At 38.3% G+C, this 46,321-nt stretch carries 51 protein-coding genes and 2 pseudogenes; 26 read left to right on the plus strand and 27 right to left on the minus strand.

Annotated elements, in window-relative coordinates; genetic code table 11:
* Positions 1-60: 60 nt before the first annotated feature.
* Positions 61-789 carry a response regulator transcription factor RpaB gene (gene rpaB / locus IQ226_RS13645; RefSeq protein ID WP_015079764.1) on the minus strand — a complete coding sequence of 243 codons (729 nt, stop codon included), beginning with the start codon at positions 787-789 and terminating at the stop codon, positions 61-63.
* A 172-nt stretch (positions 790-961) separates the two neighbouring features.
* Between rpaB and radA the strand changes: the two genes are divergently transcribed.
* On the plus strand, positions 962-2,500 hold the full coding sequence (gene radA, locus IQ226_RS13650; RefSeq protein ID WP_193896170.1) for a DNA repair protein RadA: 1,539 nt from the start codon (positions 962-964) through the stop codon (positions 2,498-2,500).
* 392 nt (positions 2,501-2,892) lie between these two features.
* Here the strand turns inward: radA and IQ226_RS13655 are convergent, their stop codons facing one another.
* The 11 genes from IQ226_RS13655 to IQ226_RS13705 form a co-directional block, all read right to left on the minus strand.
* A complete protein-coding gene (locus IQ226_RS13655) occupies positions 2,893-4,284 on the minus strand; it encodes a malic enzyme-like NAD(P)-binding protein (RefSeq protein ID WP_193896172.1) in 1,392 nt (463 codons plus the stop codon).
* 181 nt (positions 4,285-4,465) lie between these two features.
* A complete protein-coding gene (locus IQ226_RS13660; RefSeq protein ID WP_193896174.1) occupies positions 4,466-6,652 on the minus strand; it encodes an HAD-IIB family hydrolase in 2,187 nt (728 codons plus the stop codon).
* Between the two features lie 148 nt (positions 6,653-6,800).
* Positions 6,801-7,226, minus strand: coding sequence for an anti-sigma regulatory factor (locus IQ226_RS13665; RefSeq protein WP_193896176.1), 426 nt, complete (start codon positions 7,224-7,226; stop codon positions 6,801-6,803).
* A 3-nt stretch (positions 7,227-7,229) separates the two neighbouring features.
* The gene (locus IQ226_RS13670; RefSeq protein ID WP_193896178.1) at positions 7,230-8,882 is read right to left on the minus strand and encodes a SpoIIE family protein phosphatase; all 1,653 of its coding nucleotides are present in this window, start codon (positions 8,880-8,882) and stop codon (positions 7,230-7,232) included.
* 216 nt (positions 8,883-9,098) lie between these two features.
* Positions 9,099-9,788 carry a response regulator transcription factor gene (locus tag IQ226_RS13675; protein ID WP_193896180.1) on the minus strand — a complete coding sequence of 230 codons (690 nt, stop codon included), beginning with the start codon at positions 9,786-9,788 and terminating at the stop codon, positions 9,099-9,101.
* Between the two features lie 99 nt (positions 9,789-9,887).
* The gene (locus IQ226_RS13680) at positions 9,888-11,003 is read right to left on the minus strand and encodes an LptF/LptG family permease (RefSeq protein WP_193896239.1); all 1,116 of its coding nucleotides are present in this window, start codon (positions 11,001-11,003) and stop codon (positions 9,888-9,890) included.
* 128 nt (positions 11,004-11,131) lie between these two features.
* Positions 11,132-11,860 (minus strand): LPS export ABC transporter ATP-binding protein, encoded by a 729-nt coding sequence (gene lptB, locus IQ226_RS13685; RefSeq protein WP_193896182.1) that lies wholly within the window; start codon positions 11,858-11,860, stop codon positions 11,132-11,134.
* Positions 11,861-11,870: 10 nt separating this feature from the next.
* On the minus strand, positions 11,871-12,365 hold the full coding sequence (locus IQ226_RS13690; protein WP_193896184.1) for an LptA/OstA family protein: 495 nt from the start codon (positions 12,363-12,365) through the stop codon (positions 11,871-11,873).
* Between the two features lie 213 nt (positions 12,366-12,578).
* Positions 12,579-12,971, minus strand: a complete 393-nt coding sequence (locus IQ226_RS13695) for a DUF309 domain-containing protein (protein ID WP_193896186.1) — start codon at positions 12,969-12,971, stop codon at positions 12,579-12,581.
* A complete protein-coding gene (locus tag IQ226_RS13700; RefSeq protein WP_193896188.1) occupies positions 12,968-13,333 on the minus strand; it encodes a ferredoxin thioredoxin reductase catalytic beta subunit in 366 nt (121 codons plus the stop codon). The genes IQ226_RS13695 and IQ226_RS13700 overlap by 4 nt, the downstream gene beginning before the upstream one ends.
* A gap of 50 nt (positions 13,334-13,383) precedes the next feature.
* Entirely contained in the window at positions 13,384-14,559 is a 1,176-nt protein-coding gene (locus IQ226_RS13705) for a DUF58 domain-containing protein (protein WP_193896190.1), read from the minus strand.
* A 183-nt stretch (positions 14,560-14,742) separates the two neighbouring features.
* On the opposite strand from IQ226_RS13705, the gene mtnA reads away from it, so the two are divergent.
* From mtnA to IQ226_RS13720, 3 genes are all read left to right on the plus strand, one after another.
* Positions 14,743-15,780, plus strand: a complete 1,038-nt coding sequence (gene mtnA / locus IQ226_RS13710) for an S-methyl-5-thioribose-1-phosphate isomerase (protein WP_193896192.1) — start codon at positions 14,743-14,745, stop codon at positions 15,778-15,780.
* 671 nt (positions 15,781-16,451) lie between these two features.
* Positions 16,452-17,423 carry a GTPase domain-containing protein gene (locus IQ226_RS13715; protein WP_193896194.1) on the plus strand — a complete coding sequence of 324 codons (972 nt, stop codon included), beginning with the start codon at positions 16,452-16,454 and terminating at the stop codon, positions 17,421-17,423.
* Between the two features lie 208 nt (positions 17,424-17,631).
* A complete protein-coding gene (locus IQ226_RS13720) occupies positions 17,632-18,396 on the plus strand; it encodes a PD40 domain-containing protein (RefSeq protein ID WP_193896196.1) in 765 nt (254 codons plus the stop codon).
* 50 nt (positions 18,397-18,446) lie between these two features.
* Here the strand turns inward: IQ226_RS13720 and IQ226_RS13725 are convergent, their stop codons facing one another.
* The 4 genes from IQ226_RS13725 to cbiE all read right to left on the minus strand — a co-directional run bounded on the left by IQ226_RS13725 (position 18,447) and on the right by cbiE (position 21,429).
* Positions 18,447-19,046, minus strand: a complete 600-nt coding sequence (locus IQ226_RS13725) for a hypothetical protein (RefSeq protein WP_193896198.1) — start codon at positions 19,044-19,046, stop codon at positions 18,447-18,449.
* A 296-nt stretch (positions 19,047-19,342) separates the two neighbouring features.
* Entirely contained in the window at positions 19,343-19,630 is a 288-nt protein-coding gene (locus IQ226_RS25950) for a hypothetical protein (RefSeq protein WP_370567142.1), read from the minus strand.
* An 82-nt stretch (positions 19,631-19,712) separates the two neighbouring features.
* Positions 19,713-19,922, minus strand: coding sequence for a hypothetical protein (locus IQ226_RS25955; protein ID WP_370567143.1), 210 nt, complete (start codon positions 19,920-19,922; stop codon positions 19,713-19,715).
* Between the two features lie 298 nt (positions 19,923-20,220).
* Positions 20,221-21,429 (minus strand): precorrin-6y C5,15-methyltransferase (decarboxylating) subunit CbiE, encoded by a 1,209-nt coding sequence (gene cbiE, locus IQ226_RS13735; RefSeq protein ID WP_193896200.1) that lies wholly within the window; start codon positions 21,427-21,429, stop codon positions 20,221-20,223.
* Positions 21,430-21,489: 60 nt separating this feature from the next.
* Here cbiE and IQ226_RS13740 point away from each other — a divergent pair, with 60 nt between their 5' ends.
* The 4 genes from IQ226_RS13740 to IQ226_RS13755 all read left to right on the plus strand — a co-directional run bounded on the left by IQ226_RS13740 (position 21,490) and on the right by IQ226_RS13755 (position 24,758).
* Positions 21,490-21,696 (plus strand): type II toxin-antitoxin system HicB family antitoxin, encoded by a 207-nt coding sequence (locus IQ226_RS13740; protein WP_193896202.1) that lies wholly within the window; start codon positions 21,490-21,492, stop codon positions 21,694-21,696.
* Between the two features lie 263 nt (positions 21,697-21,959).
* On the plus strand, positions 21,960-23,417 hold the full coding sequence (gene cobG / locus IQ226_RS13745; RefSeq protein WP_228039431.1) for a precorrin-3B synthase: 1,458 nt from the start codon (positions 21,960-21,962) through the stop codon (positions 23,415-23,417).
* 7 nt (positions 23,418-23,424) lie between these two features.
* The gene (locus tag IQ226_RS13750; protein WP_193896204.1) at positions 23,425-24,051 is read left to right on the plus strand and encodes a precorrin-8X methylmutase; all 627 of its coding nucleotides are present in this window, start codon (positions 23,425-23,427) and stop codon (positions 24,049-24,051) included.
* Positions 24,051-24,758 carry a precorrin-2 C(20)-methyltransferase gene (locus tag IQ226_RS13755; RefSeq protein WP_193896206.1) on the plus strand — a complete coding sequence of 236 codons (708 nt, stop codon included), beginning with the start codon at positions 24,051-24,053 and terminating at the stop codon, positions 24,756-24,758. Before IQ226_RS13750 ends, IQ226_RS13755 begins: the two co-directional genes overlap by 1 nt.
* 82 nt (positions 24,759-24,840) lie before the next feature.
* Here the strand turns inward: IQ226_RS13755 and IQ226_RS13760 are convergent, their stop codons facing one another.
* Together IQ226_RS13760 and IQ226_RS13765 are read right to left on the minus strand one after the other, a co-directional pair.
* Positions 24,841-25,461 carry a (2Fe-2S) ferredoxin domain-containing protein gene (locus IQ226_RS13760; protein ID WP_193896208.1) on the minus strand — a complete coding sequence of 207 codons (621 nt, stop codon included), beginning with the start codon at positions 25,459-25,461 and terminating at the stop codon, positions 24,841-24,843.
* Positions 25,462-25,476: 15 nt separating this feature from the next.
* Positions 25,477-25,734 carry an Asr1405/Asl0597 family protein gene (locus IQ226_RS13765; protein ID WP_193896210.1) on the minus strand — a complete coding sequence of 86 codons (258 nt, stop codon included), beginning with the start codon at positions 25,732-25,734 and terminating at the stop codon, positions 25,477-25,479.
* A gap of 360 nt (positions 25,735-26,094) precedes the next feature.
* Between IQ226_RS13765 and IQ226_RS13770 the strand changes: the two genes are divergently transcribed.
* The 10 genes from IQ226_RS13770 (at position 26,095) to IQ226_RS25165 (ending at position 36,779) form a co-directional block, all read left to right on the plus strand.
* Positions 26,095-26,649 carry a Dps family protein gene (locus IQ226_RS13770; protein ID WP_193896212.1) on the plus strand — a complete coding sequence of 185 codons (555 nt, stop codon included), beginning with the start codon at positions 26,095-26,097 and terminating at the stop codon, positions 26,647-26,649.
* 519 nt (positions 26,650-27,168) lie between these two features.
* Positions 27,169-30,426, plus strand: coding sequence for a carbamoyl-phosphate synthase large subunit (carB, locus tag IQ226_RS13775; RefSeq protein ID WP_193896214.1), 3,258 nt, complete (start codon positions 27,169-27,171; stop codon positions 30,424-30,426).
* Positions 30,427-31,156: 730 nt separating this feature from the next.
* On the plus strand, positions 31,157-32,113 hold the full coding sequence (locus IQ226_RS13780; RefSeq protein WP_193896216.1) for an RNA polymerase sigma factor, RpoD/SigA family: 957 nt from the start codon (positions 31,157-31,159) through the stop codon (positions 32,111-32,113).
* 372 nt (positions 32,114-32,485) lie between these two features.
* The gene (locus tag IQ226_RS13785; RefSeq protein ID WP_193896218.1) at positions 32,486-32,830 is read left to right on the plus strand and encodes a DUF760 domain-containing protein; all 345 of its coding nucleotides are present in this window, start codon (positions 32,486-32,488) and stop codon (positions 32,828-32,830) included.
* A gap of 168 nt (positions 32,831-32,998) precedes the next feature.
* On the plus strand, positions 32,999-33,436 hold the full coding sequence (gene mutT, locus IQ226_RS13790; protein WP_193896220.1) for an 8-oxo-dGTP diphosphatase MutT: 438 nt from the start codon (positions 32,999-33,001) through the stop codon (positions 33,434-33,436).
* A gap of 235 nt (positions 33,437-33,671) precedes the next feature.
* On the plus strand, positions 33,672-33,905 hold the full coding sequence (locus tag IQ226_RS13800) for a hypothetical protein (RefSeq protein ID WP_027404956.1): 234 nt from the start codon (positions 33,672-33,674) through the stop codon (positions 33,903-33,905).
* Positions 33,902-34,243, plus strand: coding sequence for a type II toxin-antitoxin system PemK/MazF family toxin (locus tag IQ226_RS13805; RefSeq protein WP_027404955.1), 342 nt, complete (start codon positions 33,902-33,904; stop codon positions 34,241-34,243). Before IQ226_RS13800 ends, IQ226_RS13805 begins: the two co-directional genes overlap by 4 nt.
* 96 nt (positions 34,244-34,339) lie before the next feature.
* On the plus strand, positions 34,340-34,444 hold the full coding sequence (locus IQ226_RS13810; protein ID WP_152540522.1) for a DUF4351 domain-containing protein: 105 nt from the start codon (positions 34,340-34,342) through the stop codon (positions 34,442-34,444).
* A 358-nt stretch (positions 34,445-34,802) separates the two neighbouring features.
* Entirely contained in the window at positions 34,803-36,023 is a 1,221-nt protein-coding gene (locus IQ226_RS25160) for a DUF262 domain-containing protein (protein WP_228039432.1), read from the plus strand.
* Positions 36,024-36,032: 9 nt separating this feature from the next.
* Entirely contained in the window at positions 36,033-36,779 is a 747-nt protein-coding gene (locus tag IQ226_RS25165) for an HNH endonuclease family protein (protein ID WP_228039433.1), read from the plus strand.
* A gap of 91 nt (positions 36,780-36,870) precedes the next feature.
* On the opposite strand, the gene IQ226_RS13820 is transcribed toward IQ226_RS25165, so the two are convergent.
* Complete coding sequence (locus IQ226_RS13820; protein ID WP_193896222.1) at positions 36,871-37,122, minus strand: hypothetical protein; 252 nt, start codon at positions 37,120-37,122, stop codon at positions 36,871-36,873.
* 179 nt (positions 37,123-37,301) lie between these two features.
* Here IQ226_RS13820 and IQ226_RS13825 point away from each other — a divergent pair, with 179 nt between their 5' ends.
* The 5 genes and pseudogenes from IQ226_RS13825 (at position 37,302) to IQ226_RS25170 (ending at position 38,827) form a co-directional block, all read left to right on the plus strand.
* Positions 37,302-37,526 (plus strand): DUF433 domain-containing protein, encoded by a 225-nt coding sequence (locus IQ226_RS13825; protein WP_193896223.1) that lies wholly within the window; start codon positions 37,302-37,304, stop codon positions 37,524-37,526.
* Positions 37,523-37,855: a DUF5615 family PIN-like protein gene (locus IQ226_RS13830; RefSeq protein ID WP_193896225.1), complete on the plus strand. Its 333-nt coding sequence runs from the start codon at positions 37,523-37,525 to the stop codon at positions 37,853-37,855. The genes IQ226_RS13825 and IQ226_RS13830 overlap by 4 nt, the downstream gene beginning before the upstream one ends.
* An 87-nt stretch (positions 37,856-37,942) precedes the next feature.
* A pseudogene (locus IQ226_RS13835) lies at positions 37,943-38,244 on the plus strand (type II toxin-antitoxin system HigB family toxin).
* A 106-nt stretch (positions 38,245-38,350) separates the two neighbouring features.
* Positions 38,351-38,647, plus strand: a complete 297-nt coding sequence (locus IQ226_RS13840) for a type II toxin-antitoxin system HigA family antitoxin (protein WP_039202436.1) — start codon at positions 38,351-38,353, stop codon at positions 38,645-38,647.
* Between the two features lie 51 nt (positions 38,648-38,698).
* Positions 38,699-38,827, plus strand: coding sequence for a DUF29 domain-containing protein (locus tag IQ226_RS25170; protein ID WP_228039434.1), 129 nt, complete (start codon positions 38,699-38,701; stop codon positions 38,825-38,827).
* Between the two features lie 96 nt (positions 38,828-38,923).
* On the opposite strand, the gene IQ226_RS13845 is transcribed toward IQ226_RS25170, so the two are convergent.
* From IQ226_RS13845 to IQ226_RS13865, 5 genes are all read right to left on the minus strand, one after another.
* Entirely contained in the window at positions 38,924-39,664 is a 741-nt protein-coding gene (locus tag IQ226_RS13845; protein WP_193896227.1) for an amino acid ABC transporter ATP-binding protein, read from the minus strand.
* Between the two features lie 71 nt (positions 39,665-39,735).
* The gene (locus tag IQ226_RS13850) at positions 39,736-40,887 is read right to left on the minus strand and encodes an amino acid ABC transporter permease (RefSeq protein WP_193896243.1); all 1,152 of its coding nucleotides are present in this window, start codon (positions 40,885-40,887) and stop codon (positions 39,736-39,738) included.
* On the minus strand, positions 40,880-41,146 hold the full coding sequence (locus tag IQ226_RS13855) for a hypothetical protein (RefSeq protein ID WP_228039435.1): 267 nt from the start codon (positions 41,144-41,146) through the stop codon (positions 40,880-40,882). The genes IQ226_RS13850 and IQ226_RS13855 overlap by 8 nt, the downstream gene beginning before the upstream one ends.
* 61 nt (positions 41,147-41,207) lie before the next feature.
* A complete protein-coding gene (locus IQ226_RS13860; protein ID WP_193896231.1) occupies positions 41,208-42,134 on the minus strand; it encodes an amino acid ABC transporter permease in 927 nt (308 codons plus the stop codon).
* Positions 42,135-42,179: 45 nt separating this feature from the next.
* Positions 42,180-43,286 carry an amino acid ABC transporter substrate-binding protein gene (locus IQ226_RS13865; protein WP_193896245.1) on the minus strand — a complete coding sequence of 369 codons (1,107 nt, stop codon included), beginning with the start codon at positions 43,284-43,286 and terminating at the stop codon, positions 42,180-42,182.
* Between the two features lie 164 nt (positions 43,287-43,450).
* On the opposite strand from IQ226_RS13865, the gene grxC reads away from it, so the two are divergent.
* A complete protein-coding gene (gene grxC / locus IQ226_RS13870) occupies positions 43,451-43,771 on the plus strand; it encodes a glutaredoxin 3 (protein WP_193896233.1) in 321 nt (106 codons plus the stop codon).
* Here grxC and IQ226_RS13875 read toward each other — a convergent pair.
* Complete coding sequence (locus IQ226_RS13875; protein ID WP_193896247.1) at positions 43,745-43,969, minus strand: hypothetical protein; 225 nt, start codon at positions 43,967-43,969, stop codon at positions 43,745-43,747. The genes grxC and IQ226_RS13875 overlap by 27 nt on opposite strands.
* On the opposite strand from IQ226_RS13875, the gene tadA reads away from it, so the two are divergent.
* Positions 43,945-44,385 carry a tRNA adenosine(34) deaminase TadA gene (tadA, locus tag IQ226_RS13880; protein WP_228039436.1) on the plus strand — a complete coding sequence of 147 codons (441 nt, stop codon included), beginning with the start codon at positions 43,945-43,947 and terminating at the stop codon, positions 44,383-44,385. The genes IQ226_RS13875 and tadA overlap by 25 nt on opposite strands.
* Positions 44,386-44,497: 112 nt before the next feature.
* A complete protein-coding gene (locus IQ226_RS13885) occupies positions 44,498-45,289 on the plus strand; it encodes a 1-acyl-sn-glycerol-3-phosphate acyltransferase (protein WP_193896237.1) in 792 nt (263 codons plus the stop codon).
* A gap of 105 nt (positions 45,290-45,394) precedes the next feature.
* Here IQ226_RS13885 and IQ226_RS13890 read toward each other — a convergent pair whose 3' ends face one another.
* The gene (locus IQ226_RS13890; protein WP_370567144.1) at positions 45,395-46,240 is read right to left on the minus strand and encodes an LptF/LptG family permease; all 846 of its coding nucleotides are present in this window, start codon (positions 46,238-46,240) and stop codon (positions 45,395-45,397) included.
* A pseudogene (locus tag IQ226_RS13895) lies at positions 46,231-46,321 on the minus strand (IS5/IS1182 family transposase); the annotation flags it as partial. The gene IQ226_RS13890 and the pseudogene IQ226_RS13895, both read right to left, overlap by 10 nt.

Consider the following 46,321-nt stretch of genomic DNA (forward strand, 5'->3'; position numbering starts at 1 on the left):
CTTCCCCCACTTCCCCTGCCCCCTCTGTCACCTGTCACCTGTCATCTGTCACCTAACTTCCTACTCTTCCCCCGGTTCTAATATACGTTGGAAAAGATAACCAGTACCTCTAGCGGTGAGAATTAGTTCAGGGTTGCTAGGATCATCTTCTAATTTTGCCCGTAATCGGGAAATATGTACATCCACAACGCGAGTATCTACATGGCGTTCAGGAGTATATCCCCACACTTCTTGCAGAATTTCTGAACGGGAAAAAGCTTCACCAGAACGACTGACTAACAATTCTAATAAGCTAAATTCCATCCCGGTTAAGCGAATCCGCTCATCACCTTTATAAACCTGGCGCTTATTTGTATCAATTTTGATGGTGCTGACATGAATTACCCCGGAACTAGGAATACCATTTGCACCAGTTTTGTCCACCCGTCGCAATACTGAACGAATCCGCGCTTCTAGTTCTTTGGGGGAGAATGGTTTAACGACATAATCATCAGCACCTAATTCTAACCCGGTGATGCGATCGGCCACATCTCCCAAGGCGGTGAGCATAATAATGGGAACATCCGATTCTTTGCGTAATTCCTGACAAACACCATAACCATCGAGTTTTGGCATCATGACATCTAAAACTACCAGGTCTGGTTCAGCTTTGCGAAATATCTCTAAAGCTTCCTCTCCGTCTCCTGCTGTCACCACATCGTAGCCAATCATGGAAAGGCGTGTTTCCAAAATCCGACGAATGCTGGCTTCGTCGTCTACTACTAGGATTTTTTCTTTATGACTTTCCAAGTTTTGTCATGCTCCTTAACTAAAATTTTTCATGATTAATTTTTAATATCATAATATTAGGATATCATTGCTCTCAATTGATTTGGAAAGAGCTTCTAACTATTACTATTAGTAAATTTCCGTTTTTTCCAAGAATTAATGAAAAATTAAGATTATTAAATAAAATTTCAGTATGGCAAAGCCAAAAACCATTTATATCTGTAGTAATTGTGCGGCGGAATTCTCCCAGTGGTTCGGAAAATGTTCAAATTGTGACACTTACGACTCTTTAGTTGAGCAGAATATTAGCTCTTTTCTGGGGGATATACCTAGCCGGGGTGGGGTGGGAAATTGGCAAGCTGGAGGTCATAGTAAATCTCATGGTAAACCAGCTAAAGCTAGATCATCTCTGACTTTTGACCAAATTAGCGATCGCCAAATTGCTCGTTGGGAGTCCGGTTATGGCGAATTAGATCGAGTTTTAGGCGGGGGGGTTGTTCCCGGTTCAATGGTATTAATTGGTGGTGATCCTGGTATCGGTAAATCTACTTTACTGCTACAAGTATCTAACCAATTAGCACAAAAATATCGGATTCTCTATATTACTGGAGAAGAGTCTGGACAACAAGTAAAATTGCGGGCTTCTCGCTTGGGAATGTCCAAATCTCCTCTTGTCGTCACAGAAGATCATCAAAACAAAGATCCGGAAGCACCAGTGACAAATCCTGAACAACCCATAGATCCTGACAGTATAGGCGCGGATTTATATGTGTTGCCAGAAACGGATTTAGAAGAAATTTTGCGAGAAATAGATTCTTTAAAGCCCAATGTGGCAGTAATAGATAGTATTCAAACAGTATTTTTACCAGCTTTGACATCAGCGCCGGGTTCAGTGGCACAAGTCAGGGAATGTACCGCAGCCTTGATGAAGGTGGCAAAACATGAAGATATTACGATGTTAATTGTTGGTCATGTTACCAAAGAAGGCACGATTGCCGGACCGCGAGTATTAGAACACTTAGTTGATACTGTATTGTATTTTGAAGGCGATCGCTTTGCCTCCCACAGATTATTAAGAACTGTAAAAAACCGTTTCGGAGCAACACACGAAATTGGTATATTTGAAATGGTATCGCAAGGATTAAGGGAAGTTGATAATCCTTCCGAATTATTTTTAGGCAATCGTGATGATCCGGCTCCCGGTACAGCCATTGTAGTAGCTTGTGAAGGAACAAGACCCATAGTAGTGGAATTACAAGCTTTAGTTAGCCCTACCAGTTATCCCTCTCCTCGCCGAGCAGGTACAGGTATAGATTATAATCGCTTAGTGCAAATTCTCGCCGTATTAGAAAAGCGTGTAGGTGTCCCCATGTCCAAATTAGATTCCTATGTTGCTTCTGCGGGGGGATTAAATGTAGAAGAACCAGCAGTAGATTTAGGAATTGCCGTTGCCATAGTTGCCAGTTTCCGCGATCGCATCGTTGATCCTGGTACAGTCTTAATTGGAGAAGTAGGATTAGGGGGACAGGTGCGATCGGTTTCCCAAATGGAACTACGATTAAAGGAAGCAGCAAAACTGGGATTTAAAAGAGCGATCGTTCCTAAAGGCACAAAATTTCCTGAAATTGGCATAGAGATATTACCAGTAGGTAAAGTCATAGATGCAATTATTGCGGCTGTACCTCATCAAGAATTGACAGAAGAGGATTTAGAACCTGATGAGGATGAATAGTCTAATTTATTTCTTAGAGGGTGTTTGAAAAGTCTAATTTATTACTTGCAAGGGCGACTAGAAGTCGCAGCTACACAGACGAAACCCACCTATTCCTTCGGTCCCGTAAGGGATACGTGGGTTCAAAAGCCTTGATTTTTCGTTAGTCCACGCAGGTGGACTTTGTTTGTGTAGTAGCGATTTCTAATCGCCGGAAACTTTTCAAACATCCTCTAAAGTAAAAATACTAAAACTTTTTGAGATTGGAGGCAATATTTGCTAAATACTCAATTAGTTGAGGCGATCGCTTGGGTGCAGTTAATCAAGTTCGGAAACAAGGTACAAAATTCCACCCCATCTCAATTCCAATGCCTTTCCACAGGGACAGACAAGATGCCTATCCCACAAATTAACTAACTTTGAGCAATACCTTCTTCCCGTGCGGCTTGTTGAACAGCAGCAGCCACAGCAGTAGCAACACGCCGATCAAAGACAGAAGGAATAATATGTTCCCGATTCAAATCCGAGGGTTTAACTAAAGATGCGATCGCACTGGCAGCTTGCAAACACATATTAGTAGTAATCGTCCTAGCCCGACAATCTAAAGCCCCACGAAACACCCCAGGAAACGCCAGGACGTTATTGATTTGGTTGGGGTAGTCACTGCGACCCGTAGCCATCACAGCAACGTTTTTAGGGGCTAATTCGGGTTGAATTTCGGGAATAGGATTAGCCATTGCAAACACAATTGCATCCTTTGTCATTCCCTGTACCATTTCTGGAGTCAAAACTCCTGGTGCGCTGACACCAATGAAGACATCTGCACCTTGAACAGCACCCGCTAAAGTTCCTTGGGCTTTAACCGCAAATTCCAGTTTTTCAGCCGTTAAATCGGTGCGATTAGTGGAAATAATCCCCTTAGAATCACACATCAAAATAGTTTCTGCACCAGCTTTGCGGAGTAACCGAGCGATCGCTACCCCAGCCGCACCCGCACCATTAATCACAATGCGGATGTCTGCAAGGGATTTTTGCACAAGTTTCAGAGCATTAAACAAAGCCGCTAAGGTGACAATCGCTGTACCATGTTGGTCATCATGGAAAATCGGGATATTTAATTCCGCCCGTAGTCTTTTTTCAATTTCAAAACAGCGGGGTGCAGCGATATCTTCCAAATTCACACCACCAAAAACCGGGGCGATATTTTTCACAGCTTTGACAATCTCATCTGTATCTTGAGTATCTAAACAGATGGGAAAAGCATCCAGTCTCGCAAATTCCTTAAACAGCATCGCTTTCCCTTCCATCACGGGTAAAGCTGCCGCTGGTCCCAAATTGCCCAAACCAAGGACAGCACTACCATCAGTGACAATGGCCACCGTGTTCTGTTTGATAGTCAGATTATACACTTCCTCTGGATTTTGGGCGATCGCCTTACAAATGCGACCAACTCCAGGAGTATAAGCCATAGCTAAATCGGAAACACTTTTGAGCGGAATCCGACTCACAATACTGATTTTGCCACCGCGATGCAAATTAAAGGTGCGGTCATAAACATCAATTACCTGAATATCTGTTAATCCCTTCACCGCTTGGACAATAGTTTCCGCGTGTTCCGTACTCGCCGCATCAACAGTCAGATCACGGATAGATTCTTGACGGCTTTGTTCAATTAAATCAATTTGTCCGAGATTACCACCAGTGGCAGCGATCGCTTGAGTAACAGAAGCTAACATCCCCACCCGATTGGGAATTTGTAAGCGCAATGTTACACTAAAACTAGAATTAGGAGTAAGATTTTCCATGGGAGCTAATCTCTGTTTTAAATTTTAGATTTTATAGTGAATTGCTACGGGAAATTTTATTTTCCCAAAAAAACAGATTTTCAGGATTTCCGAACACAGATAAACGCGGATAAACGCGGATGAATTTTGGATAATTAGGGCTATTCTTATCTCCTTCTAATTCTTCCTCCTGACTCCTAAGTTATGGTGTTGGAGATAAGTTTCCAAAAAAGTCATAATGATCTAAGGCCTCCAAAATTCCCCAAGCGTAATTTCCCTCAGCAAAGTAAATCTGCGGTAAACCGCGCAGCTTTTCCAATTCCTGACTGTGATTTCCCACCACCGCCGCCAAAGTATTACCAGCTAACATAGACTCATCATTACCCGAAGCCCCAGCCACCAAAAAGCGTTGCACAGGCAACCCCCATTTTATAGCCACATAACGAATAGCATCCCCCTTAGAGGCTCGGATAGGCAATAAATCAAGGTACATATTATGGCTATAAAATCCCTTCACATGAAGACGATTTTGACGCAGACGACGGATAATTTCGCGGACATTTGGTGATTTCGTCTCATCCACAAAATAGCTCACCTTAAACTTGCCTTGAGCATCGGCAGATTGCAATTCTACCCCAGGAATATCCTGCATGACTTTGCGAATTTCTGACCGTTGCCAATGGTAACAAATATGTCTTTTCCAACTTGTATCTGTGACTATCTGCGGACCGTAGTAAATTTCACTTCCTGCCGATGTAATCAGCAAATCTGGCATGGGAAAACGCCATTCCTCCAACATACTTAAGGTACTTTTCAGACTGCGACCTGTAGCAATACCGACTCCAGTTGTATTCCCCTGATCACGAATCCTCTCAATTAACTTTGCTAAAGCTTCCCCATCACCTAATAGAGTATTATCAATTTCACAGACTAAAAACCGATCAGCCGTTGGTAAGTGATTAGTCTCTGATATATTCCAATCGGGATGTTCATCTGCGGGGGATTTAACCAGGGGACTTAACAGAGATTGAATGCGTTTTTGGGGCAATAATTGGTGAACTTGTTCCAGATAATGCTCTACGTGACTATCCCAAGAAAAATGTTGACCAACATTCATCATGCCATTTTTTGACCATTGTTGCCATTGTTCTGGATTGGTGAGCGATGTTCGCAAAGCAGTTTGGATATCTTGAATATTCAAAGGATCAATTAATAATCCATTTTCACAAGCAGCCAGAATATCCCTTGGACCACCATCAGCAGTAGCAATGATCGGTACACCACAGGCGCTCGCTTCAATTAATGTCAGTCCAAATGGCTCTGTTAAAGCTGGGTTGATAAATACTCCTTGGGTTTTCGCCGTTAACCGATATAAATCTGGTACATCATCTGCATGATGATGTTTAGGATAAGCAACATGACCATAAAGATCATAGCGGTCTATTAATTGCAATATCTCTAAAAATACTTGACGCGGACCCGATTCCATCGCCAAAATATCGTCTCTTTTGCCTAAAATTAGTACCAGGTTAGCTAATTGGCGCAGTTCAGGATCTTCCCCATAAGCTTTAATTAAACTACTAACATTTTTACGGATAGCTGGGCGAGAAATCGCCATAATCATAGGCTTTTGTATGTCTTTGAGAAATTTCTCTAATTCCTGTTGAATAGGTGGATTTTGCCAATTATCTGCGGCTGGATAAAAACGCTCTAAGGTGACACCTGGAGGGATGACTACCATACGTTCGGGTTGATAGTGATCGTAAACGCTATACTGCTCTTCAACTTCTTGATGTGTGCTGGCTATAACTAAAGCTGCACTTCCCAGAGTGATTTCTTCCGCTTCTATTCTTGTACTAATATGAAAGTTTTCTTCAATAGTTTTCTGTTTAGTTCCATGCTCTAATAATCTTTGTTGTTTGATGCGTCCCAGAGAGTGACCTGTATGAACCAGAGGTACACCTAACCAACCCGCAACCCTAGAACCTACATATCCAGCATCAGCATAATGTGTATGAATAACGTGAGGAATTTTGCCGATTTTGCGAATGTGCTTGAGTAATTCATCTGCAAATGTATCTAAATGTGGCCAAAGAACTTCTTTACGGAGGTAGCGTTTGGGACCACAGGCGATGCGAATAATTTGGGCTTTATCTGCGAGAATTTCCACTGGTTGAGCATAATCAGGGCTAACTTTAGGATCATTTACCAACCGGGTTACTAAATCAACTCTTGCAACTTGGGGATTTTTAGCTAATGTGCAAGCCAGTTCTACCGCGTATTTGGTTTGTCCACCAGTGTCAGCATCTTTCCCTAACTCTAGATTGTTACCACGAATTAAACCATGAACGCTGACGAGCAAAATATACAACCCTGGGTCATTTGTCACAGTGTTGATTCCTCCATAATTAGCCATAAATCAGACGTTTTTGCGTGATTTTTTATAGTTATAGCAGGGAACAGGGAACAGGGGGGAGTTGGGGGAGTTGGGGAGAAAGAATTTTCCCAATGACAACGGACAACTGACAACTGACAACTTACAGAAATAGTTCGGGGAGAGTAGTTTCTAGTTTCAGACAATTAGCACCATTCACCTGTAATTGATACTCTACCTTATCCATTAACCGATTCATAATTAACCAACCATAACCACCTTCTTGCTTTTCTGTGGGGTTGGGAGAAAAGTAAGTAGATAAATCAAAACCTTCACCATAATCCCAAATCTCTATAGATAAATCTCGGTCTTTCAGTTCTAACCGCAGTAAAATTGTCAAGCCAGGTTTGTTTTTATGGGCATGACGCACAGCATTAGAATATGCTTCTACTAAAACCAAGCGTAAGCGACTTGATTGTTTTATCCAATCAACAGACTCCCCTAATTGCAATTGTAAGCATCCGCATAACCATTGTTCTACAATATTAATAAAACTTAGGTCACTGGGAACATGAAGTTCACTTTTCATAACCTATAAAATCTCCAAAGACAGTATAGTTTGATCATCCTCTTGAACATCGTTATTGGTTGGAATAAAGGCTAATAGATTATCAAGATTAAGGGGTTGAGACTGTTTTTTTATAAGTTGCCATAGACCTTCTTGGTTAAGCATAGAACGATGAGTTGTTGTTGAACTATCTAAGGTTTCCCAGACAGTTGCTTCTGTGATACCATCACTAGCCAGGAGTAATGTGTCTCCAGAAGAAAGCATCAAACGGCCGGATTCAGCCTGCCATTTAGGTAGTATTCCCAAAGGAATACTGCGAACTTTCAGATAATGAGGAGAATCATTCAAAGTTGCTGGCTTTGACCAGACAAAAGGATAAATATGCCCAGAATTAGCATAGACTAGTTCTTTTGTAGTTGGGTGATAACGAGCTAAAACCATTGTGATAAAATAATTGCTACTCATTAATTCGTCTCTCAAGGCAGAATTTAGATTCTGCATGATGACATTTGGCTCTACTGGAACTTCTTGACAGAGTTCCCGCCGCAGCAGCGAAATCGTACTAGCCATAAATAAAGCTGCTGGCACACCTTTACCAGAAACATCACCAACGGCTAACCACAAATCACCATTAGGATGAACAAACACTTCAAAAAAATCACCTCCTACCTCTCGTGCTGGATAGCAACAAGCTTGGACTTTTACGCCGGCCATTTCTGGTAAAGTTTGCCGCAACAGGTTATTTTGAATTTGGCGGGCTACTTCCAACTCTAAGTTAATTTGTCGTTGTTTTTCTTGCAAACTCTGATAGAGTTTTGCTTGGGAAATGGCTAAGGATGATTGTTCTGCTACACCTGTAATCAGTTGAATATCTTCTTGATGCCAAATGTGATCACTTCCCAATTTACAAATAGCAATAATAGCTAGTAAATGTTGTTTATAAATAAGGGGAACAACTAGATTTTGACAAGGGATATTTTTATAGATATCGTCTTTTATTTGATAATGATGACTTTGAAAAACTTCGCTGATTAAATCACTAAGGTCTGGAAGTAAATCACAGATTCCAGATTGAGAACTTTGATAGGAAAATTGCTTTTTGGTTAGTAAATCATCTTCGATAGGTTTGAGTAAACAATAATGAGCTGCAAATGTTTCTCCAATCGTGACAACAATTTTTCGCAGCATATTATCATAGTCTAAAGATTCTCTAATTGCTGTTGTCACAGCATTAAATAAAGATTCCCTTCGCAAAGCACGGGATAATTCTGCTACTCGTCTTTTAACTAAGCGATAGGTATCACTAGCTTGATTGACTAATGTTTGGAGTTGGCTGGGATTCCAAGGTTTTGTGATGTATTTAAATACTCGACCTGAGTTAATTGCATCTACTAAATCTTCTACATCTGTAAAACCTGTGAGCAAAATCCGAATTGTATCAGGAAACCGCTCTACTGTCAGACTTAATAGTTCGCTACCGTTCATTTCAGACATTCTTTGGTCGGAGATAATTACAGCCATTTCACCTTCTTTTTCTAAGATAGCTAAGGCTTCAGTGGCACTATTAGCTTTATAAACTTTAAAATCTTTCCAAAATGTGCGATAGAGTAAATCTAAGTTATCTACCTCGTCATCTACTACCATGAGCTTGAGCTTGTTTAACTTTTTTTCAGTCATAATCCGACCCAAATTTTCACATACTTGAATCCTATATAGGACTCCGATTTGATTCTGTGAATTTTCCTGCGTAGGAAGGTAAGAGGCAATCATACAAGAGGCAAGAGGATTTGAGAATATGAAGGTGTACCGAGTTTTGTATGGCTACGCCACGCAAGCTATCAAAAATCAAATAGGAGTCCGATATTTCCTCCTGACTCGGTGACTAAACCCAATTTATGTAACCAAGCCAGAACGGAGAGCAATTATTGCTACTTCTGTACGGTCATTGGCAGATAGTTTTCTCATAATATTGCCAACGTGGGTTTTTACGGTTCCAGTTGCAATATAAAGTTTCTTGGCTATCTCCCCATTACTACAACCTTTAGCAATCAATTCTATCACTTCTAATTCTCTATCCGAGAGAATACCGACTTCAACAGGTTGTTGATGATCATAGGATTTGACGGATTTGACAGAATCTGGTTTCTGCTGTGTCTTTTCTAAAATAATCCGAGCAATCATCGGATCAATCCAAGGATTTCCCTCAGCAGTTACTCGTATAGCTTTGAGTAAATTATCAAACTGGATATCTTTCATGCAGTAAGAATCTGCACCAGCACTAAAGGCTCCAAGTACAGATTCTTGATTGTCAGATGATGTTAAGATTAATACCTTCGTCCTTGATAATTGATGATGATTAGCGATCGCTTTAATCCTCTTGGTTAGTTCAATCCCATTTTGATCTGGTAAACCTATATCCACAATTGCAACATCTGGCTGTAGCTTCTTTAACATTCTTAGACCATGACGGGCATTACCAGCTTCTCCAACTACTTCAATTTCGTCTTTTTGTTGTAATGCTTTGCAAATATAGAAGCGAGTGAGTTCATGATCTTCAATAATGACAGTGCGAATTTTACTCATATCAAAAATTTGCTAGATATTCAATAATATATAGCTTTTTGTTGATGAGATTATTACTAAAAAAAATTAGTACCTAGATACCCGACTTATCAATTGACATTATCTTTGAGCTACTCGTATTAATAAAAATAAACCCGTTACTAATCCAAATAAATTAGGCAACCAAGCGCCAATTAAGGGCGAAAGGATACCGGCTTGTGCTAACGCCCCAGAAACGGATAATAACAAATAGTAACTAAAAATTACAATTACGCTAATACCAAAACTTGTGCCACGTCCAGTGCGTTGAGGGATGCTACCCATAACTGAACCAACTAAGCCAAAAATAACGCAAATAAAGGGAAAGGCGATTTTCTGTTGGATTCGTACTTGCAGTTTGCGAATTTTTTGATCGTTCCCACCTAAACGTTCTATTTCTAGTTGTTCTAGAGCTTGAGAAATATTCATTTCGCCATAGTCTCGACTACTTTCGGCTAAGGTTAAAGGCGTGCGGGGAAGTTGTAATTGCTGATGTTCAAAGCGTAAAATATTCCGATATGAGCGATCTGTCGCTACTAAATAGATAGTCCCATTGTAAAAATCCCAAACTTGTTTTTGGGTGTTCCATTTAGCTGATTCGGAAACAACAATTTGATCAACTCCGCCTCGGGAACGATCTATAATTGTTAAACCGTTCATTTGCTTACCGTCAAATTGGTCGGCATAAAATAATCGAGAGAGGATCTTTTTTTGAGTACCATCTGCTTCTTTGGATTCTCGATATTCAGGATAATAAATATTCTGTTGTTTAAAGGAAGGTTGATCTGATTTGAGAGCTTGTGCTAGGGTGATAGTGGCTTTGTAATTGGCGGCGGGGGCAATTTGCTCATTAAATAAATAAGTGATGAGCGTGACAGCAAAACTTAACACTACAGCCGTTAAAACCATGCGATAAACACTAACACCACACCCACGCAAAGCGATTAATTCACTTTCACTAGAAAGGCGACTATAGGTCATTAAAGTAGCTAACAAAGTGGACATGGGGAAAGAGTACACCATGACATAAGGTAGCTTTAAGAGGAAAATCTCTAGGGCGATATTGAGAGGTAGCCCGGATTCTACAACCTTTCGCAGTAACTCAAATAAACTATCAATTGCTAAAACTACAGAAGTAAATGCACCAACACCAAATAAAAATGGGGAAATTAATTGCATCGCTAAATAGCGATCCATGATAGAAAATGAAAATATGGAAATTAAATTGGAGAAGGGTTTAATTTGTTTAGATATCATGATTATGTTTTGTGCAATCTCTCTTAGAGATCCCGCAGGGTAGATGCAAAGGAACAAAGGCGCAAAGTTTAAACTGCGAAATTATCACCTAAATAATATTGTCGCACCAAGGGGTTGTTATACAGTTCGTCAGAGTTGCCAAAAGCCAGAATTTGTCCTTCACGCATGATATAACCACGATCTGTTATGGCTAGGGTTTCGCGGACATTATGATCTGTGATTAAAATTCCCATACCGCGATCGCGCAATTGACTGACAATCTCCTGAATCTCAGCCACAGCAATGGGATCAACTCCAGCAAAAGGTTCATCTAAAAACAGGAATTTGGGGCCTTCTTTCCCCGCTGCTAAAGCTCTCGCTAATTCTGTGCGTCGTCGTTCACCACCAGAAAGTTGAATCCCTTGACTATCAGCTACCTTTTCTAAGCGAAATTCTTGTAATAAGGTATGTAGTCTGTGTCTCCATTCTCTCCTAGGAACTTGAGTTTGTTCAAATACTAGGAGAATATTTTCTCGCACTGACAACTGCCGAAATACACTTGGTTCTTGAGCTAAATAGCCAATACCTAATCTAGCCCTTGTGTGCATGGGGAAATTAGTAATATCTAAATTATCTAACCACACTTTGCCATGATTCGGTTTTTCTAAACCTGTGGCAATATAAAATGTTGTCGTTTTCCCCGCACCATTGGGACCTAGTAAACCGACAACTTCCCCCTGGCCAACAGAAAGGCTAACACGATTCACAATTAATCGTTTACCGTAGGATTTGTGAATATTCTCTAAAACAATTTTCACTATGGGATTGCTAATTAGAACGCTTTAAGGCTGGAGTTTTTGGGGCTGGTTTCGTAGTTTGTCTACTAGGATTAGAATCTTCTATCATATATATAGATTCTACCTGACGGTTAGATTGGGGTAAGGCGATGAATCTGCCTTCGTCAATTAAATAGGTGACTTTTTCGGCACGAATGCTATTGCTACCCTGTTGTAAAATATAAACATTACCACTGAAATCAATCCGTTTTTCTTTACTAAAGTATTGAGCTTGAGCAGATGTGGCTTGAATTTGCCGAGCCGGGTAGACCATTTGCACATTACCACGAGCAGTAATTACTTGCGTTTTCGCGTCGTATTCTTGGGTATCAGAGCGAATAGTCAGGGGACGATTTCCCCCAGATTGGGCTGTGGCGGATTGCAATTGGGTGGGCAATACTCCCACACCTACAAGGGAAATTGGCAGTGCTAAGGCTAATCCTAAGCGGCGTATCCGTGATTTTAGTAATTGATAACGAGGTATCATAGAAGCTAGGGAATAGGGAACAGGGAACAGGGAAGAGAAAATAGGGCAATAAAATATCAGTCCTATAGCCAAAACGGACGATTTTTTTTAACTTTAGTTTCGCGTTGAAAATCTTTGATCACAACTGGCAAAAATTTATTAATTGTTACCGAATCTGATACACCAACAAAAGATTCATAAAATCCATCAGAAAAATCATCAAAATCCCACAAATCATAGTTTAGACAGGGAAATAATCGGTAAAAGCCTAACTTGATTTTGAGCTAATTCGCTATCGGCAATTTTTTCTAGGCTTTCCTGTTGTAATGTTGTTAACAAATTCACACTTTGAGTGAGTAATTCTTCCACATTAATACCGCCGTAGGTAGGTAGATAACGCCGAAGACGATTACTACCTTCGCCTAAAAGAATCATTGCGCCTCGTTGGTTATGATTACCCAGATGATATAGTCCTACAGCAATTTGGAGAATACCTTGATAAAAAGTTTTGTCTGGTTCGATACTATCGATCCAGAGTGCTTCAAGAACGTCATGACAAGCATAGAACTGTCCAGTATTGAACTGTTCTACACCTTGCCAAAACTCTTCCGGCATGATTTCGTTCATCCCATACTATCCCGAACTTCTTTAATAGCATCAAGAGAAATTTCTTGTTTGTCCCCAGAAAATTCATTTTCTGGTGTGAGGAATAGCATACAGTGACATTCTTTGCGTTCGCGCATGGGTACGCAGGGACAGTTCCAAAAAGTGGCGTTAACTTCGGCTTCTTTATCTTCGTAGTGACGACAAGGACATAAGGGCGCACCAAGTTCGTCTTTATGCTTGGCTAGTCCTTCAATGACAACTGCTGTAACGGAAGGTTCAGAACAGAAGAATGTTCCCGTCCGTTTGGCGTATTGTTCGGAAAAGTGCCGCATTGCTTCTAGGCTTTTATCGCTGGATTTTGAATTTACTTCTGATGTAACCATTGGTTGTGCTGTTTATAAATTTCTATGTTTCTTTGCATTGTACATCAGGCTCAGTGTGAGAAATCGCTTCCAAATAAACTGAGGGCTTTTTGGAGTTGGGGTTGGAGTTCTTGGTCGTTTTGGACGATGATGCCGGGATATTCCCGATTAATGACGATTTCTGTGGCTGAATCTGGATTTTGCCACAGTAGCCAACGACTACCCGCAGGTAAGGAAGATGTGGTGTAAGAGTTTTGGGTTAGCCAAATCAGGGGACAGTGATCTGGTGGTAAGCTGTTTTTTTCAATGGGGTTGGTGGCTGCTAAGGTTTCGAGAACGGAGATATTGCCTGTTGTTAAACCTGTGCCTGATGTCCATAGTTGCACTTGCAGTTTCTGTTTGTGGGCGTAAAAATACAGGGAGGCGGCGGCAATTACGGCTTGTTCAAATAATTCTTGTTGCCACATAAAGGAACTATCTATGGCGATAATAATTTCTTGTCCGCCGGTGATTACTTCTAATTCTCGGACTCGTAATTCGCCATAGCGAGCGCTTGTCCGCCAATGAATCAACCGGGTAGGATCACCGATGCGATAGGGGCGTAGCGATCGCACTAATCCCGTTGTTGCCATCTGTAAAGGTTTACCACGGGGATCTCCTCTTTGGCTATCATCTTGTCCGATTTCATCAATTAAGGGGCAGGTAGTCAGGGGTAGGACGGTGGGATAAACAATTGCCCTAGCTTCACACTGACGAGGACGACGACAGGAAAATAAACCCCAGGGCGCACCTGTGACTAATTCTACTGTGTGCCAGCGGTAAACGCCTCGTTGTTGGGTAGGGTGATAATATGTCCAGTGATAAGTCTCTTGTGGTGGAATAGCTTCAATATTTTGCTGGACTGATTGACCAAGAATAAATGGGAGAATGTCTCTAATTTGTAATAAACTGCCAGATTGTTTTTTCTGATTTTGAATTTCTATTTCAATTTTCAGTGCATCACCGGCGGTTACTGGTGCAATAGGATGACGCTTAAGAATTATACCTGTGAGCGATCGCGGCGCAACAAAAGCCGACACCCCCAAAAGCGCAAAACTAACCCCACTAATCACATACAGCCAGCCAGCCATTGTATTAATCCCTGCACCCAAGTAACATAGAGCGATTCCTGCCAACACCCAACCGCCATAAGCAGGTGCAGCAGCATGGGTTTCCAGCCAATTGTTGATTTTTTTGGTAATTTTCATCTTTCTTTTTTAACTTAATGGGGAACAGGGAATAGGGAATAGGGAATAGGGAATAGGGAATAGGGAATAGGGAATAAATTTGTTTAATAATGATTGAGAATTACATCTAAAAAGCCCCTGTCATTAATTGTCACGGACAACTGACAACTGACCACTGACCACTAACCACTAACAATCAACAATATGGTTTATCCCGTTATTTGGCGCAATAATTCGGTATCACTCATTGATCAAACTCGCTTACCTAATGAATATACAGTGGTGGAGATTCACCGCAGTGAAGATATGGCACAAGCCATTACCACTATGATTGTGAGAGGTGCGCCGGCGATTGGAGTTGCGGCAGCTTATGGAATGTATTTGGGGGCTAGGGAAATTGAAACCGGCGATACCCAAGAGTTTTTAGCTAAACTGGAAATAGTAGCTAATTTGTTGCGTTCTACCCGTCCCACTGCGGTAAATTTGTTTTGGGCAATTGGCAGAATGATGCAAACAGCCTATGAAACCTTGGGAACAGTCGCAGAAATTAAACAAGCCCTTTTAGAAACCGCCCAAAAGATCAATGCCGAAGATTTGCAAACTTGTCAAGCGATCGGTGATCATGGTTTAGCCGCATTACCGAAAACCCCAGACCAACTAATTATACTCACACATTGCAACGCTGGTGCATTAGCCACCGCCGGTTATGGTACAGCATTAGGTGTAGTCCGTTCTGCGTGGAAAGAAGGACGTTTAGCCAGAGTATATGCAGATGAAACCCGTCCCCGATTACAAGGTGCAAAACTCACCGCTTGGGAATGTGTCCAAGAAGGGATTCCGGTGACAGTAATTACTGATAATATGGCCGCCCATTGCATGAAACAAGGTTTAATTGATGCTGTAGTCGTGGGCGCTGATAGAATAGCTGCTAATGGTGACGCTGCCAATAAAATCGGAACGTATAGTTTAGCTATTGTTGCTAAAGCTCATAATATTCCTTTCTTCGTGGCTGCACCTTTATCTACAGTAGATTTTGAATTAACTGATGGTAGTCAAATTCCCATTGAAGAACGTCACCCAGGGGAAATCTATCAAATAGGTGAAACTATCCTCACTCCTCCAGGTGTGGAATTTTATAACCCCGCTTTTGATGTCACACCTGCGGATTTAATTACCGCCATTATTACGGAAAATGGGGCTTTTCTTCCAGGTGATTTATTAAAGGCTCAGAAGATGGTTTAATTTTAACAGTAACGAGGGTTTAGCAATGCTAAACCCCTTGTTTGTCTACTGTCAGCCCGTTTTTGAGGCGAATACAGAGGCTTATCCTGGTTTTGGAGATTTTGGGGTCATCTAGAACAAATAAACTGCCCATATCGTTACGCAGGGGCTTGATAAAGCGATCGCCTCTCACTGTGGTGTTGGTGATAATTCCTTGAGGGGGAGATAATGAGTAGTCGAAAATTGCCCTTTTTTAATTCTCAATAAGGGTGAGTAGTTTTTATTTTTGAACGTAACATCAATGGTTTTGAGTTTTATTATTATCAATAAGCTGGATGTTTATCACAAGTGGGGGATTTAGCGATCGCTCCTCAATGTGGTGTGTTAGTGGTAATTTCTTAGGAGAGACTTACTTTGTAAAATTGAATAAGTAGGTAAACATAATAAAAACGATATATGTTTAGTTTTGTAAAAACCGTGCAATAACCTATTTGCAAGGCATTCATTGAGTTTACATTTCGTTACATACCTTTAAACTTTTCTCTTTACCTACTTACTTTGCAAAATCCATGTGTATTCTTTTTATTAAAAATTCTTAAAAAAAAATTAAAAACATCTAAGTTTACTAAATAATATGATGATCGTGACCGTGGTATCAAAAAATATTTTACATTTATCCCATGAAATCACTTTTGGCATTTTATATAATTATAATCGCTTCTTTTGTGGTGAAAGTAGACTCCGTAAAAGCTGAGAATATTTTTAATATTCAATCTCAGTTAAATGTAAATGAAAAACCATTTTTATTATCTCAGAATGAGACAAATAATAGTAATAATACAAACAATGATAATAATAAAAATGTATTATTATCCGCGTTAATGGCTGTTATACCAGCATTATCCGGCTATTTTGTGGTTTATCTTAAAAGAGAAACAAAAAAAATAGAAGAAGATACTCTTAATAAGTTAGATAAGCGTAAACCTCTTGAACCAGGTGAATTTAGAAACTCTATCCTACTTGTTGGCTTGGGTGGTTCTGGTAAAACCACACTAATAGGACATTTAGTAGATCAAGGAAACTCAGAAATGTCAACGAGGGACTATGCTAACTATAAATCTCTTAGCGAATCTATTGATAAAAATGGTAACACATATAAATTTTATATAGCAGATTATCCTGGTCAAAATATAGGTGTTCTCATCAAGGGATTAATGGCAGAACAAAAAGTACCTTATTCACCGATGACATTTAATGGAATAGACTCCATAATAATTGTAGTTGATTTAGTTTACACTCCTGAGCCTGGATCAAAAATTGACATGGATTTAGTGCGTCAAACATGGCAAAAACGTGTGCAACAACATATAAAAGAATGGAGTCCCACAGCTTTAGATTGTGTTTTTGGACTTGTTGGTAAAAATATTAAATATTTTTGTCTTTTTATAAATAAATTTGACATATTAAATGAGATGGATAAGAATATAGATAAAGAAAAGGTTCTTACAGAATATCGTGAACTTAACCAAAACATAAGTCATAGAGCTAGAGGTTTTGTATATAAACCAATAATTGGTAGTTTTACAAGAGGTGACGGGTTAGTAGAATTAACACAAGATTTAAAAAAATATAGTGAATCGTTAAAAAACCTTGATAAATCTTAGGAAAGAAAATTATGAGTAACTGGCGAGATCAATCAGAAAGAGACCTAGAACTATCGAATTCACCTAATAAATCTGACTCTAATATTAATGAGAAAAAAATCACAAAAATAAGTCCAGTAATCTATGGTTTTATAATTTTTCTATTAAGTTTTTTTTTATATACATACTAAATAAATATGTATTAAAAGATAAATCTACTGATTGTACTGTGATAAATCAAGACAGCAATCATAGTTTTACTGAAAAACAATTCCTTGCAACTTTAAAACTTAATCAAGTTATCAAAAGCATTACTGTTACTCCCTATTGTGAAGTAATTGCTACAGCAGATGATGGCAAAACTTTAACCTTGTTGAATTATCAAGGAAAAATTATCAATACTTTTCAAATCAATGGGTTTGTAACGAGCATACCATTTAGTCCCAATTCTCAAATAATTGCAATACCCAGCAATGACAAAGCAGTAATTTTGTTAAATTCTCAAGGAAAGACTATTAATAAGTTTCCACTTAGTGGGCTAGTGACCAGTATTGCTTTTAGTCCTAATGGTAAAATAATTGCAACAGCCAGTGATGATAAAACAGTAACCTTGTTGAATTCTCAAGGAAAAATCATCAATACTTTTCCACTTAACGCGCTAGTAACCAGTATTGCTTTTAGTCCTAATGGTAAAATAATTGCAACAGCCAGTGATGATAAAACAGTAACCTTGTTGAATTCTCAAGGAAAAATCATCAATACTTTTCCACTTAACGCGCTAGTAACCAGTATTGCTTTTAGTCCTAATGGTAAAATAATTGCAATAGCTAGTGATGATAAAACAGTAACCTTGTTGAGTTCTCAAGGAAAAATCATCAATACTTTTCCACTTAACGCGCTAGTAACCAGTATTGCTTTTAGTCCTAATGGTAAAATAATTGCAATAGCTAGTGATGATAAAACAGTAAATATGTGGGAATTTGTTGATAAATAACCTGAATTTATACTTAAAATGTATTTCTCCCAACCGGAGGACGTTAAATTTCAACCCAATATACCTTGACACAAAATACCTAAAATCTTGTTCAACTCCTTAATATAATAATTATTCAAATCAATAAATATCTCTGTTCCTTCTAACTTCAAGAACTTCCATATATCTCCTGTTGTCACAGCCCCATAAATAGTTTTAATTTCATTACCTTCCTGTTCATTAAATAACTGTGCTGCTAACATTGCTGCTGCACATTGACCCAAACCACCTTTAATATTTTCATTTTTAGCTTCTACAATAATTAGTACAGGAGCATTAATTGTTAATTGTTCCCTAGAACGACTGATAACAAAATCACAATAACCATTTAAACCTCTCTCAACATCAACATTAAAATCTGTACCAGAAAATAAACTAATTTGATAATTAGCTTTACGTCTAACTTCTAATAAAATTGGCGTAATCATCATTTCTGAGCGTGCTTTCTCCGTATTTATTGCTAACGCGAGTTCCGTAGTTTCTTCTAAAGTGTTAGTTAACTTTTCACTGATTTCTATAGGTTCTACAGTCGCAAATAAATCAGCTTCTTCATCAATTGTAATGTTAAAAATTTTCTTAAACTTAGTTAAGCTAAAATCACTATACGCCATTGCTCTTACCTTATTATTTTCAACAGTTTATCTAAAATTTAAAATCTCTTTAATTATAGCAGTATACTTTTCAGGAATAGGTGCATCTTTACCCTTAGTCTCAATATCCCTGACCCAGCTTTGACTCATACCTACAGCATGAGCAAAATCTCTTTGAATCTTGAAATAAATTCAGGTTCAAAGCTAAAACTTGTTAAAACTGAAGCTGACCGATGGATTTAGCAAAATCAAAAAAGATCCCCGACTTCTCTAAGAAGTCGGGGATCTGAAGGATGTAAACAACCGACGAAAATGGGTTAATTAATGGGGAATTTAGCTAATAATTCCTCACGGGACAACTGAGATAAGTTGAGAAATAAATCAGTTCTTTCTGTGAGAGAAAGTTCCATAATAGGAGTCACAACAGCTAATAATTGCTCATCTAAATTAGCAAACCGTGCTGTTAGTAAACTTCCTACTATTAACCGTAATTCTTCTTGTCTTCCCGTTTGCAGTCCCGTTTGCAGTCCCGTTTGCAGTCCCGTTTGCAGTCCCTCTTGTCGCCATTCCTCGCGTTGTTTGAGATATGCTGGTGATAAAGTCATAATCAACTCCCTATCTTCATCATTGATATTAGTGTTAATCTCTATATTTTTACGCCAAGACGCTAAAATTTCCAGTAGATAATTACGCTGGTTTTCTGTGGAAACTTGTAACTGCCATTTTTGCTAATAATCCTAAATCGGAAGTTACAGGTTTTGATTGATTGGGAACAAACCAAATATCTATTTCTCTAACTTCGCTTTTTACGTCTTTACCAATATCTACTTGACCTAAAGGTTTTAATAATTCCTCTAGATATTCTTTTGCAAATTGGTCATGGGCTTCTCTCGTCATACAAAATTCATAATTAATAATAGTGTTTTCATGATGTCTCAATATACTTTAGTTTTAAGAATACCACAAGCAGGAAATAAAGAAATTAAGTAGGTGAACACAATAAAACCAAACTGTGTAAAGAAAAGTAAAATCGCCCAAACCCTCTTCACTCTTGCCTTTTGCCTTGCCATAACGACAATTTTCAACGCCAACCTACTTAGCTATTCTATTAATTTGAGTAGATTATATGAAAGTTATCCAGAAGATTATTTTCGCCAAGAAAATCATTGTGTCTAAATCTCCAAATCTTTAATTATCAATTTCTGATTCCTACCCATTGAGTTACAGGGGACATTGATTTCCAACCCAGAAATTTACCAATGGGTTCTGCGCGTTGAATAGCAATACGAGTAAAGTTTCCGCCCACTGTTTCATACCATTGATATAATCTTTGTTCACCTTCTAATGTGACAATATTAACTACCATTCTGCCTCCAGGAAGCAACGCATTCCAACAATTTTCTAATATTTCTGGTGCTGTGACCCCACCACCAATAAAAATCGCGTTTGGTGCTGGTAAATTGAGGATAACTTCTAAAGCTTTACCTGCCATAATTTGTAAATTCGGTGTTCCCAAAGCAGCGGCATTGTCAGCTATATAATTGAGTCTAGTGGAATTTTGTTCAATAGCGATCGCTCGACATCTTCTATCACTCCGCATCCACTCTATGGAAATAGAACCACAACCAGCCCCCACATCCCACAGCAACTCCCCCGGTAAAGGTGCTAAACTCGATAATGTCACCGCCCGGACTTCCCTTTTTGTCAATTGTCCATCATGATGAAAAGCACTATCCGGTAAACCAGGAAATCTCGATAAACCAATTATTCCTTTATCAGCAATACATTCCACTGCAATAGTATTTAAAGGAGCGATATTTTTTTCTTGCCAATTACCAGCGATATCTGTGATAATATTCTCATTAATATTACCCATTTTTTCTAAAATAGTAATTCGACTATTACCATAACCGCGATTTATTAAAATTTCCGCCATAACAGCCGGCGTATTTTTTCCCTCACTTAAAATTAATAATTTTGCCCCAGGATAAATATAAGATTGCAGTAAAGAAACCGGACGACCACATAAACTTAAAGTTTCCACTTCTGTTAATGACCATCCTAATCGAGAACAAGCCAGACTAAAAGCCGAAGGTGCAGGAATAATTGTAATTTCCGAAATATCAATATCTTTAAGAATGGTCGCACCCACACCATAACATAGAGGGTCGCCACTAGCTAAAATACAAACGGCTTCACCACGATAATTGATAATGTCGGTTATGGAAGTTGAAAAGGGTGATTTCCAGGAAATTTTTTCCCGATTGTCGTCCTGTGGTATCATGGAAAGATGACGTTCCCCACCAAAGATAATTTTAGCCTTTTCCAAACAGGAAAGAGCTATGGGACTTAACCCTACTAAACCATCTTCACCGATACCGATAATTGATAACCATTTTTGCATAATTCGTCAGGTTGTTTGTTTTGATCAAATATCGCTTTTATTACTTTATCGTTACAGTCTATGAACTTGAAAATAGAGATTGAACAAGAGGAAGACGGACGCTTTATTGCGGACGTGATTGATTTTCCCGGTGTATTGGCTTATGGAAACACAAGACAGGAGGCGGTAGCTAAGGTTCAGGCTTTGGCGTTGCGCGTTTTGGCTGATAAACTGGAACATGGGGAAGTAAAACCAGATTTATTTAGTGTTTCTTTTGCAGCAGCATGAGTCAATGGTCAAGTCAAAAATCTTCGTATCTTTGCGCGAAACACAATTCATTGACAATAGCCAAAAATACCATCTCATGGTATACTGTTAGATCTGAGAGTTAGGAAACTTCGGTTCAATTCCGGGACTGTGCCGCAACTGTAAAGCAATTTGAAATGATTGGAGTTTGAATAAACATCCCAAATCTCAAATTGAGTAAGTCAGAATGCTAACTCTAAGGTGTTCACTTCCGTTCTGTCTCTGCGTCACACAGAGAAGGGGTCATGATTTTGCAAATTCCATTTACCGCTTGTCCAGGATTATTTTATAACACAGCCGCCCAGGATGGGCTTCTTTATCGCTTGAGAATACCAGGGGGAATAATTAATTATAACCAATTTCAGGCGATCGCAGATATTGCTGATAATTATGGCAATGGTTATATTGATATTACTAACCGCGCTAATATTCAAATTAGAGAAATTAAAACCAGCATAAATGTTGAAGTTCTCAAAAAACTACAAGCATTAGGTTTAGCCTCTACCAATACCAAAATAGATCATATCCGCAACATCATGACCAATCCCACAGCGGGTATTGATGGTGAAGAATTATTAGATACTCGTCCCTTAGTCAAAATCTGGGAACAATATATTACCGCACATTCTCAACTTTGCGAATTATCGGCAAAATTTAGCGTCTGCTTTGATAGTGGAGGCAAAGTTGCTGTAAAATGTCAACCCAATGATATTATATTGGCAGCGGAAATAATTAACCGTAATGTATATTTGCGGTTATATCTCAGTTATGGAGAAAAAGGACAACCAGCACAGGATACAGGAATCTTATTAAAACCAGAAGAGACAATAACAGCTTTAGCAACCTTAGCCCAAACTTACCTCAAACACATAGATACTAAAAACCGCCGCAAACTACGCTTACGAGAAATCATCAATAAGATCACAGTTAAAGAATATCTTCACCAAATCAAAGAAAACCTCAACTCAGATATATTGAATTTTACAAAAACTCCTCTCTGCGCCTCCGCGCCTCTGCGAGAAAAAACTCATATTGGTATTTATCCCCAACGCCAAACCGGATTATATTATATCGGCATAGTCTTACCCCTGGGAAGATTAGAAACTTCGCAAATTAGGGGTTTAGCTAATATTGCCAAAAGGTATGGCGATGATAATATCAGGTTAACACCTTGGCAAAACTTACTATTAACCGATATTCCCCAAAATCAAATTAGCGAAGTTGATCAACAAATTGCCAATTTAGGTTTAAACTCATCACCAACCAACATCAAAAGTTTCCTAGTAGCTTGTTCCGGTAAAAAGGGTTGTGCTGCTGCGGCCACAGAAACTAAAGATGATGCCATAAACTTGGCAAAATACCTAGAAAATCTGATGATTCTAGACTCACCTGTGAATATTCACTTTAGTGGTTGCAGTAAATCTTGCGCTCAACACACTCAAGCTGATATTACCTTACTTGGTATTATTACAGAAACCGCAAAAGCAACTTTTCCCGCTTATCAAGTGTATGTTCTCGGTCATTTACTTTATGAATATGTGACTATAGCGAAAATTCCGATTTTGATTCAAGAAATGCTGGCAGTATATCAAAAACAACGTCTAAGTTTACACGAAACTTTTGGACAATTTATTGATCGTCATAGCCATCAATTAAAGCAACTATTTAGCCAAACAACGCCCAATTTAACCTTTAGAACCTGAAAATATCATGTTTGATTACATCCGTGATGGTAGCGAAATATATCGTAATTCCTTTGAAATTATTCGGTCAGAGTCCAATCTCGCAAGATTCCCTGAAGATGTATCGAAAGTTGCCGTTCGCATGATTCACGCCTGTGGAATGACGGATATTGTCAATGACTTAGAATATTCATCTACAGCAGTAGCATCTGGGAAAAAAGCCCTAATTGCCGGCGCACCGATTTTGTGTGATTCTTACATGGTAGCCGAAGGTGTTACCAGAAAAAGATTACCCAAAAATAATAAAGTTCTTTGCACCCTCAATGATCCAGAAGTACCACAACTAGCCAAAAGATTAAGAAATACAAGGTCAGCAGCAGCCTTGGAGTTCTGGCGGTTTCATATAGAAGGGGCAATAGTGGTGATTGGGAATGCACCTACAGCCCTATTTAGGTTATTAGAAATGCTAGACGAGGGAGTTCCTAGACCGGCATTAATTTTGGGTTTTCCTGTCGGTTTCGTGGGTGCAGTCGAATCAAAAGCCGCATTAGCCGCAGATAGCCGCAACGTACCATTCTTAACTTTACATGGAAGACGGGGCGGAAGTGCGATCGCTGCTGCTGCTGTTAACGCCCTAGCTAGTGAGGAAGAATAATGACTAATCCCGGAGGTCGTCTTTATGGAATTGGTGTGGGACCTGGAGACCCTGAACTCATCACCTTAAAAGCCTTGCGTCTCCTCCGTTCTGCCCCAGTTATTGCTTATCAATCAGCTACAGATAAAGAAAGTATCGCCAGAAAAATCGTTTCTTCCTATCTGGATAATAATCAGATTGAGGTAGCGTTTCATCTTCCTCGCGCCTTAGAACCAGAAAAGGCTAAATCTATCTATGACCAAGAAACTCAACCCATTGCTGACCATTTAGCCGCCGGTCGAGATGTGGTGGTTATCTGTGAAGGAGATCCGTTTTTCTACGGCTCTTTTATGTATCTTTTTACTCGATTAGCCAATAAGTATCAAACGGAAGTCGTCCCCGGAGTTTCCTCACTCATGGCCTGTCCTGTCGCCCTGGGTTTACCATTTACCTATTACAATGATGTCCTCACGGTTTTACCTGCACCATTACCCAGAGAAGCCTTAATTAGCCAACTCCTAGCCACTGACGCGGCGGCTATTATGAAACTTGGTCGCCATTTTCTCAAAGTCAGGGATATTCTCCATGAATTAGGACTAGCTTCACGGGCTAGATACATTGAACGCGCTACAACTACACAACAGCGCATATTACCTCTTGACGAAGTTGACCCTCTTGATGTGCCTTATTTCTCGATGATTATTATCCCTACTAAAAATAGGTTGTAGTTGTCAAGGAGTCAGAAGCAAATTGTAAAACCTGTAGGGGCGCAGGGACTGCGCCCTCAATCGTACTGCATCCTCAAGATAACTAAACTTTAACAAGAGTGTGTATACTTTCTGGCATATTTTTTGCTTTGTCCTGGCTTTTATCAGAAAAATGCTTATCTATTAAAGCGGGAACTTGGACAGCTTGAATTTTACTATAACGAGTTTTATCAGGCATAACTAAATTAGGACCAGATTTACAGTTTTTCATACAGCCAGTACCTTTAATAGTGACTGAATCTTCTAAACCCCTGTCTCTTAACTCCGACTGCAAAGCTTGACACAAAGCTTTACCACCACGCTTCATACAATCAGATTTTTGACAAACTAGAATTGTTTGTGATTTAGATGATTTCGTCTTAATTTGATTCTGTGCTGCAACTATTCCCATATCAGAACTTGCAGCCATAACTCGTTCCGCTATTAATGTTACCTGATCTTTTTTGGCGTTATATTGTTTTGTTCCCACAACTTGCAGCCAGGTCCCTTTAGCTAACCGTAAATCAAAAGCACTCCGTAAATGCTTGGCTAACTTTATATAATATTCACCCTCAGAAGTCCATAATAACAGTCCTTTTAGCTTGTATCCATCCTTGATCACAAAATCTAGAAATCTGCCTTCAAAACAAAATTCTGTGACTGCTGAATTGGTAGATATACTCATAACCTATTTTTCTCACTAAAATTTTTGGTAACGACAACGCCAACAATTTTCAAGATTCCCAATCAAATCTTGACGAGAAGCAGTGAATTGTTGAATTACACTCCAAATCTGAATAGCTGCGGTGGGATTATGTATTTCTACCATTAAAGGCTGGTTAGTTTCACAAACGCAAATTATATCTAATTCTTGTAAGCGTTGATAAACCTGCCAACGGTCTGCCCAACTTATATCAATAACGTGCTTTCTATCCGTGCCTAAACTAAAAGATTTCAAACGAGTAGCCCTCAAAATGCCATAAAGTTGCAGTAAAACTAGAAACTCACAGTCTAAATTTGTGATTTAGTCGGAGTTTAGCATCTTTATTTAGAATACACTAACTGAAAAATATTGTCATTAATTTTGAGAAAAATCTCATTTTTATTTGTAGAAACATATACATACTTGGAGATTTAAGTCAATGCAAATACTAAATATGTATTTTTAGATACAAAAATATCCAAAAAAAATTGATACTTGTGATTGCTAATCGTGGGGAAGTTTTTTAGATTTAGTAGCCTTGTTTTTATTTTGAAAATGCTAATATGTTAGAGGTAAGCACTGAAAAGTCATAACCTTTAAGCAAAGAGGAAAACCATGTCTGATACACAAACTATAGTACAAAACTTTGGTCAGATTTATGATAATCCTGTATTACTAGATCACAGTGTTACTGTTCCAGTAGTCGAAGGATTTAATGTTGTATTAGCTAGTTTTCAGGCATTGTACTTGCAATACCAGAAACACCATTTTGTAGTTGAAGGTGCAGAATTTAACTCACTCCATGAATTCTTTAACACTAGCTATAAAGAAGTACAAGATCATGTCCATGAAATTGGCGAGCGCTTAAATGGTTTGGGTGGTATACCCGCAGCAAGTTTTAGTAAATTAGCTGAATTATGCTGTTTTGAGCCAGAAGTAGATGGCGTATTTTCTGCCCGGAAGATGGTAGAAAATGACCTGGCTGCGGAACAAGCATTAATTGGCGTAATTCGCCGTCAAGCTGGACAAGCTGAGAGTTTGGGCGATAGAGGTACACGCTACTTATACGAAAAAATTCTTCTGAAAACTGAAGAAAGAGCTTATCACTTAGCGCATTTCTTAGCTAAAGATAGTTTAACCTTGGGTTTTGTGCAACCTGCTCAAAATTAAACCTTCTATAATCTCGATTTAACTAAATTAAGACTGAATAAATTTTAGTAATTGAGAATTTTACAAACTTAATCTTTTTGGCAGAGAGATATAAATTATCCTTTCTGCCATTTTTTATATTAGCCATTGACAACTATTTATTTTCATTGCATATTTTCTATATCTAATCAGAAATTATTCGTAAGTTAGTCAGGCTATTTTAATTAGAAAATAATTTCAATAATAATTAAACGCAGATGAACACAGATGAACGCAGATAAAGAGAGATAAATCAATTGTCTGTGCTGCTTTACTGTTATCATCCATGACGAATAAATAAACACTTAAATTCTCTCTGCGCCTGAAGCGCCTCTGCGTGAGAAAAAAATGTAAAAACCAGTACCAAAAACCCCGCGTTTCCATATATCCTTCCCCTTACCATGATTAAAACCCGGAAAAGTTAATAATGAATGGCATGATGAGACGTAAAGACCCTTAAAATAGTCAAGATTTGTATTTTTGTAATCTAAGGTAAAAACTATGCCCCGTCGTCAAGACCTCAAAAAAATTCTCCTGTTAGGTTCAGGACCAATTGTGATTGGTCAAGCCTGTGAATTTGACTACTCTGGAACTCAAGCCTGTAAAGCCTTGCGAGAAGAAGGCTATGAAGTCGTGCTGGTGAACTCCAACCCAGCGACAATCATGACCGACCCGGAAACCGCCGACCGCACCTATATTGAACCGCTGACACCGGAAATAGTGGAAAAAGTCATTGCCAAAGAACGTCCAGATGCTTTATTGCCAACAATGGGAGGACAAACCGCCCTCAACTTGGCTGTGGCCTTGGCGAAAAATGGTGTTTTGGAAAAATACAACGTTGAGTTAATTGGTGCGAAATTACCTGCAATTGAAAAAGCCGAAGACAGGAAACTGTTTAATGATGCTATGGCTAAAATTGGGGTTGCAGTATGTCCCAGTGGTACAGCTTCTACTTTAGACGAATCCAAAGCGATCGCTCTGCAAATTGGTACATATCCTTTAATTATCCGTCCAGCCTTTACAATGGGGGGGACTGGTGGGGGTATCGCCTATAATCAAGAAGAATTTGAAGAAATGGCACAGGTAGGGATTGACGCTAGTCCCGTTTCCCAGATTCTCATTGACCAATCTTTATTGGGTTGGAAAGAGTATGAATTAGAAGTCATGCGGGATTTAGCCGATAACGTCGTCATTATCTGTTCTATCGAAAATCTCGACCCTATGGGGATTCATACAGGGGATTCTATCACCGTCGCCCCCGCCCAAACCCTAACTGATAAAGAATATCAACGGTTGCGGGATATGGCAATTAAAATTATCCGGGAAATTGGCGTGGAAACCGGCGGTTCTAATATCCAGTTTGCCGTAAATCCCGTCAATGGTGATGTGGTGGTAATTGAAATGAACCCCCGTGTCTCCCGCAGTTCGGCTTTATCTTCCAAAGCGACAGGGTTTCCCATTGCCAAAATCGCGGCGAAGTTAGCTGTGGGTTACACTTTGAATGAATTGCAAAACGATATTACCAAAAAAACCCCCGCTTCCTTCGAACCGACAATTGACTATGTAGTTACGAAAATTCCCCGGTTTGCCTTTGAGAAATTCCCCGGTTCTGATTCCGTGCTAACAACACAAATGAAGTCAGTGGGAGAAGCAATGGCTATTGGGCGGACATTTAATGAATCCTTTCAAAAAGCCTTACGTTCCTTAGAAACCGGTCGCGCTGGTTGGGGTTGTGATAAAGCCGAAAAATTGCCCAGTGGGGAACAAATTCGCGCCCAATTGCGGACACCTAACCCAGAACGCATCTTTTCTGTACGTCATGCTATGCAGCTAGGAATGAGTAATGAAGAAATCTATGAACTAACAGCAATTGACCCTTGGTTTTTAGATAAATTGCAAGAAATTTTAGAAATAGAAAAATTTCTCAAACGGACTCCTCTCAAACAGTTGACAAAAGCGCAAATGTATGATGTGAAAAGAAATGGTTTTAGCGATCGCCAAATAGCTTATGCTACAAAAACCAAAGAAGACGAAGTTCGCACCTATCGCAAACAGCTAGAAGTTATCCCCGTTTACAAAACTGTTGATACCTGTGCTGCTGAATTTGAAGCCCTGACTCCATATTACTATTCTACCTACGAAGAAGAAACGGAAGTATTACCAACAGATAAACCCAAGGTGATGATTTTGGGTGGTGGTCCAAACCGTATTGGTCAAGGAATTGAGTTTGATTATTGTTGTTGTCATGCTGCATATTCTCTCCATGATGCTGGGTATGAAACCATCATGGTCAATTCTAACCCAGAAACAGTTTCTACAGATTACGATACCAGCGATCGCCTGTATTTTGAACCCTTAACCAAAGAGGACGTTCTCAACATCATCGAAGCCGAAAACCCTGTGGGGATAATTGTCCAATTCGGTGGCCAAACACCTTTAAAATTAGCCGTTCCCCTGCAAGAGTATCTCCGAACAGCAGAGAACAGTATCACCAAGATTTGGGGAACATCACCCGATTCTATAGATATGGCAGAAAACCGGGAACGGTTTGAAAAGATTCTCCAAGAATTGAATATCGCTCAACCGCCTAATGGCATGGCGAGAAGTTATGAAGATGCCTTAATAGTTGCCAAGCGCATTGGTTATCCTGTGGTGGTACGTCCTAGTTATGTGTTGGGAGGACGGGCGATGGAAATCGTTTATTCCGATACTGAGTTAGAACGCTACATGACCTTTGCTGTGCAAGTAGAACCAGAACACCCGATTTTAATTGATAAATTCTTAGAAAACGCCATTGAAGTAGATGTAGATGCGATCGCCGATCATACTGGCAATGTCGTCATTGGTGGTATTATGGAACACATCGAACAGGCAGGGATTCACTCCGGTGACTCAGCTTGTTCCCTACCTTCCATTTCCCTCTCTCCCGCCGTCCTCAACCAAATCCGTTTATGGACAGTACAACTAGCACAAGCTCTATCTGTAGTTGGGTTAATGAATATTCAATTTGCCGTAGTTGGTGCAAATAGTTATTCTCCCCAAGTGTATATTTTAGAAGCTAACCCCAGAGCATCACGGACAGTTCCCTTTGTCTCTAAAGCCACAGGGGTACAACTAGCCAAACTCGCATCCTTAATTATGTCGGGGAAAACCTTAGAAGAAGTGAAATTTACAAAAGAAGTCATTCCCTCTCATATTGCCGTCAAAGAAGCAGTTTTACCATTTAGTAAATTCCCCGGTACAGACACCATTTTGGGTCCAGAAATGCGCTCAACTGGGGAAGTAATGGGTATTGACAGCGATTTTGGTCGCGCCTTTGCCAAAGCAGAATTAGGCGCAGGGGAAAAATTACCGCTTCAAGGAACTGTATTTGTTTCCATGAGTGACAGAGACAAACCTCTCGCAGCAGATGTCATTAAGGAGTTTATTAAGTTAGGCTTGACAATCATGGCTACCCAAGGCACACGCCAAGTCCTGCAAGAACAAGGGTTAGAGGTGAAATCAGTCCTCAAACTCCATGAAGGTCGTCCTCATGTCCTGGATGCGATTAAAAATGGCAACATTCAACTGATCATTAACACACCTTCTGGTGAAGAAGCTCATGCCGATTCTAAATTAATTCGTCGCACCGCTTTAGGCTACAAAATCCCCATTATTACTACTATTGCAGGTGCTAGAGCCACAGCCGCAGCCATCCGTTCTCTGCAAAATACAACTTTAGATGTCAAGGTAATCCAAGAATACTGTCCCATGAGTTAAGCAAGTGACAGGTGACAGGGAACAGGGAACAGGGAACAGGGGACAGGGAACAGGGGACAGGGAACAGGTTACAGGAAATAGGGGACAGGAAATAGGGGACAGGGAACAGGTTACAGGAAATAGGAAATAGGGAAAATAGAGAGATTATTAAACTATTGCCTTTATTTGCCTTCTTTTTGCTGTCACCTGTCACCTGTCACCTGTCACCTGTCACCTGTCACCTGTCACCTGTCACCTGTCACCTGTCACCTGTCACCTGTCACCTGTCACCTGTCACCTGTCACCTGTCACCTGTCACCTGTCACCTCATTATTAAGCAATCGTTACAAAAAAATCATTATCGTTATCATTGAGATATTTTAACAAATATGAGGAAGCTATTTCTTCGCCAGAGGATTAGCCGTTATTCCAGGAAATGTATGCTGTTCAGTAATTTCAGAGTCTTAAGTGATCTTAACTTGCTGCCAAAGTGCGGGTTTCCCTATAGTCAACTTATTCTCATAAATGTTACAATTATTAATATTCTCAAAAACACAAAAAATGTTTGACTTGCTACTGTGTATCTAACTGTAGACACTTGTGAAAACAAGGAGACAGATGTAACGTTTGGTAGTAAATTACCTAATTTCCCCAAATATGGCAAGCCTGAGTTAATCAGGTGCGACCATCTGAACACATTATTTCGTTAACAACCCTATCGGCAAACCCACCATTACCCAAGAGTAGCGCCATGAAGACCGCTCAATCAGCCACCGACCTCGTGCGGACTTACCTGCGTGAGATTGGCCGTGTGCCACTTCTCACCCACGAAGAAGAGATTTTTTATGGTAAACAGGTGCAACGATCTACTGCCTTGCATGAGATCCGGGAAGGTCTTGCTACCCAGTTAGGTCATGAACCAAGTGTAGAAGAATGGGCAGCAGCCTCTGATATAGAAGTATCAGAATTAAATCAGGCGATCGCTGTTGGTGAAATAGCCAAACGGAAAATGGTAGAAGCCAATCTCCGCTTAGTCGTGTCCGTTGCTAAAAAGTACATTAAACGGAATGTTGACTTACTTGACCTCATTCAAGAAGGCAGTATCGGCATGCAACGGGGTGTAGAAAAATTTGATCCCACCAAAGGATACAGATTTTCTACCTATGCCTATTGGTGGATACGTCAAGCCATTACTCGGGCGATCGCTGAAAAAGCCCGGACAATTCGCCTACCCATTCATATTACGGAAAAACTCAACAAAATTAAAAAAGCCCAGCGTCAACTATCCCAAGGACTAGGACGTGCGCCCACAGTAGCGGAATTATCCCAAGAACTAGATTTAACACCCAAACAGGTGCGAGAGTACCTAGAAAAAGCCCGTCTACCATTATCTCTAGACTTGCGGCTAGGAGATAACTATGACACCGAACTGGGAGAAATGCTAGAAGATACAGGAGCGACACCGGAAGATTTTGTCATGCAAACTTCCCTGTCTTATGACTTAGAAAGAATGATGTCAGAACTCACACCCCAGCAAAAAGAAGTCATTAGTCTCCGCTTTGGTTTAGTAGATGGGCAATCCTTAACTTTAGCTAAAATTGGTGAAATCCTGAATATTAGCCGGGAACGAGTCCGCCAAATTGAACGTGAAGCCCTCAACAAACTTCGCAAATCTAAAGCAACTATGAATGAGTATCTTGCCAGTTAGTCAGTTGTTATTAGTTAACCGTCAGTTATTTTTCGCCTTGTGGGTGGAGTTTCCCCACCCATACTCATTTGAGTTAGGAGTTCGGAGACGCTACGCGAACGGAGTTATGATTTTTAAGAGCGAGAGAATAAGGGTTTGAAACTCATAATTGGGGCAGTTTTCCGCAAATTATCTTATGTCGAACTCAGGTTCACTCAATAGGTGAAAAACACTCCCATTTTAGTACGGTTAAACCGACTCCCTCGAAAGGAATAAACTGTTAGATTAGTTGACATGAATTATATAATAGTCAACTAGATCGAATAAGCAATAACTACAAGTTATTCCAGTCACAAACACCGTCGTTAGTAGTGGCAGTACAGGAGGTCAAACGTGAGTAACAAATCTAATCGAGTATCAGAATTTTTTAATAGTGAGTCGGAAACAAGTAATTTATTATGGCAATATGTTAAATCATTAAGTCCAGAAACAGTTAATCAATTATCTAAACCAACTTCTACAGAAGTTTTGCAGGTAATGGAACGGAATATTATTGGACTTTTAGGAAATCTCCCTTCCGAACAATTCGGGATTACTATTTCTACTAGTCGGGAAAACTTAGGTCGCTTATTAGCATCAGCTATGATTAGTGGCTATTTTTTACGAAACGCAGAACAAAGAATGGGCTTTGATACAGTTATGCAAGGAATAGAAGCCAATAGTAGCGAAGTTGAATAGTATTTTTGTAGGAAAATTATCAAAATAAATATCAACTCGGTAGAATTACTATATTTCTACCGAGTTTTGTTATGATTGACTGGTAATTGGTAATTGGTAATTGGAAAGAAAGAATTTATTCCCTATTCCCTATTCCCTATTCCCTATTCCCTATTCCCTATTCCCTATATGAATGAAAGTATCTCTATTCCTCATAAAATTATTGGTGTTGCTGTTATTTGGAATGACCAAAAACAGATATTAATTGATAGACGGTTGCCTACAGGTGCAATGGGTGGTTTCTGGGAATTTCCAGGGGGAAAAATTGAAATTGGTGAAACTATTCAAGAATGTATTAAACGAGAAATTTCTGAAGAATTAGGCATAGAAATTGCCGTTGGAGAACATCTAATTACTATTGATCATACTTACACCCATTTGCGAGTAACTTTAACAGTCCATCATTCTCAGCATTTAGCAGGTATTCCCCAAACCATAGAATGTGACGAAATTCGCTGGGTGAGTTTAGATGAATTGGATAATTTTACCTTTCCCGAAGCGAATGGAGAAATTATCACAGCTTTGAGGAAATATTATCAGGAAAAATCTCCAAAGTTAGAGTCATAAACTCAAGAATTATCAGGTGAAAATTTAGATGAGCTTTCGGAAACTATTTTGGATTTTTCACAACCTGATAATTTGGTAATTTGGATAGCCAATCAAAGTTAAAATGTTTTCTCACGCAAAGAGGAAAAGATATTTTTTATGAGTCGGTTAAAACCGACTTTTGCTTTTAGACAGGGAATTTATTCCCTGGCTGTCTTATATCTAGTATAATAGATAATGATTAGCGGTAAAAACTATGACTCAATTACTTGAAGAAGCCATTAAACAAATAAAGCAACTTCCTGAAACCGAACAAGATATAATTGCTAGACTCATTCTCAACGCTTTAGAAAATAATTTAGCTGAGAAAAATTTGTCTGTTATTGATGAAAGTCATACTTGGACAGAAGAAGACCAACTTGATATCACCTCTTTTTCTTTACAATATGCTGCTTCGATATTTCCAGAAAGTGAGGAAATAACACAGTGAAATTTAATCCTGGGGATGTGGTAACGGTTGATTTTCCTGGCGCTACAGGTATTAAACGCCGTCCGGCTGTAGTTTTATCATCTGTAATTTATCACGCAAATCGTCCTGATGTTATCATTGGATTAATTACTTCTCAAACAACTGCATTAGGTATTACTGACTATATACTTCAAGATTGGAATGAGGCTGGTTTACGAGTTGCGTCTATTTTTCGCAGTTATATTGTGACACTGCCACCTTCAGCTAATTTTAGTTTAATTGGTCATTTGTCAGAGCGTGATTGGCTTGGTGTTTGTAATTGTGTGAAAATATCTTTGGCCAAGTTAGATAGTTTATGAAAGTTTAGGGTTTTTCCCAAGCAAATACGCAAAATGTAAATGGACTGCCTCGGAATTGAACCGAGTTTTCTCCCTTTTGTATGCAAGCATAGATATATGACTCAAGAGTTATCAGGTGAAAATTTAGATGAGATTTCGGAAGCTATTTTGGATTTTTCACAACCTGATAATTTGGTAATTTGGATGGTGAATCAAAGTTAAAATATTTTCTCACGCAAAGAGGAAAAGATATTTTGGCTCTACCGTTCCCTTTATGTAAAACAACATTTATTGTAGGTTGGGTAGAACGAAGTGAAACCCAACATTAGCGGTAGGATAGCAAGGGGTGTTGGGTTTCGTCCCTCAACCCAACCTACAAAAATTAATATTCTTCTCCATAAGGGGAGCGGTAGAACCGATATTTTTTATGAGTCGGTTTTAACCGACTTTTGCTTTTAGACAGGGAATTTATTCCCTGGATATATTTGATGTTTAATTTTGTTACGCTATCTTGTGCTATTTATACAAGATTCTTTTATACTAAAAGCATAACTATCGAGTAAATCAGAGTACATTAACTATGCAAGCATCAGAAACTAAGCTGCAAGAGATTATTGAAGGTAATAAACAGTATGTTGTTCCCTTGTTTCAGAGAACCTACAGTTGGAAAAAATCTCAGTGGGAATCTCTATGGAATGATATTTTAGAACTATATCATAGCGATAATCGTCGTCCTCATTTTATGGGTTCTATTGTCACTATGCCAACTTCTGCTATACCTGAAGGTGTAAGTAAATATTTATTAATTGATGGACAACAACGTTTAACTACTATTTTTATCCTGCTTTGTGCTTTGCGAGATAAAGCTAAAAATATTCATGATGAGTTAGCCGCAGAAATTCATAATACTATTATTGTTAATCCATATAAAAAAGGTTTAGACTATTATAAACTTCAACCTACCCAGGTAGATAGACAGTCTTTTCATAGTTTAATTAATGGACAAGATTATGTAAATAATTCTGGTATTACTGAATGTTATGTATTTTTTGAAAAGAAGATTAGACAAAGTAACTTAGATTTTTCTGATATCAAGAAAGTAATTTGTAGTTATTTATCTATTGTGAGCGTTGTTTTAAGTACAGAAGATAATCCTTATTTAGTCTTTGAAAGTCTCAATGCTAAAGGTGAACCTTTAACACAAGCAGATTTAATTCGTAATTATTTTTTCTTGAGAATTAATACCGAAAATCAAGACGATGCTTATAATAAATATTGGCTACCAATGCAACAAACTTTAGATATTAATTTAACGGAATTTATCAGACATTATTTAACCAGAGATGGCGTAGAAATCAAGAAAGATGATGTTTATTTTCAGATTAAAGAAAGAATGATCAAAAGAGATGCTATTGATTATTTGAAAGATTTATATGAATTTTCGGAATATTATGCAAAACTTTTAGATCCACTAAAAGAGGATAATTTAAAAATTCGTCGTTGTTTGGAAAGAATCAACCGTTTAGAACAAGCTACTGTTTATCCTTTTTTACTTAATTGTTATCATGATTATGAGGAAAATAAACTCTCAGAAGCAGATTTTATTACTGTTTTGCAGATTTTAGAAAATTTCATTATTCGCCGATTTATTTGTAACGTCCAAACCAGGGGATTAAATAGGATATTTTCTGTACTGTATTCTCAAGTTAGTAAAGCAAGTAATTTAGCTCATGCTGATTTTGTGGAAAGATTAAAACTAGATTTACAAAATCGTGATTATCCCAAAGATACAGAATTTTAGAAAAGTTTATTGGATGTTAAATTATACGGTGCTGGACGTTCTAAAAAAGGTAAATTAATTTTAAAATCTATTGAAGAATCTTTTAATCATAAAGAACAGGTCATTTTCGATGGTCTGGAGATTGAACATATTATGCCACAAACTATAAATAAATGGTGGCAAGAACATTTAGGGGAACATTGGGGGATAACTCATGATTTACTACTTCATTCTTTGGGTAATCTAACTATCACAGCTTACAATGGTGAATTATATAATTTGGAATTTATCGAGAAAAAAGAAATATTGATTAATAGTCATTTAGAAATCAATAAATACTTTGAAAATCAAGAAACTTGGAAAAGAGAAGATATAGAAAAAAGGAGTTTATATTTAGCAGAAAAAGTTTTACAAATTTGGCCTTACTTTGGTAATAAAAATCTTATGAATCCTGCGAAAACTAAGGTAAGGGGTACAACTCCCAAACAACTAAAAATTTTTAGTAAGGAATATCCTGTCAAAAGTTGGCGTGATGTTTTAGAAAAAACTTTAAATGTGATTGCTGATTTAGATCCTGATAAATTTAAGGATATTATGGAACAATTTCCCCGGTTCATTAGTAGAGATGAAAAAGATTTTCGGGATACGAGAAAATTAGAAAATGGGGTGTTTGTTAATGTCAACTTATCAGCTAGAGATATTAATGCTTTTTGTATAAAAGCTATCGAAACGGCAGAAATTTCTCTAGAAGATTGGCAAATAGAAACCACAAGTTAATTTATGTTAGGTATCATTTTCCAAAAGCCTTATTTTCCTCTTTTGCTCCTTAGCACCTTTGCGTCAAAAAAAAGATCGACATATTATGTAATTACCTGCATTTTACACAAAGACCAGATTCCAGATCATGAGTTTTCGCTAAACAGCAATAACAGATTTTAAAATAGTCTGTGTGTCCTTCTAAAATTTCCCCCGGATTACAATCATGTTCATAACGAGCTAGTTTGACAATTTCTTCAATCAGATTTTGCCTCTCTTCTTGATCCAAATGATCAAAACAATGCTCAAGTTTCAAAATTGTAATCACTTCATTTAACATATAACTTCCGCTATGATTTGACATACAATTTACTCCTATTGAAAAACTGAGAATATCACATTTATTGTATCATAGTACAAATATACTTGTAAATCCTGTAAACAATTTTTATGAATGTAATTTTAAATACCATATATACGGTTAACCTAGCGATGTCTATGGGTAAACGCTAAAATAGAAAACAAAACCTACCTTTAAACACTATGCAGTATCAAAATATAATTACCATCGAACCAGGAAAACGAGGAGGTAAACCTTGTATTCGGGGGATGAGAATTACAGTATATGATGTATTATCATATCTTGCATCTGGGATGACTTATGAGGAAATACTGAATGATTTTCCTTATTTAACACAAGAAGATATTTTAGCTTGTCTTAGCTATGCTGCTGATAGAGAAAAACAAATGCTGATGGTGCAAGCATGAAGTTATTATTTGACCATAATCTATCACCCCGGTTAGTAGATAAACTCGCTGCTATTTACCCCAACTCTCAGCACGTTTTTCTCTTAGGTTTAGATCAAGCAGATGATAGAATTTTGTGGGAGTTTGCAAAACAAAATGAATTTATAATTGTTACCAGGGATGCTGATTTTAATGAATTAAGTATCCTACGTGGATATCCACCTAAAGTGATTTGGGTTAGACGTGGTAATTGTTCAACTAACCAAATAGAGGAAATTTTGCGAGGAAATTTAGAAGATATCCAAGCCTTTTCTGAAAATTCAGATTTAGGAGTTTTGACACTTTATTAAACTGATTTTATTCTTTGCGTTAAACAAAGAAAGTGATGCAGTGAGGGAAACTGCTCAAAAAATATCCTTTTAATAAAAACTATAACAATGAGAATTATTGCTCGGAGTACCCTAAGAGAATATTGGCAAAAACATCCTGATATAGAACAGCCTTTAAAAGCATGGTTTGATGATGCTTCCCGTGCAAATTGGCAAAGTCCATCAGATATTAAAGAGTTTATGCTAATGCTAGTATTATTGCCAATAATCGAGTAGTTTTTAATATTAAAGGTAATAATTATCGGTTAATTATCCATATTCGTTATGAAATTGGCATTATTTTTATTCGCTTTATTGGTACTCATCAAGAATATGACAAAATAGATGCTACTAAGCTGTTACGCAGCTAAATTTGATAACCATAATTTACTTGAACTTTGTAGTGCGGGCATCTTGCCCGCTAGAATTATACAAACTAAATGCACAACAGCTTATTGTTTAAGGAGGTTTGATATTATGAACTTAAAACCCATTAGAACAGAATCAGATTATCAACAAGCATTAAAAGAAATCGAACAAATTTTTGATGCTGAACCTAATACACCAGAATATGAAAAATTAGATATTTTAACGACTTTAGTAGAAGTCTATGAACAACAAAATTATCCTATTGATCCTCCATCTCCTATCGCAGCTATATTATATTATTTAGAAAGTCGTAATCAAGGAGTTTCTACTTTTATTGAAAATTTAAAACATCATGGAGTTAGTGAAGAAATAATTAATATAGCTTTAAATGAAATGACTCACTGATTATTGATTATCATGTCATCAAATAATTGTAGTCAGAGGTAAATTAAATTTATGACCATAACTTATCAAATAGACTTCAATATCTGGCTTGAAGAAACAGCCAAATTATTACTAGAAAATTGCTGGACAGAAATAGATAAAGAAGATTATCAAATCTTCCCAATATTTGGACATCGTTAAACCTGCATTTAGATCCCCGACTTCTTTGATAAATTATTATTATTTACAAAAGATTAAATTAAGAAGTCGGGGATCTTTGGACTGAATTAAATCAACCTAGAGAATTTGGGATAAAAATTTCCTAGTTCTTTCTTCTTTGGGATTAGTAAAAAAGGTGTCGGGGGTAGAAGATTCAACTAACAAACCGCTATCCATTAAGACAACTCTATCAGCAACTTCTCGCGCAAATCCGACTTCATGGGTAACAACTACCATTGTCATTCCGTCATTAGCAAGATTTCGCATTACGTCTAAAACTTCTCTCACCATTTCTGGATCTAAAGCTGATGTTGGTTCATCAAATAACATAATTTTCGGTTGCATTGCTAATGCACGCGCTATGGCTACTCGTTGTTGTTGTCCACCAGATAATTGTCCAGGATATTTTTGTGCTTGTGCTAAAATTCCCACTCTTTCTAATAATTGCATTGCTAATGCTTCCGCTTTAACTTTGGATATTTTGCGGACATATATTGGTGCTAAGGTGATATTTTCTAAAACTGTTAAATGGGGAAATAAATTAAATTGCTGAAATACCATTCCCACTTCTCGACGAATTGTTTCAATATTTCTTAAATCATGACTGAGGATAATTCCGTCAATGCTAATAATTCCTCGTTGATATTCTTCTAAGGCGTTAAATGTTCTAATAAAGGTTGATTTTCCTGAACCGGATGGTCCCATTAAAACAACAACTTCTCCCCGTTCTACGGTTAAACTGACACCTTGGAGGGCATGAAATTTACCATACCATTTGTGAACATCTTCAGCAATAATTATGGGGTTTGATTCTGTCATATATTCCCTTTGTGTAGTTTAAGATTTAAATAGATATTTAGGAATGTTGGGTTTCCTTGCGTCAACCCAACCTACGATGTTAATTGTTTCTCTAGGTTTTTAGCAGCTAAGGACATTGAATAACAAAATACCCAATAAATCAAACCAATAAATAAATATACTTCTGCATATCTTCCTAAAAATTGTGGTTGTGCTAAGATAGAACGTGCCATTCCTGTTAATTCTACTAATCCTACTAATGATAAAAGGGAAGTATCTTTAAATAAACCAATAAATTGACCAACAATTGCGGGAATAACTGCGCGTAATGCTTGGGGTAATATGATTAATATGAGTAATAAAGGTGTGTTTAATCCTAGTGCTTTTCCGGCTTCTATTTGTCCTCTGGGAATTGCTTGTAATCCCCCGCGCACGTTTTCAGCCATGTATGCTGCACTAAATAATATTAGTCCCACAATACCTCTGAGTAATCTATCTAAACGTAAATCTGCTGGTAAAAATAAGGGTAACATGACTTGGGCTAAAAATAGAATCCCAATTAAGGGTAATCCTCTGACGATTTCAATATAAAGAATAGAAAACCACCGGACTACGGGTAAATTACTGGTTCTTCCTAATGCGAGTAAAACTCCTATGGGGAAGGAAAGAACAACACTAATTATTGCCATTAATAGGGTAAGTAATAAACCATTCCATAGGTTTGTAGATACAGGTTGTAATCCTAAACCACCACCAATTAACCAGATAATTAGGGGACAAGATAATAACCAAGTTAGCGAAAGCCAAGGTGTGATAATTTTAGTAAATTTTTGACCAATTATCAAACCTGCAACTATTAAACCTGTAATTAATAATAACCATAAACGGCTTATTAATGGTATGGGTAAAATTAATAATAAAATCCCAATAGTAGCAGCAGCAATCAACGAATTGCGTTTTGTGAATATTACTTTCTTGGTAAATGCACCCCCAGTAATTGCGGTTAAAGTTGTAGATATTCCCAAAACAACCCAAATTCGCCAATATAAACTTTGGGGAAATCTTCCTACTAAAAATAAATGTAAATTAACTTGGATTACTTGCCATTGTGCTTTAGTAGTTAACCAAATTGCAAATCCTTGAACCAACCAAAATAGAAATATAAAACAAACAACAGTGAGTAAACTATTGTACCAATTATTAAAGAGATTTTTTCTTAACCAAGTCAGGGAATAATTATTCATGAGTTCTTGTTTGATGTCTTGCTTGAATTCTGTCAGCGATCGCTTTTTTACGTACATCTCTATCTGACAAATCTCCTGATCCTTCTAGTAAAAATTTGGGATAACCACCCATTCGTTCTAAAACTGTTTTAGCTGAAGTTGGATTATTGTTAACAGGTGTTTCCAATGATGAGATAAATTGTAAGACGAGTGGGATTTGTTGATCACTAAGATTAGCGATCGCTTGTAAGAGTTCTTGGTGTGGGTTGGTGGAGTACATGGTCATTGATTTGTGTTGTGATGATTACAATTTTAGCAAATAGGACTCATAATTTAACGATTTATCTTTCCTTAATTTGCACAGAACGATTAAATAAATTCATAGTCAAAGAAATTATCAAACTCAAAGTTAGATAGGTGATCATAATTAACAGCATCACTTCTACAGCTTTCCCCGTTTGGTTAAAAGTGGTAGAAGCTACGAAATAAATATCAGGATAACCGATAGCGATCGCTAAACTGGAATTTTTGGTTAAATTGAGATATTGACTGGTTAATGGGGGAATAATCACCCGCAAAGCTTGGGGAAAAATCACCAATCGCATTGCTAAACCTGGGTTTAACCCCAGAGATTTGGCTGCTTCTAGTTGTCCTGTCGGGACTGATTGAATCCCCCCCCGCACAATTTCCGCAATAAACGCACCTGTGTAAAAAGTTAACCCCAATAATAAACTAGAAAATTCTGGAGACAAGGTAAACCAGGGAAATTGAATTCCATTTTGGCTAAAATTAGCAAACCCCAAAAAGGAAAGTTTATTTTCGGCTTTGGGAAAACTCAAGAAAACTGCAAAATACCAAAATAGCAATTGCAATAATAATGGAGTATTCCGAAAAACCTCTACATAAACCAGACTAATTTTCCTCACTAGCCAATTATCTGATAATCGCGCAATTCCCGCAGTAATTCCCACAATTGTGGTGAGGAAAATTCCCATTACTGCTATTCTTAAGGAATTAACTAATCCTACCAATAAAGCATAATTATAAGCATCCGTTGGTTTGTAGTTAATGAGAGTTTCCCCAATATCAAAAGATGCTTGTTGCTTGAGAAAATTAAATCCAAATTGAATGCCTAATTGCTGTAAATTTCGGCTGACATTCCCCCAGAAGATAACAAATACAAATACTGCTAAAAATACAAAAATTAGCTGGATAGCATTTTGCCAAAAGCGATAATCACGCCACAAAGGAGGTTTGGAATTGGTCATTAGTTAGTTGTCAGTTGTTAATAGTAATAACTTTCTTATGCTTCCTTAGCGGAAAGGTGGAGAATAGAGTAATCCTCCTTTTGAGGAAATTTGATTTTGTCCCCGGGGGAGATTTAGTTTTGTTTTTGCTCCCAAATTGCGATCATAAATTTCGCCATAGTTACCAACGTGCTTAATTATTTTGGCAGCAAAATCTTTTGTTAAACCAATTCCTTCACCCAAGTTTCCTTCTGTTCCTAAAAAACGTTTAATATCGGGATCTTTACTATTAGCAAACCCTGCTAAATTTTGAGAATTAATTCCTAATTCTTCTGCTTTCACTAAAGCATAAACAGTCCATTTGACTATATCACTCCACTGAGTGTCACCCTTAGCAACTGCTGGCGCTAGAGGTTCAGAGGAAAGAACATCATCTAAAATGATATTATCGTCTGGTTTAGGTAGGGTTGTGCGTCGAGAAACCAGTGCAGAACGGTCTGTGGTTACAGCATCACAACGTCCTTCTGCATAGGTAGCAAAGGTGATATTCACATCTTCAAAAACAACGGATTTATAAGTAATTCCCCGTTTCCGCATTTGGTCTGCTAAATTTTGTTCGGTGGTAGTTCCAGTTTGCACACAAATAGCTTTGTCTTTCAGGTCTTTGATAGATTTAATATTGCTATTTTTACGCACCATGACAGCTTGACCATCGTAAAATACCACAGGGGCAAAATCTAAACCCTGGGAAGTTGCACGGCTAAAAGTCCAGCTAGTATTGCGACTGAGAATATCTACCTCTCCAGTTTGCAAAGCTGTAAATCGCTCCTTGGTGTTGAGATTGCGATATTCTACCGCATCTGGATTATCAAATACTGCTGCTGCAACCGCCCGACAAATATCAACGTCAATGCCGCTATATTTGCCGTCAGTGCCGACAAAACTAAATCCTGGTAGTTCCCCGCTAACGCCACAAACAAGCTGTCCACGGCTTTTAATGCGATTCCAGATCACGCGAGTAACTTGTCCTGGGGGGGTGCTGTCGGGATTTTGTGTATTGGGATTATTTTGTGGTTGATCATTACAGGCGCTCAGAATTAAGATTAAAGGAGCGATCGCTAAAGGCATCCCTATTCCCTGTAAAATCACAGATAATTTACTAAATTTCATCATTGTTTTTTTCCAAGAATCTTCTTTGGATGTTTCCATACAATTGAAACATTTATTGATACTCGTGGCAAATATATCTTCTTAGGAGTACCACTAACGGCGCTCCAGCTATTAAACTGGATTTGTGTAGATGAGATTTAATAACAAAAAACCTCTTAATTAAGAATATGCTAAATTTTCTCAACTCTCTCCTCGGTCGCCACCCAGAGCGAATCAAAGCAAATGTTGAAATTTATACTTGGCAAACTTGCCCCTACTGCATTCGTGCTAAAATGCTACTATCATGGAAAGGTGTTAATTTCACCGAATACAAAATTGACGGTGACGAAACAGCTAGAGCAAGTATGGCAGAACGCGCCGACGGTCGCCGTAGCGTCCCCCAAATTTTTATTAATAATCAACATATTGGTGGTTGTGATGACCTGTATCAATTAGATGCAAAAGCTCAACTTGACCCTCTGTTATTTCAGGTTGCGGGTAATGGGTAATTGGGAATTGGGAATTGGGAATTGGTAATGGGTAATGGGTAATTGGTAATTGGTAATTTCCTCATTTCTTCCTTCTCCTGAACTCCTTTCTTTCTTCTCCTGAACTCCTGAACTCCTGACTCCTGACTCCTCTAATGCTTGAACACCCAGAATATTTACAATATCGAAAATGGATGAATCACGCTCTAGAATTGGCACGGGTGGCGGGTGATGCTGGTGAAGTTCCTGTGGGGGCTGTAATTGTTGACATAGATAATCAATTGGTTGCTGTGGGTGAAAATCGCAAAGAGCGAGATCAAGATCCGACTGCACACGCAGAAATTATGGCGATTCGGGCTGCTAGTCAAGTTTTACAAAGTTGGCGCTTGCATCAATGTACTTTATATGTCACTCTGGAACCCTGTCCGATGTGTGCCGGTGCGATAGTTCATGCGCGATTAGGAAAATTGGTCTATGGTGTGGACGATACCAAAACTGGTGCTATTCGTACTGTTATTAACATCCCTGATCACCCAGCCTCTAATCACCGAGTGAAAGTGGTGGGGGGTATTCTAGAATCAGACTGTCGAGAACAATTACAAAATTGGTTTGCTACCCAACGTCAAAGAAAATAACAGACACAGATAAAACTGTCCAAATGGGAAAACACAAGTTACCCAAGAAAATATACGGTGGACATAATCAAGTTTGTGTCATCTTTTATTCGCCAAAAAATCAGCCACCGTCATGATCAAATCATACTTTGCTTCTACTAACCGCCATTCTCAAACTAGAAATACGCCTGTAAATCCTCACCTCGACTCCCCTCGGCGACCTTCGGTGCTTCAGAATACCTCGCGGGTTTCGCCTTGGTTAATCCGTGTTGCTTATCTTCTGGGACACTACATGGTTTTGCCATCTTTCTTTGGGCGTATTCAGGTGACGGGAAGAGAAAATGTTCCTAAAAGTGGACCGGTGATTCTTGCACCTACCCATCGTTCCCGTTGGGATTCCCTGGTTTTGCCCTACGCTACTGGTCGTTGTGTGACGGGTAGAGATATGCGATTTATGGTAACGAGTAATGAATGTCAAGGGTTGCAAGGTTGGTTTGTGCTGCGAATGGGTGGTTTTCCTGTGAATATTGAACGTCCGGCGATCGCAACTCTCCGGCATACGGTAGAGTTAATGCAGCAGGGGGAAATGTTAGTTATTTATCCCGAAGGTGGCATTCATCGTGATGGTCAACTTCATCCCCTCAAGCCGGGAATCGCTCGTTTAGCTGTGAATGCTGAATCTACCTATCCAGGATTAGATATTAAGGTTATCCCTGTCGGTATCCACTACAGTGAACCCTATCCTAATTGGGGTGCTGATGTGAATGTTCATATTGGTGAACCTATCAAAGCCGCAGATTATATGAATGGAAATTTAAAACTAGAAGCCAAAAGGCTGACAGCAGATTTAACCCATAAATTAAAACAATTAAGTCATCAAGAAGTAGAAATTAGCGATCGCATTTTTGCAAAAATTCATAATTAAAATCAGGTAGGGGCGCAGGGCTTGCGCCCATTCATAAGTTACAATCAGGAAAATTCCTCCCCTAGTTCCCATTACTTACAGGTATTTAACAAATATAATCCGATTTCAGGAATTTTTTTCAGTTAATATGTAAAAGCTAAAACCTGTAGCCAAAATATTTGGTAGCCATATTACATAACTGTAGATATTTCCTGAAATAATTAAAGCATTAATAACCGCCTCAAATATTTTCATTAACCCCAGAATTACTAAAGTAACTGTAAAACTATTATATTTAATCCTTGGTTGCAAATTAATTCCTATAGCTGTACCCAAGAAAGCCAATACAGCGCAGGAAATAGGTAGGGTAAATCTTTTTTGAAGATTAACTTGTAATTTGATTAGATTCGGGATATCTCCTGCTTTTTTTGCAACTAACAATCGTTGATAAATTTGAAATATATTCATTTCTCTATGATCTAATTTTTCCCTATCTAGTTGAAATTGCCGAGATATACTAGAAAGATTAAGGCGAATTTCATCAAACTTAATTCCCTGACCATAAGAACCATCTGGATTAATTATACTCTTGACACCATTATAAAAAAACCAATATTTGTTTCCTTCATTCCATTCAGCAAATTTAGATTTTATAATTACCTTCAAACCCCGATTATCTCTAATTAATAAGGTAACTTCTTGCATTTTTCCATCACTAAATCTCTCTGAGTAAAAGAAGTATTTAAGATAATTATCTTTATCAGATATTTGTTCATAATTTCTGTTGGCTAATTCTTTATAAACAATGTGATGACTTTTAAGATCCCATCTATTTATATTCATCACTTCCTCTAAGGTAATAGCAGCTTTATAGTTAGAGATAGGGACAATACTCTCATTAACAATAAATAGGATTAATGAAAGAATAAGAGGATGTTTGAAAAGTTTTGAGGAGTCAAAATTTATGCCAATCGCCTGATCATGATACGGATCATAGCTAGATAGATAAAAGTCTCAGAGGTTTCAGGTAGTAACTCGTAGTCTCTGACTAAT

The sequence above is a fragment of the Dolichospermum sp. LEGE 00240 genome (assembly GCF_015207875.1).
Lineage (GTDB): Bacteria > Cyanobacteriota > Cyanobacteriia > Cyanobacteriales > Nostocaceae > Dolichospermum > Dolichospermum gracile.

What these genes read in the sequence shown, in the direction of transcription:
- IQ226_RS13680 (WP_193896239.1), bottom strand. Translation starts at nt 11,003, where the DNA reads ATGGATCGCTATTTAGCGATGCAATTAATTTCCCCATTTTTATTTGGT.
- IQ226_RS13655 (WP_193896172.1), bottom strand. Translation starts at nt 4,284, where the DNA reads ATGGAAAATCTTACTCCTAATTCTAGTTTTAGTGTAACATTGCGCTTA.
- IQ226_RS13825 (WP_193896223.1), top strand. Translation starts at nt 37,302, where the DNA reads ATGCAGTATCAAAATATAATTACCATCGAACCAGGAAAACGAGGAGGT.
- IQ226_RS13695 (WP_193896186.1), bottom strand. Translation starts at nt 12,971, where the DNA reads ATGAACGAAATCATGCCGGAAGAGTTTTGGCAAGGTGTAGAACAGTTC.
- IQ226_RS25170 (WP_228039434.1), top strand. Translation starts at nt 38,699, where the DNA reads ATGACCATAACTTATCAAATAGACTTCAATATCTGGCTTGAAGAAACA.
- IQ226_RS13665 (WP_193896176.1), bottom strand. Translation starts at nt 7,226, where the DNA reads ATGAAAAGTGAACTTCATGTTCCCAGTGACCTAAGTTTTATTAATATT.
- mtnA (WP_193896192.1), top strand. Translation starts at nt 14,743, where the DNA reads ATGGTTTATCCCGTTATTTGGCGCAATAATTCGGTATCACTCATTGAT.
- grxC (WP_193896233.1), top strand. Translation starts at nt 43,451, where the DNA reads ATGCTAAATTTTCTCAACTCTCTCCTCGGTCGCCACCCAGAGCGAATC.
- IQ226_RS13770 (WP_193896212.1), top strand. Translation starts at nt 26,095, where the DNA reads ATGTCTGATACACAAACTATAGTACAAAACTTTGGTCAGATTTATGAT.
- cbiE (WP_193896200.1), bottom strand. Translation starts at nt 21,429, where the DNA reads ATGCAAAAATGGTTATCAATTATCGGTATCGGTGAAGATGGTTTAGTA.
- IQ226_RS13820 (WP_193896222.1), bottom strand. Translation starts at nt 37,122, where the DNA reads ATGTCAAATCATAGCGGAAGTTATATGTTAAATGAAGTGATTACAATT.
- IQ226_RS13690 (WP_193896184.1), bottom strand. Translation starts at nt 12,365, where the DNA reads ATGATACCTCGTTATCAATTACTAAAATCACGGATACGCCGCTTAGGA.
- IQ226_RS13760 (WP_193896208.1), bottom strand. Translation starts at nt 25,461, where the DNA reads ATGAGTATATCTACCAATTCAGCAGTCACAGAATTTTGTTTTGAAGGC.
- IQ226_RS13865 (WP_193896245.1), bottom strand. Translation starts at nt 43,286, where the DNA reads ATGATGAAATTTAGTAAATTATCTGTGATTTTACAGGGAATAGGGATG.
- mutT (WP_193896220.1), top strand. Translation starts at nt 32,999, where the DNA reads ATGAATGAAAGTATCTCTATTCCTCATAAAATTATTGGTGTTGCTGTT.
- IQ226_RS13810 (WP_152540522.1), top strand. Translation starts at nt 34,340, where the DNA reads ATGACTCAAGAGTTATCAGGTGAAAATTTAGATGAGATTTCGGAAGCT.
- IQ226_RS25955 (WP_370567143.1), bottom strand. Translation starts at nt 19,922, where the DNA reads ATGACGAGAGAAGCCCATGACCAATTTGCAAAAGAATATCTAGAGGAA.
- IQ226_RS25950 (WP_370567142.1), bottom strand. Translation starts at nt 19,630, where the DNA reads ATGACTTTATCACCAGCATATCTCAAACAACGCGAGGAATGGCGACAA.
- cobG (WP_228039431.1), top strand. Translation starts at nt 21,960, where the DNA reads ATGATTTTGCAAATTCCATTTACCGCTTGTCCAGGATTATTTTATAAC.
- IQ226_RS13755 (WP_193896206.1), top strand. Translation starts at nt 24,051, where the DNA reads ATGACTAATCCCGGAGGTCGTCTTTATGGAATTGGTGTGGGACCTGGA.
- IQ226_RS13830 (WP_193896225.1), top strand. Translation starts at nt 37,523, where the DNA reads ATGAAGTTATTATTTGACCATAATCTATCACCCCGGTTAGTAGATAAA.
- IQ226_RS25160 (WP_228039432.1), top strand. Translation starts at nt 34,803, where the DNA reads ATGCAAGCATCAGAAACTAAGCTGCAAGAGATTATTGAAGGTAATAAA.
- IQ226_RS13845 (WP_193896227.1), bottom strand. Translation starts at nt 39,664, where the DNA reads ATGACAGAATCAAACCCCATAATTATTGCTGAAGATGTTCACAAATGG.
- IQ226_RS13705 (WP_193896190.1), bottom strand. Translation starts at nt 14,559, where the DNA reads ATGAAAATTACCAAAAAAATCAACAATTGGCTGGAAACCCATGCTGCT.
- IQ226_RS13700 (WP_193896188.1), bottom strand. Translation starts at nt 13,333, where the DNA reads ATGGTTACATCAGAAGTAAATTCAAAATCCAGCGATAAAAGCCTAGAA.
- IQ226_RS13670 (WP_193896178.1), bottom strand. Translation starts at nt 8,882, where the DNA reads ATGACTGAAAAAAAGTTAAACAAGCTCAAGCTCATGGTAGTAGATGAC.
- IQ226_RS13725 (WP_193896198.1), bottom strand. Translation starts at nt 19,046, where the DNA reads ATGGCGTATAGTGATTTTAGCTTAACTAAGTTTAAGAAAATTTTTAAC.
- IQ226_RS13855 (WP_228039435.1), bottom strand. Translation starts at nt 41,146, where the DNA reads ATGTACTCCACCAACCCACACCAAGAACTCTTACAAGCGATCGCTAAT.
- IQ226_RS13800 (WP_027404956.1), top strand. Translation starts at nt 33,672, where the DNA reads ATGACTCAATTACTTGAAGAAGCCATTAAACAAATAAAGCAACTTCCT.
- IQ226_RS13740 (WP_193896202.1), top strand. Translation starts at nt 21,490, where the DNA reads ATGAACTTGAAAATAGAGATTGAACAAGAGGAAGACGGACGCTTTATT.
- IQ226_RS13840 (WP_039202436.1), top strand. Translation starts at nt 38,351, where the DNA reads ATGAACTTAAAACCCATTAGAACAGAATCAGATTATCAACAAGCATTA.
- IQ226_RS13675 (WP_193896180.1), bottom strand. Translation starts at nt 9,788, where the DNA reads ATGAGTAAAATTCGCACTGTCATTATTGAAGATCATGAACTCACTCGC.
- IQ226_RS13860 (WP_193896231.1), bottom strand. Translation starts at nt 42,134, where the DNA reads ATGACCAATTCCAAACCTCCTTTGTGGCGTGATTATCGCTTTTGGCAA.
- IQ226_RS13850 (WP_193896243.1), bottom strand. Translation starts at nt 40,887, where the DNA reads ATGAATAATTATTCCCTGACTTGGTTAAGAAAAAATCTCTTTAATAAT.
- IQ226_RS13780 (WP_193896216.1), top strand. Translation starts at nt 31,157, where the DNA reads ATGAAGACCGCTCAATCAGCCACCGACCTCGTGCGGACTTACCTGCGT.
- IQ226_RS13885 (WP_193896237.1), top strand. Translation starts at nt 44,498, where the DNA reads ATGATCAAATCATACTTTGCTTCTACTAACCGCCATTCTCAAACTAGA.
- IQ226_RS13750 (WP_193896204.1), top strand. Translation starts at nt 23,425, where the DNA reads ATGTTTGATTACATCCGTGATGGTAGCGAAATATATCGTAATTCCTTT.
- tadA (WP_228039436.1), top strand. Translation starts at nt 43,945, where the DNA reads ATGAATCACGCTCTAGAATTGGCACGGGTGGCGGGTGATGCTGGTGAA.
- radA (WP_193896170.1), top strand. Translation starts at nt 962, where the DNA reads ATGGCAAAGCCAAAAACCATTTATATCTGTAGTAATTGTGCGGCGGAA.
- carB (WP_193896214.1), top strand. Translation starts at nt 27,169, where the DNA reads ATGCCCCGTCGTCAAGACCTCAAAAAAATTCTCCTGTTAGGTTCAGGA.